The sequence below is a fragment of the Stenotrophomonas sp. YJH_SMC_27 genome, assembly GCF_059369815.1.
In genome coordinates this window covers 1-54,673 of sequence record NZ_JCAFTA010000021.1, presented here as the reverse complement: position 1 = coordinate 54,673, position 54,673 = coordinate 1, and the positions used below count along the sequence as shown (strand labels likewise).

Below are 54,673 nucleotides of genomic sequence, written 5' to 3'. Positions count from 1 at the left end.
CAGGTAGCGGGCGCGGACGCTGGCCAGATCCTCGCGCTTGTACTTCGGGTCCCACTGGTAGGTGGCGCCCAGGGTCCAGCGGTCGTTGATCATGTAGTTGCCGTCGGCGATCCACGCCGACTTGCCCTTTTCCACCGGCGCGCCGCCCGGCGTGACGGTCACCCGCGACTCGTCGAAGTACTGGATCTGGCCGATCGAGGCCGAGAACCGCTCCTTGCCGGTGGTCTGGTCGATGAAACGGGTACTCAGTGCCAGGGTCAGCTGGTTGGCATCGTTCTGGCGGTCGGCGCCGGTGTAGCGCGAATCGCGGAACAGCTGGCCCCAGCTGAAGGTGAAGTCACGGGTGTCGAAGATCGGCAGTTCGTCCTGGTTGCGGTACGGCGTGCGCAGGTAGAACAGGCGCGGCTCCAGCGTCTGCAGGAAGGACTTGCCGCGGATGCTGGTCTCGCGGTCGAAGAACAGGCCGGCGTCGATGCTGCCGATCGGCAGGCTGCGGCTGGGCGAGGTGTTGCCGCGCAGCTGTTCCGGGGTGGCGGTGGTCACGTCCACGCCCTCCGAGGCCAGAACGGTGCTGCGTATCCTGTCGGCCAGGCCGCGGTCCAGCTGGTAGGCCGTGTAGCGGTACGCCAGGGTGGGCGTGATGTACCAGGCCGCGCCGCTGATGGGGAAGGAAACGTACGGCTTGACGTCAAGGCGGGAGCCGCCATAGGCGCGCACGGTCTGGCCGGTGCGGGTGTATTGCAGGTCCGGGCCCGCATCGGCACCGTACTTGAGGTTCACGTCGTCGTGGGTGAACCTCACCGCTTCGGCGTACAGGCCGGTTTCCAGCCATGGCCGCATCGGCTTGTTCCAGTTGAAATACACCCGCGGCTGGCGGTTGTAGGGCAGGGCATTCTCGTCAAGCGTGTAGTCGGTCAGCTGCCAGCGGTCGGCCATGATGCCGGCCGTCCAGTTCGTGCCCGTACCGTACAGGCCGATGGTGCTCTGCAGGTTGGAGGCGGTCACCCCCACCAGGCGGTTGGCGAAGTCCTCGACATAGCGCTCGTCGCTGACCCAGGCCAGGTTGGCGCGGGCCTGCCAGTGGCTGTTCACGTTGTGGTAGCCGTCGAACATCACCCGGCCGCGGTCGCGGTCGCGCAGCCTGTCGTTGGGCATGTAGCTGGTCAGCACCTCGCCACGGCCGCCGTTGTAGAGGTAGCGGAACTCGTTGTCGAGCAGCAGGCCGCGCCGGCTCATGTAGCGCGGGGTCAGGGTGTCATCGTAGTTCGGCGCCAGATTGAAGTAGATCGGCTGCGCGTAGTCGAAACCGTTGCGGCCGGACATGCCCAGCTGCGGGAACAGCAGGCCGGTCTTGCGGCGGTCATCGATCGGGAACTTGAAGTAGGGCGCCCACAGCACCGGCACCTTGCCGATGCGCAGTACGGCGTTGCGGGCCGTGCCGAAGCCTTCGTCGTTGTCCACTTCGATCTGCGGCGCCGACAGCTTCCACACCGGCTGTGACGGGTCGCAGGTGGTGTAGGTGGAGCGGTGCATCTGGCCGACCGCGCCCTGCAGGTCGACCGACTCGGCATCGCCGTTGCCGCGGCGCGACACCAGCTGGTACTTGATGTCGGTGATCTTGTGGGTGTCGCTTTCCTGGTTGCCTTCGGCGCGCTTGGCGACCATCCGGATCGACCCGTCCTGGTAGCGGACATTGCCGTCGGCGATGTAGTTGCCGGTCTCGGTGTCAAAACTGAGCTTGTCGGTACCGACGAACTGGTCGCCGCGGCGCAGCGCCACGTTGCCCTCGTACTGCGGCACGGTGGTGGTACCCAGCAGCTGGTCGCCTTCGATGTCGGTCGGCTGGTTCTCGCGGGCGGCCGCAGCGGCAGCCTTGTCCTGGCCCGGGACCGGCGTGGGGGCGTCGGTGAACGCGGGAATGACGTCGGTGGCCGGGCACAGGCCCCAGTTGAGCGGCTTATCATCAGCCATTGCCGGAAGGCTGATGGCGATGCTCAGAGGCAGGGGAAGCAGGCGGAGGGCTCGGCGCACGCGGTTCGGATTCGGGCGAAAACGGACGGTAGCTTGCCCCATCCCTTGCATAGGGGCAATGAAGGACGCCGGAGCCTGCCGGTTCGGGTTCATCCGGCGGAGGTGCCGGCGGATGGCGTAAGCAGGGCCTGGACATGGGCCACGCTGCACTCCGCCAGGGCCTGCAGGTCATAGCCGCCCTCCAGCATCGACACCACCCGGCCAGCCGCGTGGCGGCGTGCCAGCGCGTGCAGCTCACCGGTGATCCAGGCGAAATCGTCGGTCTCCAGCATCAGATCCGCCTGTGGATCACGCAGGTGGGCATCGAAGCCGGCCGAGATCAGCAGCAGCTGCGGGCGGAAGTCGTCGATGGCCGGCAGCATCTCGTCGGCCCAGACGTTGCGGAAGCGGAAGCCGCCGCTTCCCGGCGGCAGCAGGATGTTCATCAGGTTGCCGGCACCGCGGTCGCGGCGCAGGCCGGAATTGGGGAACAGCCCGGCCTGGTGGGTGCTGTAGTACGAAACCCGGGCGTCATGCTGGAAGATGTCCTGGGTGCCATTGCCGTGGTGCACGTCGAAATCGACCACCGCGATCCGTTCCAGGCCATGGCGGTCGCGGGCATGGGCGGCGGCGATGGCGATGTTGTTCAGCAGGCAGAAGCCCATGGCGGTGCTGCTGGTGGCGTGGTGGCCCGGTGGGCGTACCGCGCAGAAGGCCAGCGGGTCCTCGCCCAGCATCACCGCATCGACTGCGGCCACACCGGCACCGGCGGCGTGCACGGCGGCGCTGGCCGAGCCCGGCGAGGTCCAGGTGTCCATGTCCAGCTGGCGCAGCGGTGCGGTCTGCGGCTGCAGCACGAAGTCGAGCAGGGCGCTGTCGTGGACCCGGGTCAGTTCGCCGAACTTCGCCGGCGGCGCCTCGCGCCAGTCCAGCTGGCCGGGGAAGGCGGTGTGCAGTGCGTCCAGCACCTGCTGCAGCCGTTGCGGGCATTCGGGATGGCCGGGACCGGGGTCATGCAGCAGGCAGGACGGGTGGGAATAGACCAGCATCGTGCCGACTCAGCGCTGGCGCTGCTGTGGCTGCCACAGCGCTTCGCCATGGCCGTCGGCGCGGGCCAGCACCCGGGCCAGCACGAACAGCAGGTCCGACAGCCGGTTGAGGTATTGCAGCGCCTCGCTGCGGACGGCCTCGTGGCGGGCCAGGGTGACCGTCTCGCGCTCGGCGCGGCGGACGATGGTGCGGGCCAGATGGCAGCGCGCGGCAGCTTCGCCGCCGGCCGGCAGGATGAATTCCTTCAGCATCGGGAGGTTGGCGTTGTAATGGTCCAGCTGCTGCTCCAGGGCCGAGACGTCGGCGGCATGGATCGCGGCGTGGCCGGGAATGCACAGCTCGGCGCCCAGATCGAACAGCTGGTGCTGCAGATGCACCACCAGCGCGCGTACATCCTCGGGCAGGGGCGCGGCCAGCAGCAGGCCGAGCGCGGCGTTGGCCTCGTCGACGGTACCGAAGGACGCCACGCGGGCGTCATCCTTGGCCACGCGTTGGCCGTCGCCAAGGCCGGTACTGCCGTCGTCGCCGGTGCGGGTGTAAATGCGCGAGAGGCGATGACCCATGGCGCGCGGCTCAGTGGCGGATGTCGCGGCGGGCCTGCTGGAGCTTCAACACCTGCTCCACGGCCAGCTGCAGGGCAGCGGCCAGCGCCACATAGATCGCCGTAGTGCGCAGGTAGGGCCCGAACCACTGCGCGTAGTTCTGTGCCCAGCCGGCCAGCGTCGGCTCGGCCACGTTACGGCTGGTCCAGTAGAAGCCACCCTGCGCCAGCAGGTGGCAGATCGCCACCGACGCGACCAGCAGCAGCGCACCCTTGGCCAGCACCGGCCAGCGCGCGCCCTGGTAGTTGCGGCCCAGCAGCATGCCGCCGGCCCACAGCGAGAAGTACGCCGGCAGCAGCAGCCAGTAACCCGGTGACACGCAGTAGTGCTGCCAGAAATCCAGGCCGCTGCTGCGGATCACGATCCAGTCCACCAGCACGGCGAACACCATCAGCAGCGGAAACGCCCAGCGTGTCCACGTGGCCAGATAGAAGCCACCGATGAAGAACACCGCCCAGGAGGCATCCGGAATGGCCGCGAAGTGGTTGACCCGGGTCGCCGCCAGCAACAGCACGAGGACGGACAGGACGAAGGCGCGGTTGGCGGTGGCGGACATGGCAGCGGGCCCGGAGCGGATTCAGGTTTCATTCTAGCCCGCCGCGCCGGTTGGCGCAGGCGCCGCTTGTTCGGCGTACAGTCGGGGCGAGCGCGTATCATGAACACATGAGTGAACGACATGACGTGCTGATTGTCGGTGGTGGCCTGGTGGGTGCCAGCCTGGCCATCGCCCTGGACCGGCTGGGCCGCGACGTGGGCCTGCTCGAGGCCAGCCCGGCCGGCGAGCTGCCTGCGGTGTTCGACCAGCGCAATCTCAGTTTCGCCGCTGCCACCGTCAATGCGCTGACCGCGCTGGGGGTGATGCAGAAGCTGGCGATGGCACCGGGCCCGATCCGGCGCATCCATGTCAGTCGTGCCGGCGATTTCGGCCGTGTGCAGCTCGAAGCGGCCGATTACGACCGGCCGTGGTTCGGCCAGGTGGTGGTCGCGCGCGATTTCGGCCAGGCGCTGGAAGCGCGGCTTCAGGAGCTGCCGCGCCTGCGCCGTTATCGGCCGATGCGGTTCCTGGGACTGGGCGAGGTGGTGGACGGCTACCGCCAGGTGCGGGTGGCTGACGAGGCGGGTGAACGCGTGCTGCTGGCACGTCTGGTGGTGGGGGCCGATGGCACCACCAGCGGCGTGCGTGGCGCGCTGGGCATCGAGGTCGACCGCCATGATTTCCAGCAGACCCTGTTCGTCGCCCGCGTGCGCAGCCAGCGTGCGCCGGATGGCACGGCCTGGGAGCGCTTCACCGATACCGGCCCGACCGCCCTGCTGCCGCGCGGTGACCGCCACTTCGGCACCGTGCATGGCGTGGCCCGCGATCAGGCCGATGCGGTGATGGCGCTGGACGATGCGGCCTGGCTGCAGCGCCTGCAGGACGCGATCGGCTGGCGTGCCGGCCGCCTGCTCGAATCCGGTCCACGCAGCGCTTATCCGCTCATCCAGGTGCTGGCGCGCGCATTGGCCGGTGAACGCACGGTGCTGCTGGGCAATGCCGCGCAGACCATCCATCCGCTGGGTGCGCAGGGCTTCAACCTGGGCCTGCGCGATGCGCTGACCCTGGCCGAACTGCTGGAGAATGCGCATGAGGATGCCGGCAGTGATGCATTGCTGCAGGCCTATGTTGCACGCCGCGAGGAAGACCGCCGGCAGACGGTGGCGTTCTCCGGCGGCCTGGCACGGCTGACCAGCAGCCCGGCGCCACTGATGCGGCCGCTGCGCAGCCTCGGTCTGGTGGCCGCACAACGCGCCTCGGTGCAGTCGATGCTGGTCGGTGGTGCGATGGGATTCCGTGGCGAAGTACCGCGGCTGTGCCGTGGAGAAACCGCATGAGCCGCCGCACGCGTCTTGATGTGGCCATCGTCGGTGGTGGCGTGGTCGGTGCCGCGTGCGCGCTGGCGCTGGCCGATGCCGGCCTGTCGGTGGCGTTGGTGGAAGGCCGTGAACCGGCGCCGTGGCAGGCCGCACAGCCTGACCTGCGCGTGTTCGCCTTTGCCGCCGACAACGTGCAGCTGTTGAACCGCCTCGGCGTGTGGCCGGCGATCGCCCAGGCCCGTGCCTGGCCCTACCGGCGCATGCAGGTGTGGGATGCGGCCGGTGGCGAAGATCTGCTGTTCGATGCCGATCGCTTCGGCCGTCGCGAACTGGGCTACATCGTCGAGAACGGCCTGCTGCAGGACCGCCTGTGGGCGGCGCTGCCGGCGGCGGGCGTGCAGCTGCACTGCCCGGCACGGGTGGACGCGCTGGAGCAGGACGAGGATGGCGTGCGCCTGCGCCTGGATGACGGTCGCCGCCTGGAAGCGGCGTTGGCGGTGGCCGCCGACGGTGCCGAGTCGACCCTGCGCCAGATGGCCGGGATCGAGGTTGAAAAGCATGACTACCACCAGCGTGGCGTGGTGGCCTACGTGGACAGCGATCTTCCCAACCAGGCCACGGCCTGGCAGCGTTTCCTGCCGGGCGGGCCGCTGGCGCTGCTGCCGGTGGCCGAGCGCCGCAGCTCGATCGTCTGGACCCTGCCCGAGGATGAAGCGGCTCGCGTGCTGGCGTTGGACGAGGACAGCTTCAACCGCGAACTGACCCGCGCCTTCGCGGCGCGCCTGGGCGAACTGCGTCTGGCCTCGCCGCGTGCGGCGTTCCCGCTGCGCCGCCAGCTGGCCCGTCACTATGTGGCCGGCCGCGTGCTGGCGCTGGGCGATGCCGCGCATGTGGTGCACCCGCTGGCCGGGCAGGGCGTGAACCTGGGGTTGCGCGATGTCGCTGCCCTGCAGCAGTGGCTGGCGCCGTCGGCCGAGCGCCGCGGCCAGCCGCGGCTGTCGCCGCAGCGCCTGCAGCGCTGGGCACGCGAACGGCGCAGCGACAACCACATCGCCGCCTACAGCTTCGATGCGATCAACCGCCTGTTCTCCAACGACGAAATGCACCTGACCCTGGCCCGGGGCCGTGCGCTGGGCTGCGTCGGCCGATGGCCGCCGCTGGTGCAGGCGTTCTGGAAGCGCGCCGCCGGCGTCTGAAGCAAAAAGGGGACGGAGGGGATTAAGTCGTTTGTGCACATACGACTTAATCCCCTCCGTCCCCTTTTTCAATCCACCAGCCAGCCGGCCAGGTCGGTGCGGTCCAGCTTGCCGCGGTACCTGCGGTCCAGCGAATTGAATTCGTCGGCCAGCGCCGGGTTGGCCTGCGCTTCCTCGCGGCTGATGAAACCGTCGCCGTTCACATCCAGCGCGGCGAAGTGGATGCGGTACTGGCCGACCACGCTGCTCGGTTCCAGCGAACGCACGGTCACCTGTGCCTCGCCGGCCTGCTGCGGAATCTCGACGCTGCCGCTGACCCGGCCCGCATCCAGCGGTTGCTGGCGGATCGCGCCGCCGGTGGGGCCCAGCGGCTGGCTCTGCGCAGGAGTGTGCGGCAATTGCTGGGCCACCGCTGGTGCGGCGGCCAGCAGGGTGATCAACATGGCGAGCGAGTGGTATCGCATGGTTCCCTTCCTCGGTAGCGCCGGGCCCATGCCCGGCGGGCATGTTCCTCAGCGCAGCGGCGAGGCCAATACCGTGATCTCCTCACGGTCGTGATAGAGCTGCTTGGCGCGTACCACCAGCGGCTTGCCGGCCTGGTCCTGGAACAGGTCCAGGCACAGGCGGGTTTCGTCCCAGCGCTTCTTCATCGGCAGCTTCAGATTGAAGATGGCGTGCCTGCACCAGCCTTCGCGGAACCAGGTGGCCATGCGTTCGGCCACGCGGCGCGGCTGCTCGACCATGTCGCAGACCATCCAGTCCAGCGGCTGTTCGGGGTGCCAGTGGAAACCATCGGCGCGCAGGTGCTCGACCAGACCGGTGTCCAGCACGTGCTGGCGCAGCGGGCCGTTGTCGATGCTCAGCACGTGCATGTGCTGGCGGGTCAGTACCCAGGTCCAGCCGCCGGGGGCGGCGCCCAGGTCGGCCGCACGCATGCCGGGCTTGGCCAGTGCTTCGCGTTCTTCCGGCGCCAGCAGGGTCAGCAGTGCTTCGTCCAGCTTCAGTGCCGAACGCGAAGGCGCCTCGGGCAGCAGCTTCAGGCGCGGGATGCCCAGTGCCCACGGCGCGCTGTCGGCCGGGTCGGCCACGCAGACGAAGGCATGGGTACCGTCGACGAACACCACATGCAGGCGCGGCAGGCGGGTGTTTGGCTTATCAGTGAGCTTGCCGGCCTTGCGCAGCGCCGGGCGCAGTGCATTGCCGAAGGCACGGGCCAGCCCGGACAGTGGCTTGCCAGCGTCCGAATCGGGGTGCTCCACCCACAGGTCGCCGAAGCGCGGCGCATCGGCCAGCACCTCCAGCATCGGGGTGATGCGATCGCTCGGGTCCAGCTGCGGCAGCTCGGCCAGCACGACCAGCTTCTGCCGCGCGAAGATCAGTTCTCGCCAGCGCAGGCGTGGCGCCAGTGCTGCAGCGTCGTCGCACATGAAAAGCACATAGCCGTCATTGCGCTGGGTGCGCGCATAGCCAGCGAAACCGGCTTCACCGGCGCGGAACTGCAGCTCGCCGGCCAGCTCGGGTTCAAAGCCCTGCCGGCACAGGCACAGCAGGCCGATGCCGGTCTCAGTAACGGGCGCCATCGCTTTCCCCATAGGTTCGCAGCACGCTGCGCGCGGCGTCGCGGTCCAGGCCCTGCACCACTTCGATGCCACGCTTGTTGAGCTCGCCGACCCAGTCGGCCGGCAGCGGGCCTTCATCGAACGGGGTCAGTTCCTCGACGTCGGCCGCACTGGCACCGATCAGCAGGCGGTCGATGCCGGCCCACACGGTAGCGCCATAGCACTGGCAGCATGGCTGCGAACTGGTGGCCAGGGTGACCGGCGACAGCACCGCGTTCAGGCGCGGGGTCTGCAGGCGCTGCTGGGCCAGCATGTAGGCCATGTTCTCGGCGTGCGCCAGCGAAGTCGCGTGCGGCATCACCCGGTTCACGCCAGCGGCGATGACCTTGTCGTCCGGGCCGAACACCACCGCACCGAACGGGCCGCCGCTGGCGTGCTCGACGTTCAGCCGCGACAGCTCGATCGCCAGCGCGACCTTGGCCTCGTCGCCCGGATATCGACGATCCAGGTCGATCTGGTCGTGGATCCAGGCGGGAAGGGTCAGGTGGACTTGCGCGTACAGCATCGCGGGGGTGCCTCGTGTGGGATGGAAAAAAGTGCGGTTGCTTGGGGAACCGGCGCGCAGTGTAGCCGCACCGGCCTGTATCGGGTGTGGGCGTGGGTCAGCCTGGCGAGCCGGTGCGGACCACCACGTACTGCTTGCGGAATTCCAGCCCTGCCTGCGGCCAGCTGGCCGCGTAGGCGCGCAGCAGGGGTAGGGCGGCGGCGAAGTCGTGGCCGTTGACCCGGCAATCGGCCTCGCACAGGCCATCGGCATCGCGCGAGGCGAACAGGCGGATGGCCAGGAAAGAACGCGTCTTCAGCAGCGCATCGAATGCATCAATGCTGCGCGTGAACAGGCAGCAGGGGCAGGAGCCATGATCGTCTTCGCTGCGGGGGCCGGTGTCCATCTCATGCTCGCGGTAATGCGCCAGTGGACCGAGCACCACGGTGCGTTCGAGTTCCTGGCCGTCAGCACCGGCCGGATAGGTCAGGCCCATCATCGGCAGGCCCTGCGCGTCTTGGGCGCCGATCGCGGTCTGCAGGGTCACCAGGTCCACCCGGGCCCAGGCCTGGAAGCCGGACAACAGCGATGCCTGCTCATCGGCACCATTTGCGTGCTGGTACTCGAACAGGCCATCGGCGAACAACTGCGGATGCTGGCTTTCAATGACGGTGGAGGTCTGCCAACCACCGTTGTCGCGCGCGTGTGCGGCCATTGCATGCGGGGTCAGGCGCAGGCCGCTGTCCAGCAGCAGCGCGTTGCCGTCGACGCGGCTGGCGGTGCCGGCGTCCTGAAGGACCTGCTGCAGCAGCGGGAGGAGGGCAGCGGAGGTCGTGGTCATGTCAGGCCTGTCGGTGGATGGGGTGGAACATCCAGGCAGGGCCTGGAAAATCTAATGGTCGAGCGCGTCGAGCTCGGCGCGATATCGCTGCGCGTCGGGTTGCTGCTGCGGATCGTTGCCGTGGTCGCGCAGCCAGCTTTCCAGCTCGCGGCGATAGTCGGCGCGGAACTCGGCATTGCCCGGGCTGAAGTGCAGCTTGCGTGCCGCCACCTCCACCCGCTCGCGCGCGCTGGCCCGGGCCTGGGCCAGCCCGTGCGGGGATTCGTTGGTGAGGATGACGAAGTTGCGCGGGAAACCCGGCGTGTACTTGACCACGAACGGCTGGTCGCGCGCCGGGATGCGGATGGCGTTTTCCAGCGGCCACAGCGAGGCGGTGTTGGTGTGGAACACCACGTCCACATCGCGGCCCTCGGCGGTACGCAGCACCCCCTCGTAGCGCCAGATGTACTGTTCGTTGAGCGCGGAGCTGGTCCGCTCGGCCTTGACGATCACCGCTTCACCGCGCTCGCCCACCATGTTGAGGAAGGTGGCGTTGAGGAAATGGCCGAGGAACATGTTGAGCATCGCCAGCGGGAACACCACGATGGCGTAGCCCGGAAAACGCCGCCACCACGAGACCAGCCCGGCCAGCACCATCGCTGCAAAGAACGTCAGCAGCGGATGCTGCGAGATGAACCAGAGCAGGACGGAAAGGGCGGTGATCATCGTCGCGGTCGTGCGGGCGCCATCCAGGCGCCCGCGCAGGTCCTCAGGCCGACCAGGTGTCGCGCAGGGTCACGCTGCGGTTGAACACCGGCTTGGCCTCGCTGTGATCGCGGCGGTCGGCAACGAAGTAGCCGGTACGTTCGAACTGGAACGACTGCTCCGGCGCGGCGCTGGCCGCGGCCGGCTCGACATAGCCGGTGACGGTGCGGCGCGATTCCGGATTGAGGTAGTCGCGGTAGGTCTTGCCTTCCGATTCGTCGTCCGGGTTCGGCACCGAGAACAGGCGGTCGTACAGGCGGATCTCGGCCGGCACGCCATGCACGGCGCTGACCCAGTGGATGGTGCCCTTGACCTTGCGGTTGGCGCCTTCCATGCCCGGGCGCGATTCCGGATCCAGCCAGCCGCGCAGCTCGGTGATGGTGCCATCGGCATCCTTGATCACTTCGTCGCAGCGGATGATGCCGGCGCCGCGCAGGCGCACTTCGCCACCCGGCACCAGGCGCTTCCAGCCCTTCGGCGGCACTTCGGCGAAGTCCTCGCGATCGATCCACACTTCGCGGGCGAACGGCACTTCGCGGCTGCCGAAGCTCTCGTCCTTCGGGTGGTTGCTGAAGGTCAGCAGCTCTTCGTGGCCTTCCGGCAGGTTGGTCAGCACCAGCTTGACCGGATCGACCACCGCCATGCGGCGTGGGGCGGCGCTGTCCAGGTCTTCGCGCAACGCGCCTTCCAGCACGCTGAAGTCGATCAGCGAATTCTGCTTGCTGATGCCTACGCGCTCGGCAAACAGGCGCATCGCAGACGGGGTATAACCACGGCGGCGCAGGCCCTGCAAGGTCGGCATGCGCGGGTCGTCCCAGCCGTCCACCAGCTGTTCGGTGACCAGCGCCATCAGCTTGCGCTTGCTCATCACCGTGTAGTTGATGTTCAGGCGCGAGAATTCGATCTGGCGCGGCTTGGCCGCTTCGCGCGGCAGGCCGGCATCGACCAGCGGCTGGGTCAGCGCATCGTCATGGGCGAAATCGACGTTGTCCACGCACCAGTCGTACAGCGGGCGGTGGTCTTCGAACTCCAGCGTGCACAGCGAGTGGGTGATGCCCTCGATCGAATCACCCAGCGCGTGGGCGAAGTCGTACATCGGGTAGATCGGCCACGCGCTGCCGGTGTTCTGGTGCTCGACGTGCTTGATGCGGTACAGCGCCGGATCGCGCAGGTTGATGTTGCCGCTGGCCATGTCGATCTTCGCGCGCAGGGTGCGTGCGCCATCCGGGAATTCACCGGCGCGCATGCGGCGGAACAGGTCGAGGTTCTCCTCGACGCTGCGGTCGCGCCACGGCGACGGGCGGCCCGGCTCGGTGAGAGTGCCGCGGTAGGCGCGCACTTCCTCGGCCGACAGGTCGCAGACATAGGCCTTGCCCTGTTCGATCAGCTTCTCGGCGGCCAGGTAATAGGCCTGGAAGTAGTCCGAAGCATGGCGCAGCTCGTTCCACTCGAAGCCCAGCCAGCGCACGTCGTCCTGGATCGCGGCCACGTACTCCGGATCTTCCTTGGCCGGGTTGGTGTCGTCGAAGCGCAGGTTGCAGACGCCGCTGAATTCGCCGGCGATGCCGAAGTTCAGGCAGATCGACTTGGCATGGCCGATGTGCAGGTAGCCGTTCGGTTCCGGCGGGAAGCGGGTCTTGATCGCCTGGTGCTTTCCGCTGGCCAGGTCCTCGCGCACGATCTGGCGGATGAAATCGCGCTTTTCGTGGCTGTCGGCGGGGGTCTCGGGGCTGGCGGGGGTGTGCTCGGACATGAGTCTGGGGCGAAAAAGGGCAGAAAGACCAACAGTCTAGCGCGTACCGGGCGGGGTTGCCCGGTCCGGATCGGTAGCGCCGGGCCACGCCCGGCGAGCGCGGCGGCAACCCGCCGGGCATTGCCCGGCGCTACCGGGACGGGGCGGGCGTATGCTGGAACCCTGTCCCACGGAGCCGCCGCATGCACATCGTGTACAAGGCCGACAATCTGTTCGACGCCCATCTGGTCAAGCACGCCCTGGAAGACGCCGGTATCCCCGCGTTTGTGTTCGGAGAGCAGTTGCTGGGCGGGATGGGCGAGCTGCCGCTGTTTGGCGTGTTGCGGGTCGGCATCCCCGATGCGGCACGCCCGCAGGCCGAGGACATCGTGGCCGCGCTGGACTTGGGCCACGCGCCGGACGCCCCCATTTCAGATGCAGACGACATAGCCGGCCTTCCGGCGTAGGAGCGCATCATGTTGGGAATTGGCCAGGGCATCCTCGGCATCGGGGCCTTCAAGCAGCGCCTGCCGCGCCCGGAAGAGGCGCTGCCGGGACGCGAGCAGCCGTTGCCGCTGCACAGCAACCAGCACTTCGTGAACAGCCATCCGCTGAAGGACCGCTTCGCCGGCCTGCAGCAGATCCGCTTCGCGCTGGGCTGTTTCTGGGGCGCCGAGCGCAAGTTCTGGACCGAACCGGGCGTGTACAGCACCTCGGTGGGCTATGCCGGCGGCATCACCCCGAACCCGACCTATGAAGAGGTCTGCTCGGGCCTGACCGGCCACACCGAAGTGGTGCAGGTGGTGTTCGACCCGGCGGTGGTGAGCCTGGAACGGCTGCTGCAGCTGTTCTGGGAAAGCCATGACCCGACGCAGGGCATGCGCCAGGGAAACGACACCGGCACCCAGTACCGTTCGGCGATCCATGCCACCGACGAGGGCCAGTACAAGGCCGCGCTGGCCAGTCGCGAGGCCTACCAGGCGCAGCTGGATGCGGCCGGCTACGGCCCGATCACCACCGAGATCGTGTACCCGGCACCGGCGTACTACTACGCCGAGGACTACCACCAGCAGTACCTGGCGAAGAATCCGAACGGCTATTGCGGCATCGGCGGCACCGGCGTGAGCTGCCCGATCGGATTGGATGTGGAGGCGCCGCGCTGACGCGCGGTGGTCCGCCTGCGGCGGGCAGAAGCCAAAGCCAAAGCCAAAGCGGCTCTGGTTTGCTGTGAGTTTGGCGGGACGGGTGCAGATGGCGGGACACGCCGTAAACCCGTCCTTGGGGGCTCGGCCACGGCATCCATGCCGTGGACGGTCCCGCCATCTGCGCCCGTCCCACCTTCGACAGTTTCCCGGTGACGGTGGGCGAGAGCATTGGTTACTGACGAACTGATGGAAAACAAAAAGGACGCGGCGTTCGCCGCGTCCTTTTTGTTTGGTTCTGCATTGCCCTTGTAGAGCCGAGCCATGCTCGGCTCCGAGCAAGCGAAGCGCGCGACCCGCTGTTGCTCTTCTTTCTTTCTTCCGTGGCGGGCGGCCGCAGGAAACTGTCGAAGGCAGGGTGGGTAGGCCGTGCAGGGGCGTGAGCCGCATGGATGCGGCGACAGAGCTTACAGGGACGTACTTGCAGCGTCCCCTGCACGGCCTACCCACCCTGCCAACCACATGACCCGCTCTTCGCGACCAAGCCCCCCGCCACGAGGGGCTCAGCCGTTGGCCGGAATCCTCACAGTGCGGCGCGGATCCGCTCGCGCAGTGCTTCCAGATCCTTGGCAAACGCCTCGATGCCGGTCGCCAGCTTCTCGGTGGCCATCGGATCGGCCGCCAGATCCGCCGCGAACTTCGCCGCGTCGATCGGCGTCACCGCCGTGCCATCGGCTGCACCGGCTACCAGCTTGCGCGGCAGCTCGCCGTGGTCGGCGTCCAGCTTCTCCAGCAGGTCCGGCGAGATCGTCAGGCGGTCGCAGCCGGCCAGTGCTTCGATCTGCGCGGTCGAACGGAACGAGGCGCCCATCACCACCGTCGGCGAACCGCGACGCTTGAATTCGGCGTACACGCCGCGCACGAACTTCACGCCCGGGTCTTCGTCGATGGTGGCCGGGGTCTGGCCGTTGGCCACGTACCAGTCGAGGATGCGGCCGACGAACGGCGAGATCAGGAACGCGCCGGCTTCGCTGCAGGCCAGCGCCTGGGTCGGGTTGAAGATCAGCGTCAGGTTGCAGTCGATGCCTTCGGCCTGCAGGATGCGCGCGGCTTCCACGCCTTCCCAGGTCGCGGCGATCTTGATCAGGATCTTCTCGCGCGGCACGCCGGCGTCGGCGTACATCTGGATGAACTGGCGGGCCTTGGCCACGGTGGCCGCGGTGTCGTGAGCCAGGTCGGCATCCACCTCGGTGGATACCCGGCCCGGCACCAGCGTGCTCAGCAGCGCGCCGACGCCGATGGTCAGGCGGTCGGCCACCGCGTGCACCACGGCTTCGCGGTCGCCACCCTGCTGGCGGCCCCAGGCCAGTTCGCGTTCGATCAGCTCGGCGTAGACCGGCAGGTCCAGCGCCTTCTTCACCAGGGTCGGGTTGGTGGTGCAGTCCACCGGCTGCAGGCGCTTGATCGCCTCGTAGTCACCGGTATCGGCGACGACCACGGACAGTTCACGCAGCTGGGACAGTTTGGACGGGGTACTCATTGCGGCTCCTGGTGCAAGGGAATCGAATCGCGCGCGGTGCGCAGCGGTAATCAGGGGCGGTCGTTATGGACCGCGGTCACGCGCAGGCGCAGCTTCCGGCCACCGGGCGCGTTCCAGTCGATGCTCTGGCCGACCGAAAGGCCGAGCAGGGCACTGCCGACCGGGGCCAGCACGGAGACCTTGCCTTCATCGACGTTGGCTTCGCGGGGGAAGACCAGGGTCAGGACGTGCTTTTCGCCCGACACTTCATCTTCGCATTCCACGCGCGAATGCATCATGACGATGCCTTCGGGAATCTGGTCCGGTGCCATCACGGTGGCCCGGTTGAGTTCTTCAGCAAGCGCGAGCGCGGCAGGCGTCTGGCTCAGCGCGGGGGATTCGAGCATGGCGTCCAGGCGGTCCATGTCGAAAGTAGAAACGGTGATCGACGGCGGCAGGCCGCTGGCGGTACTCATGGTGAAGCTCCTTGGTTGAAAGCCATGCAAAAGGCGGCACCTGCTGGCGCCGCCTGTCTGTATTGTGGGGACAAATGCGGCCGGAATCGACTCCTGCCGATTCCGGGCCGATGCTGCAGGGGTTCAGCCGTTCAGCGCCGGGCCGGGCAGGGATGCCGCATCGGACGTGGCGTTCAGCGCATCCAAGGTGAACAGCGCCTGCGGCAGGCGCTTGAACTGGTCGGCCAGCTCCATCAGGAAGTCGTTCATGGCCGAGCTGCGACGCCAGATCATGGCGATGCGGCGGCTGGGACGGCCCTCGCCGGTGAAATCGAGCAGGCGGATGTTGTTCGAGCGCGGCACCGGCGGCTGCACCGACAGACTTGGCAGCAGGGTGATGCCGACGTCGGCGGCGACCATCTGCCGCAGGGTTTCCAGGCTGGTGGCGCGGAATTCGGACTTCTCATTGGCGCCGAACAGGCGGCACACTTCCAGCGCCTGGTCGCGCAGGCAATGCCCGTCTTCCAGCAGCAGCAGCTTCTGCGTCGCCAGTTCCTGCACGTCCAGATGTTCGCGACGGGCCAACGGGTGGCGCCCGGAGACGGCCAGCAGGAACGGCTCCTCGAACAGGAACTCGGCATGCAGCTGGTCGTCCACCACCGGCAGCGCCAGCAACGCAGCATCCAGCTTGCCTTCGCGCAGGCGGTCCAGCAGCACGTCGCTCTTTTCCTCGACCAGCAGCAGTTCCAGCTCCGGGAAGCGCTCGCGGATGCGCGGGATCACATGCGGCAGCAGGTACGGGCCGAGGGTCGGGAAGATGCCCAGGCGCACCGTGCCGGCTTCCGGATCGCGGCTGCGTCGCGCCGCTTCCTTCAGCTGTTCCACTTCGGACACGATCACCCGCGCCCGTGCCGCCGCTTCCTGACCGGCCGGGGTCAGCATCACCTTGCGCGGTGCGCGTTCCACCAGCGGCAGGCCCAGCTCTTCTTCCAGCTTGCGGATCTGCGTCGACAGCGTGGGCTGGCTGACGAAGCAGGCGGCGGCAGCCCGGCCGAAATGCTTGTGGTCGGCCAGGGCTACCAGGTACTTCAGATCACGTAGGTTCATCCTTACACCCCAGGGGTAACGGACCGGCTGACGGCGTGGTTACCCGACAGGCAGACAATGTTCCCGGTGATCTGGGAACGGTGGATCAGGCCGCTTCAGCAACGGCACCGCTGCTGTTGCTCACCGACGAGCGGATCAGGTGGTCGAACGCGCTCAGTGCGGCGGTGGAACCGGCGCCCATGGCGATGATGATCTGCTTGTAGGGCACCGTCGTGCAATCGCCAGCAGCGAACACACCCGGCAGGTTGGTCTGGCCGCGGTCATCGATGACGATCTCGCCACGCGGCGAAAGCGCCACCACATCCTTCAGCCACTCGGTGTTGGGCAGCAGGCCGATCTGCACGAAGATGCCTTCCAGCTCGACGCGGTGGGCATCGCCGCCGATGCGGTCCTTGTACACCAGGCCGGTGACTTTGCTGCCGTCGCCCAGCACTTCGGTGGTCTGTGCGCTGGTCAGCACCGTCACGTTGGCCAGGCTGCGCAGCTTCTTCTGCAGCACTTCGTCGGCACGCAGGCTGGAATCGAACTCCAGAAGGGTTACATGCGACACGATGCCGGCCAGATCGATGGCCGCTTCCACGCCGGAATTGCCGCCGCCGATCACCGCCACGCGCTTGCCCTTGAACAGTGGGCCATCGCAGTGCGGGCAGTAAGCCACGCCCTTGTTGCGGTACTGGTCTTCGCCCGGCACGTTCATCTGCCGCCAGCGTGCGCCGGTGGACAGGATCACCGAACGGGACTTGAGCACCGCACCGTTCTCCAGCTGCACCTGCACCAGGCCGTCTTCGCCGGCCGGCACCAGCGCGCTGGCACGCTGCAGGTTCATGATGTCCACGTCGTACTCGCGCACGTGCTGTTCCAGCGCCGTGGCCAGCTTCGGGCCCTCGGTCTCCTTCACCGAAATGAAGTTCTCGATGGCCATGGTGTCCAGCACCTGTCCACCAAAGCGCTCGGCGGCGATGCCGGTGCGGATGCCCTTGCGCGCGGCGTAGATCGCCGCTGCCGCACCGGCCGGGCCACCGCCCACCACCAGCACGTCGAACGCGTCCTTGGCGGCAATCTTCTCGGCATCGCGCTTGCCGGCATTGGTGTCCAGCTTGGCCACGATCTGCTCCAGGGTCATGCGGCCCTGGTCGAACACTTCACCGTTGAGATACACGGTCGGCACCGACATGATCTCACGCTTCTCGACTTCGTCCTGGAACAGGGCGCCATCGATGGCCACGTGCTGGATGCGCGGGTTGAGCACTGCGGCCAGGTTCAGCGCCTGGACCACGTCCGGGCAATTCTGGCAGGACAGCGAGAAGTAGGTTTCGAACCGGTAGTCGCCTTCCAGGTTCTGCACCTGCTCGATCAGCTCGGCGGTGGCCTTGGACGGATGACCGCCCACCTGGAGCAGCGCCAGCACCAGCGAGGTGAACTCGTGGCCCATCGGCAGGCCGGCGAAGGTCAGGTGGATGTCCTGGCCCGGGGTGCCCAGGTCGAAGGACGGCACGCGGCCCTGCCCATCGCGCAGCACCTGCAGCGAGATCTTGTCCGACAGGCTCTCCAGGGTCTGCAGCAGGTCCAGCATTTCCTGCGACTTGGCGCCATCGTCGGCGTGCGCGGTGATCTGGATCGGGCGGGTCACGCGTTCCAGATAGGTCTTCAGCTGCGACTGCAGGTTGGCGTCCAACATCGGGTCATCTCCTGGCTTCAGGCAAACAGGGGGCGTGGCACCGCTATAGAAGGCAGCGGACCAGCTGGGGGTAGGGGTGAACCCAAGACAGCGACCGTGGAAGGGGCTGGCTGGCCAAGGCGGGCGAGCGTTGGCTGTCTTGGGTTCACCCCCACGCCGGCGGGGGGACCGGCACGGGGATGAAGGGCGCGCCGTGGCGTGGGGACACGGCAGGCCGGTAGGGCTTAGATCTTGCCGACCAGGTCCAGCGACGGGGTCAGGGTCTTCTCGCCTTCCTTCCACTTGGCCGGGCACACCTGGTTCGGGTTGGCGGCGGTGAACTGGGCAGCCTTCAGCTTGCGCAGGGTTTCGGAAACGTCACGGGCGATCTCGTTGGAGTGGATCTCCAGGGTCTTGATCACGCCTTCCGGATTGATGATGAAGGTGCCGCGCAGGGCCAGGCCTTCTTCCGGAATGTGCACGCCGAAGGCGTTGGTCAGCTGGTGGGTCGGGTCGCCGACCAGCGGGAACTGGGCCTTGCCGACGGCCGGCGAGGTCTCATGCCACACCTTGTGCGAGAAGTGGGTATCGGTGGTGACGATGTAAACCTCGGCACCGGCCTTCTTGAACTCGGCGTAATGGTCAGCTGCGTCTTCGATCTCGGTCGGGCAGTTGAAGGTGAAGGCGGCCGGCATGAAGATCAGGACGGACCACTGGCCCTTCAGGCTGGCGTCGGAAACCTTGATGAACTCGCCGTTGTGGTAGGCGTTGGCTTCGAACGGCTGGATCTGGGTATTGATGAGGGACATCATTTTTCCTCTTGGTGAAGGGGAGTGGGTGAATCGACAGGAGCTAGGTTACCCATTCGCTCGCGATAAGAACAATCCATTGATTGCATCCATTCGATAGATGGAGTCTATCGAAGAACCCTTAGCAGGCACTGAACCTGGCCATCGCCATCCTGCAATTGCCTGTGTGACAAGGGATCTCGGCAGACCGCTGCTTGGGGCCGATAGTCCGTCCTTATCCCGCCCTGCGGAACCTGAACCGATTCTGGTTTTGTAGAGCCGAGCCTGTGCTCGGCTGCTCCAGAAGCAGCCGAGCACAGGCTCGGCTCTACAATTGCAGCATGTCCTTTCAAGCCCAACCCACCCTGCGTCAGGTCGTAGCCGACGCCAGTGCTCGCTTGGGCAGCATCGACGCCCGCCACGAGGCGGAACTGCTGCTGCTGCATGTACTGGACCGCCCGCGCAGCTGGCTGTTCGCGCACGCCACCGATCCGCTGGCCGCCAATGACCAGGCCGCCTTCGAGGCGTTGCTGGCCCGCCGCGTGGCCGGTGAGCCGGTGGCCTACCTGACCGGCCGTCGCGGATTCTGGACGCTGGACCTGGAGGTCGACCCGGCCACGCTGATCCCGCGTCCGGAAACCGAGCTGCTGGTCGAGCTGGCGCTGGAGCGCCTGCCGCCAGACCAGTCGCTGCAGCTGGCTGACCTGGGCACCGGCAGTGGTGCGATTGCACTGGCACTGGCCAGCGAACGGCCGCAGGCGCAGGTGCTGGCCACCGACGCCAGCCCGGGCGCGCTGGCCGTGGCCGCGCGCAATGCCGCCCGCCATGATCTGCGCAACGTCCGCTTCGCCGAAGGCGGGCACGACTGGTATGCGCCGCTGCAGGGCGCGCGTTTTGATCTGATTGCCAGCAACCCGCCGTACATCGCCAGCGACGATCCGCATCTGGAGCAGGGTGACCTGCGCTTCGAGCCGGCCACCGCACTGGCCTCGGGTCCGGATGGCCTGGATGACATCCGCCGTATCGTCGACGGTGGCCAGGCCCACCTGCGGCCCGAGGGCTGGCTGTTGATCGAGCACGGTTGGGACCAGGGCGCGGCGATCCGTGCGCTGTTCGACGCGGCGGGATTTGTCGAGGTGCAGACCGTGCAGGACCTGGAGCAGCGCGACCGCATCACCCTGGGCCGGCGTCCGGCCTAGAATGGAGGTTCTCCTGCCCCGGCAGGGCATCACCCTGGAGCTGCAAGCATGCGTACGCTGTACCCCGCCATCACCCCCTACGACGTCGGCACCCTGAAGGTCGACGACCGCCACACGCTGTACTTCGAACAGTGCGGCAACCCGGACGGCAAGCCGGTGGTGATGCTGCACGGTGGCCCGGGCGGCGGCTGCAGCGACAAGATGCGCCAGTTCCACGACCCGTCCAAGTACCGGATCATCCTATTCGACCAGCGCGGTGCCGGCCGTTCCACCCCGCACGCCGACCTGGTGGACAACACCACCTGGGACCTTGTTGCTGATATCGAGAAGCTGCGCGAACACCTGAAGGTCGATCGCTGGCAGGTGTTCGGTGGCAGCTGGGGTTCGACCCTGGCGCTGGCCTATGCCGAAACCCATCCGCAGCGCGTGACCGAACTGGTCCTGCGCGGCATCTTCATGCTGCGTCGCTGGGAACTGGAGTGGTTCTACCAGGAAGGCGCCAACCGCCTGTTCCCGGATGCGTGGGAGCATTACCTCAAGCCGATTCCGCCGGTGGAGCGCCATGACCTGATCTCGGCCTTCCACCGCCGCCTGACCAGCGACGACGAAACCACCCGCCTGGAAGCGGCCAAGGCCTGGGCGGTGTGGGAAGGCGCGACCAGCTTCCTGCATGTCGATGATGACTTCATCAACAGCCACGAAGACCCGCATTTCGCGCTGGCGTTTGCCCGCATCGAGAACCACTACTTCGTCAACGGTGGTTTCTTCGAGGTGGAAGACCAGCTGCTGCGCGACGCGCACCGCATCGCCGACATCCCGGGCGTGATCGTGCACGGCCGCTACGACGTGGTCTGCCCGCTGGCCAACGCCTGGGACCTGACCAAGGTGTGGCCGAAGGCGAAGCTGGAAATCACCCCGGCCTCGGGCCATTCGGCGTTCGAGGCCGAGAACGTGGATGCGCTGGTGCGCGCCACCGATAGCTTCGCCTGATCGGTAGTGCCGGCCGCTGGCCGGCAATGCTTCACCATCAGCGCCGGGCATCGCCCGGCGCTACCGGCCTCATCCACGCATGGCGTGGATTTACCAGTCCCCGGCCAGCAACGCGTCGGCCAGCACCTGCAGCTTCGGCGAGTGCTGGCGCGACGGCGGGTAGATCAGCGACAGCGCACGGCTGCGGCCCTCGAACGGCTGCAGCACGCGTTGCAACCGGCCGTCGGCCAGCGCGTCGGCCACCGCGAAATCCATCACCTGCACGATGCCGATGCCGGCGATCGCCGCTTCCACCAGCGGATCGCCGCTGTCGAACACCATCCGCGTCGGTGGCGTGAAGTCGTGAAGCTGGCCGTCCTGCAGGAACTGCCAGTCCACCAGCCGGCCACTGCGCAGGTTGCGCACCGCCAGGCACGCGTGGCCCTGCAACGCCGCCACATCGTCCGGTGCGCCACAGCGGGCCAAGTAGCCGGGGCTGGCCACCGTCACCCAGCGCAGCGGCCGCAGTGGCCGCGCGACGATGCGCTGGTCGGCGATGACGCCGGTGCGCAGCGCGGCATCGAAACCTTCCTCGACCAGATCGACCAGGCGGTCGTTGAGCACGGCTTCCACCTGCAGTTGCGGGTGCTGCTGCAGCATCGGCCCCAGCAGCGGTACCAGCACCTTGCGCCCGAACATCGAGGGCGCACTGATCTTCAGGGTGCCCGAGGGCGTGCACGGACGGTCGGCCAACTGGCGTTCGGCGTCTTCGAGACCGCACAGCAGGGGCGCGACCTGATCGACGAACTGGCGACCATCCGGGGTCAGTGCCACGTTGCGGGTGTTTCGCTGCAGCAGCTTCACCCCCAGCGTGGCCTCCAGCCGACTGATCGCGCGCGACAGGCCTGACTGGCTCAGGCCCAGCTGCCCGGCGGCGACGGTGAAACTGCGTGCTTCGGCCACCTGCACCAGCATGCGCACGGCATTGAGGTCCATCGAGGTTCCATTCATGCTGAAAATCATGACAGATATGGCTGGAAAGGGGTTTATTGATAGCTCTGCATCAATGAGACTGCGCTCCCCCACAGCACCGGACCGTCGATGCCTCCCCTCAAGTACCCGCGCTGGGCGCTGGCCCTGCTGGCCACCGCCCAGCTGATCATCGCCCTGGATGCCACCATCATCTTCGTCGCCCTGCACGACATGGGGCGCGCGCTGCAGATCAACGCACAGCAGCTGCAATGGGTGGTCAGTGCCTACACCGTGGCCTTTGGCGGCAGCCTGCTGCTGGGGGGCCGTGCCGCCGACCTGATCGGCCGTCGCCGCTTCTACCGGCTGGGCATGCTGCTGTTCGCACTGGCGTCGCTGCTCGGCGCGCTGGCGCCGAACGCCACCCTGCTGATCATCGCGCGTGCGGCGCAGGGCATCGGCGCGGCACTGCTGTTCCCGGCCACGCTGGCGCTGATCAACACGTTGTATGCGGAAGGTCCGGTGCGCAACCGCGCACTTGCGATCTGGAGCATGGCCAGCGCGGTGGGCCTGGCGCTGGGCACGCTGCTCGGTGGCGTGCTGACCCAGGCGTTCGGCTGGCCGGCAGTGCTGGCAGTGATCGTGCCACTGGCCACCACCTGCGCGGTCGCTGCGGGCGCGTGGTTGCCGGCCGATGGCCCGCGTCTGCAGGGCCGTTCCTTCGATCTGGCCGGTTGCCTCACCGTCACTGCCGGCGGCAGTCTGCTGGTCACTACCCTCGTGCAAGGGCCGGAGTGGGGCTGGACTGCGCCGGCCACGCTGGGCTGCCTGCTGCTGTCGGTGCTGCTGCTGGTGGCGTTCGTGCAGATCGAACAGCGCAGCCGCGATCCGCTGATGCAGTTCGCGTTGCTGCGGCTGCCCGGACTGCGCGCGGCACTGGGCCTGACCTTCGCCTTCATGAGCAGCTATGGAGTGCAGTACTACTTCATGGCGCTGTACTTCCAGGACGGCTACGGCTGGAGCCCGCTGCAGGCCGGCCTGGCTTTCCTGCCGGCGACGGCGGTGTGCACGGTCGGCATCCAGCTGGCGGAGTGGGCGCTGAAGCGCTGGAGTGCACGCAAGGTGCTGGTGCTCGGCCAGCTGGCCGGTGCCGTTGGCATCGCCTGGGCCGCAGCAACACTCCCGCACGCCTCGAACTTCTGGCCGCTGCTGCCCGGCGTGGTAGTGCTGAGCATCGGCCAGGGCATGACCTGGACCTCGATGTGGATCGTGGCCGGGCAGGGCGTGCCGTCCGCACAGCAGGGTGTTGCATCTGGCATGGCGGCGACCGCGCAGCAGATCGGTGGTGCGCTGGGCCTGGCGGTGCTGGTGATGGTGGCCAATGCCCATGCGGGTGCAGCCGGTTCGCCGAGTGCACTGGCCGGGCTGGTGCGCGCCGAATACGGTGCCGCCTTGTTTTCACTGTTCGGCGTGGTGATCGCGCTGGGCCTGCGCCCGGCGCCGGCCGAATCGGCCGCCACCGTCTGCCCGGCCAACGAGGCATGATTGAAGGCGCTGCCGTGGGTGGATGTGCCGCGCCTGGGCAGTGCCGGCCGCTGGCCGGCAAACACATTGATCCAACTACCCTGAGGTTTCCGGCCAGCGGCCGGCACTACCGATCCGGAATGGATCCACGCGCATTCAACCCAGCGCCAGCAACTGCGGCTGCAACGCGCTGAAGATCCGCGCCAGCCGCTCTGCCCACGCCTGCTGCCCGGCGGCATCGGCAATCAGGTCCTGGCGGATCTCCAGCTCCACGTGCACCAGGCCGCGCCCTTCGCCATGCACCGGTACCGCGTAGTCGCTGGTACTGCTGACCGAATACGGTTCGTTGTCACCCACCACCAGGTCGCCTTCATCGCGCAGTGCCTGCAGCAGGGCATGCGCAAAGCGCGTGTCCTGGTGGTACAGCACGCCGGCGTGCCACGGTCGCTGCGCGCCGCTCATCACAGGGGTGAAGCTGTGCATCATCACCAGCAGGGTGGGGAGGCCGGCAACGCGCCGCGCGTCCAGTTCCGCATCGATGCGGGCGTGGTACGGTGCGTGGATCGCATCGATGCGCTGCTGCCGCTGCGCCGCCGACAGCGCGGCATTGCCGGGCACCACGGTGTGGTCGCTCACCTCCGGAATCAGCGTGGGCGAGGCCAGTGGGCGGTTGCAGTCGATCAGCAGCCGCGAATAGGTCTGTTCGATCGCCCAGGCATCCAGCCGTTCGGCCAGTGCACGAGTGGTGCCGGCAATGCCGATGTCCCAGCCGATATGGCGGTCCAGTTCGGCCTGCGGCAAGCCCAGGCCTGCGAGCGCACGCGGCACCTGCTGGCCGGCGTGGTCGGCCAGCAGCAGGTACGGCGACGCGCCCTGCGGCCGGTGGAGGGTGTAGATCGCCGGGTCGTCGGCGCCGAGCAGCGCCGGCAGCGCATGCAGGTCGGCGTCAGCCACGCGGGCGTCCGTCCAGGTGATGCTCGATCATCCACAGCCCGGCCCAGAGCTTGGCGTCCAGCTCGTAGCCTTCGCCCATCTTCTGCACCAGCCAGGCCGCTGCCTCACTGCGCGGAATCTCGTGGACGATGATGTCCTCGCTGTCGTCGCCACCCCCTTCGCCGATCCGGCGCAGGCCGGTGGCGCGCACGAAGGCGATCTTCTCGCTGCTGGCGCCGGAAGAGGTCGGGCCGATCAGCAGCACTTCGGCGTGATCGGCGGTCCAGCCGGTTTCTTCCTCGAGCTCGCGCACGGCCGAGACTTCAATCGATTCGCCGGCGTGGATGTCGCCGACCAGGCCGGCCGGCATCTCGATGGTGGGGGCCTGCAGCGGTACACGGAACTGTTCGACGAACAGCACCTTGTCCTCCGGGGTGACGGCGATGATGATCGCCGCCAGGCCGCCGGCGTGGGTGCGTTCGCTGTATTCCCAGGTACCGCGCACGACCATGCGCTGGTACTTGCCTTCATAGACGACACGCGGGGCTTCGGTATTGCGCTGGCTCATGCGGGCTCGCTGTGGGTGGGAAGAGGGTCGGCCACGCCAGCGGCATCGAACAGCCGGCGGCGGGTCATCGGGCCGAATCGAAGGGTCTGGCACAGGCCACCGAGCAGTTCCGGGTCGGCCGCCTGGCGCAGCAGGCCGGGTTGGCTGCCTTCCAGCGGCGCGTCCAGCGCGATGGTGGTCAGCTGGCGCCAGAGCCGGGCATGCTCGCGCTGCTCGCGCAGGCGCACCGCCATCTGGGCCGCGCCGCGCAGGCGCAGGAACGGCACTTCGTCCAGGCGTTCGTACAGTGCATCCATGCTGCCGAAATGGGCCAGCAGCACGGCGGCGGACTTGCTGCCCACGCCACTGATACCGGGAATGTTGTCCACCGCATCGCCGCACAGCGCCAGGTAGTCGGCAATCTGGTGCGCGTGCACGCCGTGCCGCGCCTTCACCCCGGCCACGTTCCAGCGCTGGTTGCGCGCATAGTCCCACTGCTCGTCATGGTCGGCCAGCAGCTGCGACAGGTCCTTGTCGGCGGAGATGATCACGCCGCGATGGCTGCTGCGGTGAATGTGCAGGGCGCTGCCGATCAGGTCGTCGGCCTCGTATTCGTGGTGCGCCAGCACCGCCAGGCCCAGCGCCGCGCATAACGCCTTGCAGTGCACGAACTGCCGCTTGAGTGCTTCCGGTGCCGGATCACGGTTGGCCTTGTAGGCCGGGTACAGGCGGTGGCGGAAGCCGCTGTCCAGCGCTTCATCGAAGGCGATGGCGATGTGCTGCGGGCGCTCGCGCTCGAGCAGGTCCAGCAGGAAGCGGGCGAAACCGTGCACGGCATTGGTCGGCCAGCCCTGCGCGTCCTGAAACTGGTCCGGCAGCGAGTGCCAGGCGCGGAACACGTAGATGCTGGCATCGACCAGGTACAGCGAAGGCGGCGGTGCCGGCAGGCTCATGCCGGCGGCGTCCAGTCGCGCAGCAGCGCGGCCGGGTCCGGACGCTCGCGCTCGGGTACGGCGGCCTTCGGCGTACCGATATGGATGAAACCGGCGACGCTCTCGCCCTCGGCCAGGCCCAGGTAGGCGTGCACGGCGGGGTCGAAGGCCATCCAGGCGGTCAGCCACTGCGCGCCGAAGCCCAGCGCCTGTGCGGCCTGCAGCAGGGCGAAGCAGACGCAGCCGGCGGTCATCAGCTGCTCCTGTTCGGGGACCTTCGGGTCCGGGCGCGGGCTGGCCACCACCACGATCACCAGCGGGGCATGACTGAAACGCTGGCGGTCCTTCTCGAATACCGCCTCGCCGGCATGCGGGTCGCGCTGGCGGCTGCGCTCGGCCAAGAAGTTGCCCAGAGTGTGACGTGCATCGCCGGCGATCTTCAGGAAGCGGAACGGTACCCGCTTGCCGTGGTCGGGCACGCGTACGGCCGAGGCCAGCATGCGCTGCAGGGTTGCCGGGTCCGGGCCGGGCTCGCCCAATTGCCGCGAGGGCACCGAGCGGCGGGCATCCAGGGCAAGCAGGGCAGTGGGGTCGGGCATGGAGTCTGAACCGGTCATCACGGGCATTTGATTATAGTCGGGGTGGTCGAAGACGCCGTCTGGGTCGCGTCCAGCCCCTGAATACCAAACTGTGATGAACATCATGCCACTGGCGGGAAAGGGACGGCCGCGTGCTCTCGCCTCGTGGGCCTTGCACGGCTTACGATATCCATCTTGCCGGGCCGCCGGTCATGAGGTTTGAAGTGAGGACTGTTTCACTGTCCGTGACGGGCTGGCCGGCCTACCATCGACGTACCGGTACATGGGGTGTGCCGGCCGCCGCGATGTCCATGCTGACTGTCGTACCAGAGAAGGTGGGGAGCCTTCCCGAATGATGAGCGCGCCCACACCGATGGGATCGCCGGGTCGTGACCCGGTCCAGTTGCAGCGTGCCCGGGACATGGTCCTGCCCGCGCTGTGCCAGGTTTTCGGGGCCGCACTGGCGCGTTTCGACGACGCACTGTTCGACCGCGCCGGCAATGCCGGTTCGTCGCAGCTGCTGTTCCTGGATGCGATGCGTGAACTGCGCCGCCGCCGCGAGGACATCGCCGGTGCCTTCGCCGGCCATCTGCAGCGGGCTTGGGACGCGCTCGCCAGCGGCGAGCCGCTGTCGGCCGAGGCGACCCTGTCCGGTCCTGCCGAAGATGGCCTGAGCCTGCTGGCCGAACATGTACTGGAATCGCGGCTGGCGGTGCGCAATTTCGCCACCGTGCTGCTGCGCGACTTCAAGCCGGTGCTGGCGCGGCTGGACCGGCGCCTGGGCCGCCTGATCGGCGGCGCCGAGCTGGATGCCGACCACAACCCGGTCAGCCCCGAGCACCTGGGCGTGGCCATCCACGAGGCCTTTGCCGGCTGCGAGCTGGCGCCGGAAGTGCACCTGGTGCTGATCAAGCTGTGCGAGCGCGACCTGCGCGCGCCGGTGGGCCGCATCTACGAGAAGCTGGACGAGCAGCTGGCCGCCGCTGGCGTGATGTCGCAGGTGGGGGCCCCGCGGCGTCCATTGTCGGCCGCGCCCGACCCGCGCATGGCGGCGGGGGCGGATGATCTGGTCGAGCCGCGCCACGCGGCGGGCTTGGAATCCGAGTTCAGCGATGATGAGCAGGCCGCGCCGGCCTGGGCGCAGCGCTTCGCCGCGCGCTGGTCCGAGCGCCGTGGCCACATGCAGCAGCATCTCGGGGGCGACGATGCCGGCAACGGCGAGGCGTATGCCGGCCAGCAGGGCATGCTGCTGGAGGCCCTGCATGAGCTGCTGCAGCAGACCCGTCACGTTCGCGAGGATGCCACCTCGGCCGCGCAGGTCGCGGTCGGCCAGCATCGCCCGTTGAGCCAGCGCGAGATGATGTCGGTGCTGTCACTGCTGCAGGCCACGCCCAGCGCCACCCTGCGCGCGGCCATCGGCGAGGACGGCGAATCCCTGGCGCAGCGGTTGAAGAGTGAAGTACTGTCCAGCGCGACCCGGCTGGGCGTCGATCCGGGCCAGACCCGGCTGGACCCGCAGGACGAGGATGCGATCGACCTAGTGGGCATGCTGTTCGACGTGATGCTGGACGAGCGCGAACTGGAAGGCCGCTCGCGCGAGCTGATCGGCCGCCTGGTGGTGCCCTTCGTCAAGGTGGCGATGCTCGACCGCCGGATGTTCGTGCAGAAGACCCATCCGGCGCGCAAGCTGCTCAACTCGCTGGCGGAGGCCTGCGAGGGCAACACCGGCGAGAGCCAGGCCGAGCGCATGCTGATGGCCAAGGTCGAGGAGATCATCGAACGGCTGGTGGCCGAGTTCAACGAGAACCTGGCGATCTTCCTGACCCTGGAAGAGGAATTCCGCGAGTTCCTCGTGCAGCACCGCCGCCGCGTGGAAATCGCCGAGCGGCGCGCCGCCGAAACGCAGCGTGGCCAGGAAAAGCTGGAAATGGCCCGCAGCCGGGCAGGTGCCGAACTGGACCGTCGCATCGGCGATGCCTCCCTGCCGCCGGCCATCGCCGAGTTCCTGCGCCAGCCGTGGCAGCACCACCTGACCCTGGCCCTGCTGCGCGAGGGCGAGGAGGGCGCGTCGGTGGCCGAGGCACTGAGCCTGGCCGACGGCCTGCTGGAGGAAGTGGCCGAGGCGCGCCGCCAGATCGTCGGCAAGCCATGGCTGCAGGCCTGGCAGCCGGCGCTGGCCAAGGTGTTCGGCAGCGTTGGCGTGCACGGTGATGCCGCCACCGGCGCCATTGATGCCCTGCATGACACCTTGCAGGGCATTGCCGAATCGCGGCCGGAGCTGCAGCGCGCGCTGCCGGAGCTGCCGCAGGTCGCGTTGCCGGTACCGCCGGTGGCTGAATCGCCAGCGGTCGAGCTCGGCGGGCAGATCGACGCCGACGATTTCGACAACGCCGATGCCGACCGCTTCCGCCGCATGGAAATCGGCAACTGGCTGGATTTCGTCGACAAGGACGGCAAGGTCCAGGCTGGCAAGCTGTCCTGGGTCAGCCCGATTTCCTCGCGCCTGTTGTTCGTCAACCGTCGTGGCGTGCGCTTCTGCGTGGCCTCGCCGGAAGAACTGGCGGTGATGGTGCGGCTGGGCCGCCTGCGTGCCCACGTGGATGACGGCGCCTTCGACAGCGCGATGCAGGGTGTGATCGATCGGCTGGACCCGGGCAGCGCAACGCTGCACTGAGCCGTGGCCGCCTGCTAGGATCGGGAAAACTCACCGATCAGCGGGGACCTGCATGGCCGTGGCGTTGCTGGGGATCAAGGAGACCGCGCCGGGCGAACGGCGCGTGGCGCTGACGCCGGAAACCGCGCGCAAGCTCGGGGCCATGGGCATTGCCGTCTGGTATGAGGCGGGCGCGGGTTTGGCCGCTGGTTTCACCGACGCCGCCTATGACGATGCCGGTGCACGCGTCTTCGACGCGGGCCGCTGGGCCGAGATCGACATCCTGCTGTGCGTGCAGGCCCCCCCTGCGGCGGTGCTGGAACAGCTCAAGCCCGGCGCCAGCGTGGTCGGCCTGCTGGCCCCGTCCAGCGATCCGGCGCTGGCCGCGCTGGCGACCGATGGTCGCCTGCAGCTGTTCCCGCTGCAGCAGCTGCCGCGCACCACCCGCGCGCAGGCGATGGATGTACTCAGTTCGCAGGCCGGCATGGCCGGCTACAAGGCGGCGCTGATCGCTGCAGAACGTGCACCGCGTTTCTTCCCGATGCTGACCACCGCCGCCGGCACTGTGCGCCCGGCCAAGGTGCTGGTGATCGGTGCCGGCGTGGCGGGCCTGCAGGCCATTGCCACCGCGCGCCGCCTCGGTGCACAGGTGGAAGGCTTCGACGTGCGCCCGGAAACCCGCGAGCAGATCCAGTCACTGGGTGCACGCTTCCTCGATCTTGGCGTGAGTGCGGCCGGCGAGGGCGGTTATGCGCGCGCACTGAGTGATGAGGAGCGCGCCGAGCAGCAGCGCCGGCTGGCCGACCACCTGCGCAGCGTGGATGTGGTGATCTGCACCGCAGCGGTGCCGGGGCGACCGGCGCCGACGATCGTGACTGCGGCAATGGTGGAGGGCATGGCTGCTGGCAGCGTGATCGTGGATCTGGCTGCCGAGAGCGGTGGCAACTGCGCTCTGACCCAGCCGGGGCAGTGCATCGAACACCAGGGCGTGACCATTGATGGCCCACTGGGCCTGGCCAGCCGCGGCGCGACCCAGGCCAGCGAGATGTATGCGCGCAACCTGCTCAACTTCGTCGCGCTGTTCGTGCGCGAAGGGCAGCTCGGTTTCGACTGGGAAGACGAGTTGCTGGCCAAGACGCGCTGGCAAGCGTGACCTGACCTGCATGCTGTAGAGCCGAGCCCATGCTCGGCTTGCGCAGACGCGATGAAGCAGCCGGGCGTGGGCTCGGCGCTACAGAGGATTGAATCTGGCCTTACCGCGGCTTCGCCGGCGGCGGATTCTCTCGCACCCAGTCCTTGCGTTGCTCCGGCGTCATCTGCGACCAGCGCTCGCGCAGGGCGTCGCGCTGCGCGGGCGGCAGATCCCGCATCTGCCCGAACAGGGCCCGTGCCTGCTCACGCTGTTCCGGGCTCATGTGCTCGAAGCGGCGCAGGCCGCGGCGGGCCTTGTCACGCTCTTCCGGGCTCATCGATTGCCAGCGCTGGCCGTGCGAGAGCATGCGCTGGCGCTGGCCGGCATCGGCGCTGTTCCAGCGGTCGCGTAGCGGCGCCAGCAGGGACTCCCGCTGCGCTTCACTCAACTGTTCCCAGGCCGGCAGCGGTGCGGCCGGCGCAGGGCGTGCGGCAGGGGCGGGCGCGGCGCTCTGCGCCACCGCCGGGACGGCCGGCAGCAGCAACAGGGTCATGAGCAGGGGCAGGGTGTGCAGTCGGGGCATGATTCACTCCATCGCCAGGTCGGTATCGCCCAGCCACAGGTACAGATCGGGATTTTCGTCGTAGAGCGCGCTGTTGTCTTCCACCGCGGCAAGCACAGGTGCCGGCGCAGGGCCCGTCAGCGTGCCATGGCCGGTGAACTGCAGGCCTATCCCCAGCGCCACCACCAGCGAGCACGCACTGGCCAGCCACCAGCGCCAGCGCCCCCGGTGGGCGGCCGTGGCGCCGTGGCGAGCGTGGCGCAGCCGGGCCAACGTTGCAGGCGACAGCGCCTGCAGCGACTGCGCATGCAGGCTGCGCAGGGTGTCGTCGGAAGGCAGGGAGCGTTTCACGGGTGGATCTCCAGATAATCCTGCAGCGCCTGCCGGGCGCGTGCCAGATGGGTTTTTACCGCGCCTTCGCTGCAGCCCATGGCGCGGGCAGTGGTGGCCCCGTCCAGGTCCTGCAGCACGCGCAGGGTGAAGGCCTCGCGCTGGCGGGCGGGCAGGCGGCGCAACGCGTCCACCAGCTGCTGGTACTGCTGGCGCTGTTCATGCGCCTGTGCCGGGTCGGGGCCAGGATCGGCCCAGTCGATCCCGCCGCCTTCCGCGTCCTGGTTGTCGCGCCAGAACGGCAGGCGGAAGCGGCGCCGGCGCTGCACGTCGATCACGCGCCGGCGCAGGATGCTCCAGAACAGCGGTGCCCATTCGGCCGCCGGCTTGTCGGCGTAGTCCAGCATGCGCATCAGCGCGTCCTGCACCGCATCCATGGCGTCTTCGCGCTGGCGCAGGCCGGCCTCGGCGAAGCGGAACGCACGCGGGCCGACGCTGGCCAGGAACGCCTCCAGCGATGCCGGCGGGGCATCGGTCTCGGCGCTCGGGGGGACGGGGCTGCTCACCAGCACAGGGTACGGTTCCTCGCTTGGGGTCACCATCGACAACGCGTGAGCGCCGCTTCGGTTGACGCCGGGTGCACGCGGGGTTCAGCCCATGGTTATGATGGGACGACGAAGACAGAGCAGGAGCGTTGCCAGTGAGTGACGGGTTCGTGGCGCTGTACATCTTCATGCTGGCGGCCATCGCCGGCCACGTGATCATTTCGCGGGTGCCGGTGATCCTGCATACCCCGCTGATGTCGGGCTCCAACTTCATCCACGGCATCGTGCTGATCGGCGCGATGGTGGTGCTGGGGCATGCGCAGACGCCGCTGGAGAAAGCCCTGGGCTTCCTCGCCGTGGTGCTCGGTGCCGGCAACGCCGCCGGTGGCTACGTGGTCACCGCGCGCATGCTGGAAATGTTCAAGCCGAGCGCGCCCAAGGGGGGCCAGGACGAACCGAAGGAGCCGCAGGCTTGAACATCAGCACCGTCGAACTGCTCGATTGGCTGGTCAAGGCCAGTTACCTCGCTGCCGCCACGCTGTTCCTTCTGGGCCTTCAGCGCATGGCCTCGCCGCTGACCGCGCGCAGTGGCATCCGCTGGGCCGGGCTGGGCATGCTGCTGGCCACGGTGGCGACCTTCTTGCTCCCCGAACTGCACAACGTGCCGCTGATCCTGGTGGCGCTGCTGCTCGGCGCCGGCCTTGCCTGGTGGTCGGCCGGCAAGGTCGCCATCACCGACATGCCGCAGATGGTGGCGCTGTACAACGGCATGGGCGGTGGCTCGGCGGCGGCGATCGGTGCGGTGGAACTGCTGCGCTACGCCTTCCTCGCCCATCGCGATACCCGCCACTGGAGCGCGCAGGCGCTGGCCGACCTGGCCGGGCGCCAGCCGTCGGGCACGGTGCTGCTGCTGGCGGTGGTCGGCGCGGCGATCGGTGCCGTGTCGCTGTCCGGTTCGGTGATTGCCTGGGCCAAGCTGGATGGGCGCCTGGACAAGCGCGTGACCTGGCCCGGCCAGCAGGTGATGAACCTGCTGGTGGCGCTGGCCGTGGTGGTGCTGGCGATCATCGCCGCCAGCACGCTCAGCACCTGGGCGATCGTCGCCTTCTTCGTACTGGCGCTGGCGCTGGGCGTGCTGATGACGCTGCCTATCGGTGGCGCCGACATGCCGGTGGTGATCTCGCTGTACAACGCGTTCACCGGCCTGGCGGTGTCGTTCGAAGGCTACGTGCTGGGCAACGAGGCATTGATCATCGCGGGCATGATGGTCGGCGCCGCCGGCATCCTGCTGACCCGGCTGATGGCCAAGGCGATGAACCGGCCGATCCGCAATGTGTTGTTCTCCAACTTCGGTGGTGGCGCCGGCGGGGAAGCGCAGGCGATCAGCGGTGCGCAGAAGCCGATTGAAGCGTCGGATGTCGCGGCGATGATGGCCTACGCAGAACGCGTGGTGATCGTGCCTGGTTACGGCATGGCCGTGGCGCAGGCCCAGCACAAGATCTGGGAGCTGGCGCAGCGGCTGGGCCAGCGCGGGGTGAAGGTGAAGTTCGCCATCCATCCGGTGGCCGGGCGCATGCCCGGGCACATGAACGTGCTGCTGGCCGAAGCGGGTGTGCCCTACGACCTGATCGCCGACATGGACGACATCAACCCGGAGTTCGCCAACACCGACGTGGTGCTGGTGATTGGTGCCAACGACGTGGTCAATCCGGTGGCACGCACCGACCCGGCCAGCCCGATCTACGGCATGCCGGTGCTGGACGTGGTCAATGCGCGCAACGTGGTGGTGATCAAGCGCGGCAAGGGCACTGGTTTTGCGGGCATCGAGAATGCGCTGTTCTACGCCGACAACGCCCGCATGCTGTACGGCGATGGTGCCGAAGCGGCAGCCTCGCTGGTCAGCGAGTTGAAGGCGCTCGACGGCGGGCATTGAGGCCCGGCTGCATCCGTGGGTGCGGACCTTGGTCCGCACGCTTCTGCCGGCCAGCGGCCGGCACAACCATCCCATCCACGCATGGCGTGGATCTACCTGCCATCCCCGGCGGACGTGGCAACCGGCGTGCTCAGCGCGCCAGCCAGGCGCCCACGGCCACGCCCAGCGCCAGCCACAGCCATTCCACCGCGCCATTGGCGAGGGCGATCAGGGTCCAGGCCAGGTGCGGGCCCATCCGCAGGGTCGCGTCCCACAGGTCCAGCCCGATCGAGCCGCCCATCCAGGCGCTGGCGATGGTCCAGTTGGCGACGGCGGTCACCAGCAGGGTGCCCAGCACGACCAGTGCAATGCGCAGCCGGCCCGGGCCCAGCGTACCCATGCGCAGCATGAACACCAGTTCCAGGGCGGTCACGACCGCCATCCAGCCGACCTGCCGGCCGGTCATCAGCGCCAGCACCATCCAGGCGAGGGGAGCAACAAGCAGGCCCAGCAACAGCATGATGGGCCAGAGCCAGGTCACGGTCCTGGCACGCGCGGCATTGGAGGACATCGAAGCTCCCTGAAGATCACCCACAGGATACTGTGGTTTGCCGCAGTGCACCGGCGGCGGCAGGGCGGCTGGGCTAGAATGCCGTCTTGCGTGGCCCCGGCCACGGCCCCATATCGGTCCCCATGTATTCCCGTAGCAGCGAACCTGTCCACTTCGAACGCGATTGCGAGGCCGTGATGGTCCCGCAGGGCGACACCGTGACCCTGCCCGCCGGCAGCTATGGGTACATCACCCAGGCGCTGGGCGGCAGTTATTCGGTGTTCGTCGAGGGCAACCTGTTCCGCATCGCCGGCAAGGACGGCGACGCCATCGGCAAGGAAGCGCCGGCACCGCTGGAACTGCCGGCCGACGCCACCGATGAACAGGTGGAACAGCTGGTATGGCAGCAGCTGCGCACCTGCTTCGACCCCGAAATTCCGGTGAACATCGTCGAACTGGGCCTGGTCTACGAGGTCGAGATCAAGCACCTGGACGAAGGCAAGCGCGAGATCGATGTGAAGATGACCCTGACCGCACCGGGTTGCGGCATGGGCGAGATCCTGGTCGACGACGTGCGCAGCAAACTCGAAATGATCCCGACGGTGGCCGAGGCCGACGTCGACCTGGTGTTCGACCCGCCGTGGAACCAGCACATGATGTCCGAGGCGGCCCGGCTCGAGACCGGCATGCTTTGACCCACGGCCCGCAGTGACGCGGGCCCGGCAATACCCGCAACCAGAACAGGAAATCTCCGGTGTCCCAGTCCATTCCCAGCTTCGCCGTCACCCGTTCGGACCACCCGCGCAGCGCTGAAGAGCGCGCCAAGATCCTGGAGAAGCCGGGCTTCGGCCTGCACTTCACCGACCACATGGTGGAAGTACGCTGGGACAAGGACACCGGCTGGCACAACGCCAACGTGCGTGCCTACGGTCCGCTGCAGCTGGACCCGGCCGCGGCCGTGCTGCACTACGGCCAGGAGATCTTCGAAGGCATCAAGGCCTACCGCCATGCTGACGGCTCGATCTGGACCTTCCGCCCGGATGCCAACGGCCGTCGCCTGCAGCGTTCGGCGCAGCGCCTGGCGCTGCCGGAACTACCGGTGGAGATCTTTGTCGAATCGCTGAAGCAGCTGATCGCCGTCGACAGCGACTGGGTGCCGTCGGCCGACGAGTCGAGCCTGTACTTCCGCCCGTTCATGATCGGCGATGAAGCCTTCCTCGGCGTGCGCGGTGCGCACAAGGCCGGCTACTACGTCATCGCCAGCCCGGCCGGCCCGTACTTCGCCAAGGGCGTTGCCCCGGTGTCGATCTGGCTGTCCACCGAATACGCGCGTGCGGCCAAGGGCGGCACCGGTGCTGCCAAGTGCGGTGGCAACTACGCCGCCTCGCTGCTGCCGCAGCAGAAGGCGCAGGCACAGGGCTGCTCGCAGGTGCTGTTCCTCGACCCGGTCGAAGGCAAGTACCTGGAAGAACTGGGCGGCATGAACGTGTTCCTGGTCTACAAGGACGGCACGCTGGTCACCCCGGAACTGTCCGGCAGCATCCTCGAGGGCATCACCCGCGAGAGCATCCTGCAGCTGGCCCGCGACCGCGGCATGAAGGTCGAAGAACGCAAGGTCAGCATCGACGAGTGGAAGGACGGCGTCGCCTCCGGTGCGATCAGCGAAGTGTTTGCCTGTGGCACCGCCGCGGTGGTCACCCCTATCGGCCAGCTGAAGGGCGAGGGCTTCTCGGTGGGCGACATCAACGCCCCGGCCGGCGAAGTGACCATGTCGCTGCGCAAGGAACTGACCGACATCCAGTACGGCCGCCTGCCGGACCGCCACAACTGGCTGGTCAAGCTGGGCTGATCGCCCACATCGAATCGTAGAGCCGGGCCCGCGCCCGGCTGCGCTTCTGGAAAGCCCGTCCCCGCGACGGGCTTTCTGCATTTCAGGCCAAGGGGTCAGATCCCTTTCCGCGTGAAAAGGCATCTGACCCCGGATCGGCGGACGCCGATGTCGGCAAAGTCATTCCGGGACATGTGAGGGCCCAGTCAGGTCTGTGCAGGACGCGAGAAAGTTCCTTCACCTTCACAAACCCTTGACCCGAAAAGTCTCAGAACGAACATTTCATCTAGCTGAAAAGACGCTGAAAATCTTGTGGTGTCCGGTTTCGGCCATTAGCGTCATCTGCACGGCGGATCGTTAGGGGGATCCGCTGGCTCGCCGGACTTCGAACCTCGCCAATGCAAGCCAGCCCAGGGTTCGGGCCGGTGCTTCTGCCGATTCCGGCATTCACACCACAAGAAAGGGAAATACGATGTCCCAGGTAACGCAACCGCGTGTGCGTCGAGTGTGGGTGGTCCTTGGTGCGACCGTTCTGTCATCGCTGCTGCTGGCCACGCCTGCGCTGGCCGGCGATGTCCAGCTCAGCGGCCTGCAGTCCGCGCCGACCCACCAGCGTTTCATCGTGAAGTACCGCGACGGCAGCGCGCCGGTGGCCAACACCACCGCACTGGCCTCTTCACTGAAGAATGCCGCCGCCGGCCTGGCCAGCAGCCAGGGCCGCGCACTGGGCCTGCAGCAGGTCCGCAAGCTGGCCGTCGGCCCGACCCTGGTCAGGACCGATCGCCCGCTCGACCAGGCTGAATCCGAGCTGCTGATGCGCAAGCTGGCCGCCGATCCGAACGTGGAGTACGTCGAAGTCGACCAGATCATGCGCGCGACGCTGACCCCGAACGACACCCGCTTCAGCGAACAGTGGGGCTTCGGTACCTCCAATGCGTCGATCAACGTGCAGCCGGCCTGGGACAAGTCGACCGGCACCGGCGTGGTCGTGGCGGTGATCGACACCGGCATCACCAACCACCCCGATCTCAACGGCAACATCCTGCCCGGCTACGACTTCATCAGCGACGCCGCGATGGCGCGCGATGGTGGCGGTCGCGACAACAACCCGAACGATGAAGGCGACTGGTACGGCGCCAACGAGTGCGGCTCGGGCATCCCGGCCTCCAACTCCAGCTGGCACGGTACCCACGTCGCCGGCACCGTGGCGGCAGTGACCAACAACAGCACCGGCGTGGCCGGTACCGCGTTCAACGCCAAGGTTGTGCCGGTGCGCGTGCTCGGCAAGTGCGGCGGTTACACCTCCGACATCGCCGACGCGATCGTATGGGCTTCCGGCGGCACCGTCAGTGGCGTGCCGGCCAATGCCAACCCGGCTGAAGTCATCAACCTCTCGCTGGGTGGTGGCGGCAGTTGCTCCACCACCTACCAGAATGCGATCAATGGCGCTGTCGGCCGTGGCACCACCGTGGTGGTCGCCGCCGGCAACAGCAACACCAACGTGTCCTCGTCGGTGCCGGCCAACTGCCCGAACGTGATTGCCGTGGCGGCCACAACCTCGGCCGGTGCGCGTGCCAGCTTCTCCAACTACGGCACCGGCATCGACATCTCGGCACCGGGCCAGAGCATCCTGTCAACGCTCAACACCGGCACCACCACGCCGGGCAGCGCCAGCTACGCGTCGTACAACGGCACCTCGATGGCGGCGCCGCATGTGGCCGGCGTGGTTGCGCTGATGCAATCGGTCGCGCCAAGCCCGCTTAGCCCGGCGCAGGTCGAGAGCATCATCAAGAGCACCGCACGCCCGCTGCCGGGGTCATGCTCGGGTGGCTGCGGTGCCGGCATCATCGACGCCAACGCTGCGGTGTCCGCGGCCATCAACGGGGGCGGCACTCCGAATCCGGGCGGCAACGTCCTGCAGAACAATGTGCCGGTCACCGGACTGTCGGCCAGCAGTGGTTCATCGCTCAGCTACACCGTCAATGTCCCGGCCGGCAGCAGCCAGCTGCGCGTGGCGATCAGCGGCGGCACCGGTGACGCCGACCTCTACATCCGCCAGGGCAGCGCGCCGACCGACACGGTGTACACCTGCCGTCCGTACCTGAGCGGCAACAGCGAGACCTGCACGGTGAACAGTCCGGCCGCCGGTACCTGGTATGTGCGGGTGAAGGCGTACAGCACTTTCTCGGGCGTGACCCTCAACGCCCAGTACTGAGCCCAAGTCCCTCTCCATGGGCACGCCCCGGCCCAGGCCGGGGCGTTCTTGCATGGGGCCGGCGGTGGTACGTGCCGCCGCGCCATGGTGGGTGCCGACCTTGGTCGGCACGCTGTTCCTCAGACCGATTCGAAGCGGTTCGCGGCCACGTTCTTGCGCACGTGCTGCGGGTCGAAAATGCGGCCGTTCATGGCGATGTACACGCCGCTCGGCAGCGACTGCACCGCACCGATCGCACAGCCGATGTTGAACTCCGCATCCGAGCCGCGGAAGCGTGCCGGGCTCAGTGCACCGGTCATCACGATGGTCTTGTCCGGGATCGTCGCCAGCACCTTGCCGGTCTGCACCATCGAGTCGGTGCCGTGGGTCACCAGCACGTGCCGGGTCGGCTGCGCGGCGATGGTGGCGCGGATCAGCTCGCGGTCCTCATCGTTGATGTGCAGCGAATCCTTGCGCAGGATCGGAATCACGTTGAAGCGGAACGTCACGCCCAGCTCGCGCAGGATCATGCCGATCTGCGGATCGCCGATCTGGTAGTCCGACTTGTCGTCGAAGTAGATCTTGTCGATCGTGCCACCGGTGGTGACGACCAGGAGCTCTTCCATCATGTGCATGCGCGAAACCAGGACAGGTGCAGCGGCGCGGGGCCGGGAGCACAGATGATACGGCCCGGCGGGCGCAGCGTCAGCGTCGCTTGCCGAAGCGGGCGCGCAGCCCTGGCAGGCTGGCGCTGAAGATCACCAGCAGGGCCAGTGTGATTTCGATCAGCGCCAGCCAGCGCGTCTGCGGGTGGCTCCAGGCGCTCATCACGCCGTGGCTGAACCAGCCCAGGGCCAGCACCGAGGCCCAGAAACCCGTCCTGCGCCAGCCCAGGCGCAGCGCAATGGCCAGCGCGAGCGGTGGTGCGGTAAACACCAGCTGGGTGGCCAGCCAGTGCTTGTCATTGATGAACCAGCCGGCGAACAGCGCAGCCAGCCCCATCAGGGCCAGCAGCAGGACCGTGCGCTGCCCGGTGCTCATCGGGCCAACCGCTGCGCGATGTCGGCCACCCGGCGGCCAAGCGCGCGCGCAAGCACGGCTTCATCGTCGGTCGGCTGCGGGTCGTCGGCGGCACCGGCCACGTGGCTGGCGCCATACGGCGTGCCGCCACTGGTGGTGTGGCTCAGCGCCGGCTCGGTGAACGGGATGCCGACGATCACGCAGCCATGGTGCAGCAGTGGTACCTGCATCGACAGCAGGGTCGATTCCTGGCCGCCATGCATCGAAGCAGTCGAGGTGAACACCCCGGCCGGCTTGCCCGACAGGGTGCCGTTGACCCATTCGGCGCCGAGCCCGTCGAGGAAATGCTTCACCGGCGCGGCCATGTTGCCGAAGCGGGTCGGGCTGCCGAGCAGCAGGCCCTGGCATTCGGCCAGGTCCTGCATGCTCACGTAGGGGGCGCCATCGTCGGGCACCGGCGGCTGCGCGGTCTGGGTCACTGCGGCCACCGGCGGCACCGTGCGCAGGCGCGCGCTCATGCCAGGGACTTCGCCGACGCCCCGCGCGATCTGGCGCGCCAGCCGTGCCACCGAACCGCCCCGGCTGTAGTACAGCACCAGAATCTCGCCCATCGTGCCCGCTTCTCCTCGTCGTATGGCCACCAGTATGGCTATCCTGCCAGCATTCCGCATCGGGTACCCTTTCGCCGATGGAACCTTTGGATACGCTCAACCTGTGGATGGAGCGCGCGCGGGATCGCGCACGGGCCATCAGTTTCGGCCGCTTCCTGTGGCATCGCTTCCTCGACGACCGCCTGTTCCAGGCAGCGGCGGCGCTGGCCTATACCACGGTGTTCGCGCTGGTGCCGCTGGCCATCGTGGTGTTCGGCGTGCTCTCGGCCTTCCCCGTTTTCGACCGCTGGAGCGACCAGCTCAGCGACTACGTCTTCTCCAACTTCGTGCCCAACGCCGCGCGCGCGGCCGAGGGGTACCTGCGGCAGTTCTCGGCCAGCGCCGGCCAGCTCACCGCCGCCGGCTTCATCGCGCTGGTGGTATCGCTGCTGATCACCCTCAACAGCGTGGAAGAGACCTTCAACCAGATCTGGCGGGTTGGCTCCACCCGGCCCAAGCTGACCCGCTTCCTGGTCTACTGGACCGTGCTGACCCTGGGCGCGATGCTCGCCGCTGCGTCGCTGGCGGTGTCGGCGCGGGTGTTCGCGTTGCCGTTGTTCGGTACCCAGGAGGGCCGTTGGCTGGCCGAACTGGCCCTGCGGCTGGCGCCGATCCTGATCGAGTTCGTCTGCATCACGCTGATGTTCCGGGTGGTGCCGCACCACACCGTGAAGTGGCGGCACGCGATACCCGGCGCGATTCTGGCGGCGGTGATCCTGGAGCTGGTGAAGTGGGGCATCGGGGCCTATCTGGGCAGCTTCCAGTCCTACCAGAAGCTGTATGGCACGGTGGCCTTCGTGCCGATCCTGCTGCTGTGGATCTACCTGTGCTGGGTGGCGGTGCTGCTGGGCGCATCATTGTCTTCGTCGATGGCGGCCTTCCGCTACCAGCCGGTGGAACTGCGCCTGCCGCAGGGGTATGAGTTCTATGGACTGCTTCGCCTGCTCGGCCGCTTCCAGCATGCACGGGCGAAGGGCAAGGGCCTGGCCGATGACGAGATCCTGCGGCTGGAGCCGATGCTGACCGATTCACTGCTGCAGGACCTGATCTGCAATCTGCAGGACATCGACCTGCTGCGCCGCGATGAGCGCGGCGAGTGGCTGCTGTCGCGCGATCTGGACCAGGTCAGCCTGGCCGATCTTTACGAATGCACCCAGCTGCGCATCCCGGTGGCCGAGCAGCACCTGCCGTATCGTGATGACAGCCTGGGACGTGCCGCATTGGCGGCGCTGGACGATCTGCGACTGCCCTTGCGTGAACGCCTGAAGCGCAAGGTCAGCGATATCTACACCGATTCCGGAGACATGCCATGACCCGCAAGACCCCGTTGCTGCTGCCGCTGGCACTGTTGCTGGCGCTGTCGGCCTGCAAGCCGGCCCAGGAGCCCACCCCCGCCAGCAGCCAGCCACCGGCACAGGCACCGACCCCGGCCACCCCCGCAGCGGTGGAGGAGACCCCGGCCGAACGTACCACCGCCGAGTTCCCGACGCTGAAGATGAAGGCGGTGGACGGCAGCGACTACGACCTGGCCGCGCACCGCGGCAAGTGGGTGGTGGTGAACTTCTGGGCGACCTGGTGTGCCCCGTGCCGCAAGGAGATGCCCGAGCTGTCGGCGCTGCATGCGATGCGCAGCAACATCGAAGTGGTCGGCCTGGCCTATGAAGACATCGAGGTGCCGGAGATGCAGTCGTTCCTGACCAAGCATCCGGTGACCTATCCGATCGTGATCGTGGACCCGTTCGATCCGCCGGCGGACTTCGCCACGCCACGCGGCTTGCCGTTGACGCACCTGCTGGATCCGCAGGGCAAGCTGGCGCACACGTTCCTTGGCCCGGTGACGGCCGCCGACATCGAAAAGCAGATCGCTGCTGCCAAGTAGGTTGGGTATCGGCAGGGCTGCGCCCTGCACCCGCCGAAACTTTCAAGCAACGGCAACAGCAACTGCCAAAGTGCGATTTCCGTGTTGTGGCGGGGCGGTGTCGGAGTGCGGGGACGCCGCAAGTACGTCCATGTAGGCTTGGCAGCCGCATCCATGCGGCTGACACCCCGCACTCCGACACCGCCCCGCCTCTGACAGATTTCTGCGATCTGGTAGATCCACGCCATGCGTGGATGAATCTCTTTCAGATCTCGAATCAATTCGGGGTCAGATCCGTTTTCCTGCGGAAAACGGATCTGACCCCAGGCGCTATTCCGACAGATCGTAGAGATCTGTCGAAGGCGGGGTGGGTCCGCTTGCGGGGGCGTGAGCCGCATGGATGCGGCGACCGAGCCTACATGGACGTATTTTTACGGCGTCCCCCGCAAGCGGACCCACCCTGCCTACCCACAGGAAACCCGCTTCTGCTTCGGCTGTTGCTGTTGCCTTGGTTCGTAGCAGGTGCAGGGCCGCAGGCCCTGCCGACCCACCCTAATCCTCGACCGGGAAGTCCTCGATCGGCTTCAGCACATCGTAGTGCTCGCGATGCAGCTTGCCCTTCAGCTTCGGCAGCTCGGGCAACGGTGCATCCACCCGCGTATCGGGCAACCGGTCCAGCAGGTTGCGTACCAGCGTCAGCCGGCCCAGCCGCTGGTCGTTGAAATCCACCAGCGTCCACGGCGCCGCCTCGCGATGCGTCGCGCGCAGCATCGCCTCGCGGGCTTCGGTATAGGCGCTGTACTTGCTGCGCGATTTCAGGTCCACCGGGGACAGCTTCCAGCCCTTCAGCGGATCGAGGTGGCGCTCGGCGAAGCGCTTCTCCTGCTGCTCCTGGTCCACGCACAGCCAGTACTTGAACAGCAGGATGCCGTCATCCACCAGCAGCTGTTCGAACACCGGCGCCTGGCGCAGGAACTGCTGGTACTCGGTCTCGCTGCAGTAGCCCATGACCCGTTCGACGCCTGCGCGGTTGTACCAGCTGCGGTCCATCAGCACGATCTCGCCGGCGGCGGGCAAGTGCGAGGCGTAGCGCTGGAAGTACCACTGCGTGGCTTCGCGGTCGGTGGGCTTGGGCAGTGCCACCACGCGGCACTGGCGCGGGTTGAGGTGCTGGCTGATGGCCTGGATCGCGCCGCCCTTGCCCGCCGTGTCGCGCCCTTCAAACAGCACCAGCAGGCGTTGCCCGCTGTGCTGCACCCAGCGCGCCATGGCGGTCAGTTCCAGCTGCAAAGGCAGCAGCAGTTCGTCGTAGTCCTTGCGCTTGAGCTTGGCCATCGTCACACCCGCGGGGAGGAAGCCCGAGCGTAGCGCAGGGGCTGCCCAGGCGATGTCGACGCTACCTGGTCGCGCTTACCCTGCTGCGCCCGTCCAGCCGTTCTCACGTGCCAGTTGCTGCACCAACGCTGACAGATCGCGGGCAAACCCGCCCATGTCGAACAGCCCGCTGCGCTCGCGCGCCTGTGCCAGTTCAGCGCGCAACGCGGCCAGCGCCGCCGGGTCATTGCCCAGCGCGCTGGCGGTGGTGATGAACGCCGCATCGTCGGCGACATTCATCCGCGCCAGCCCCAGATGGTGGTTGAGGCTGCCGGCCACGCGCGCGGCGAACGTGTCGCCGGGGCAGGTCAGCACCGGGCAGCCGGCCCACAGCGCGTCGGACGCGGTGGTGTGGGCGTTGTACGGATGCGTGTCGAGGAACAGGTCGGCCAGCTGATAGCGGGCCAGATACTGCGGATGCGGCAGTTTGGCCATGAACACCAGCCGCGTTGGGTCCAGGCCAGCGGCCTGTGCGGCGCTGCGCAGGCGGGCGTCGGCATGGCCGGGGCCGGACAGCAGCCACAGCACGCTGCCGGGCACCGCCTGCAGCACTGCGAAGGCGCGGCCCATGCTGCGCGGGTTGAGCTTGTAGCTGTTGTTGAAGCAGCAGAACACGACGCCGTTTCCGGGCAACCCGCACTCGGCGCGGGACGGTGCCGGCTCCAGCATGCGGGTGTTGTCCGAGGGCTGGAAGGCACGCGGCAGGCGCAGCACCCGTTCGCTGTAGTGCGGCTCCAGTGAAACTGGCAAAACGAAGCTGTCGCCGATCACGGCATCCATCCACGGCGCCCCGGACGTGCCGGGGTAAGCCAGCCAGTTCAACTGCAGCGGGGCAGGGCGCATCGCCAGTACCTCCGGCGTGCCGCCGCCGCCCCATCCGCGCAGGTCGAACAGCAGGTCGATGCCCTGTGCGCGGATGCGTGCGGCGGTATCGGCATGTCGCAGGCCAGCCACATCATGCAGCTGTGCCGCTGCCTGCAGCCGCTGGCGGATGCGGCTGCCGTCATCACGATTCAACGCGAACAGATGCAGTTGCACTGCCGGGTCATGACGCAACTGCTCGAACAGGGCCACGGTCAGCAGCCCGGTGGGATGGGCGCCAAAGCCATTGGACAGGAAGCCGACCCGCAAGGGGCCGCGCCCGCGCACCTTCGTGGCGGGAAGGGGACGCACTCCCGAAGCAATCACCGCGGCGCGCGCGCGCGCGCAGGCCAGCTGTTCGGCTGCGGCGGCATCCTCGCTGAGGAACGCGAACGGTTCGACCACACCTTGGCCGCTGGCCAGTGCGCCACGCACTTGTGTGGCCAGTGCGTCCACGTCCTGCCAGTCGCACAGGCGACGCTGCCAGGCCAGGCGCTGGGCGGCGATATAGGGTTCGCCCGGCATCAGCGCATGCGCGCGGCGATAGGCCGTCGCCGCCCCTTCGGCATCATCGGCATCTTCCAGCGCATGGCCCAGCCACAACGCGATGCCCGGGTGCTGCGGGGCCAGTGCCGAAGCCTGGCCCAGCAGCTTCGCTGCATCGCCATGTGCGCCGGCCATCCAGGCCACGCGGCCCAGCCGCGCCAGCGCTTCGGGGTGGTTGGGGCGCAGTTGCAGTGCGCGTCGTGCGGCCTGCTCGCCGGCAGCGATGTCGCCGGCTTCCAGTTCCAGGTCGGCCAGCATCACCCAGGCCACGAAGTCGCCGGGCTGGCGCGCGATCGCCTGCTGCAGGTGCTGTCGCTGCTGCCAGGCCGTCATCGTGATCAGTCCGCCGACAACTGCGCCAGGGCGTCGACCTGGTGTTCGTGGCTGAGTCGCTGCAGCAGCGGGTCGAGGTCGCCGGCCAGGATGTTGGGCAGGTCGTACAGGGTCAGGCCTTCCACGCGGTGGTCGGTGATCCGGCCCTGCGGGAAGTTGTAGGTGCGGATGCGCTGGCTGCGGTCGCCGCTGCCGACCTGCAGGCGCCGCGATTCGGCCTGCGCCGCGTCCTGGCGCTGGCGTTCGGCATCGAGCAGCTGCGCCTTCAGGCGCTTCATCGCCTTGTCGCGATTGGCGTGCTGGCTGCGTTCGGTCTGGCATTCCACCACTACGCCGGTCGGCAGGTGGGTGATGCGGATCGCCGACTCGGTCTTGTTGACGTGCTGGCCACCGGCGCCGGACGAGCGGAACGTATCCACCTTCAGGTCGGCGGGGTTGATGACGATGTCATCGACTTCGTCGGCCTCCGGAATGATTGCCACGGTGGCCGCCGAGGTGTGGATGCGGCCCTGCGATTCGGTGGCCGGCACGCGCTGCACGCGGTGCGTGCCCGATTCGAACTTCAGCCGCGAGAACGCTCCCCGGCCGACCACGCGTGCCACCACCTCCTTGTAGCCGCCGTGCTCGCCCGGGCTGTCCGATTCGATCTCGACCTTCCAGCCCTGGCGCTCGGCATAGCGGGCGTACATGCGGAACAGGTCGCCAGCGAAGATCGCGGCTTCGTCGCCGCCAGTGCCGGCGCGCACTTCCAGGAACAGGTTGCCTTCGTCGCGCGGGTCGCGTGGCACCAGCAGCAATGCGAGCTCCTGCTCCAGCGCCTGCAGGCGCGCCTGCGCGGCGGCGATCTCCTCGTCGGCCAGCTCGCGCAGATCGGGATCGGCGCGCATGCCTTCGGCGGCGGCCAGGTCGGCCTTGGCACGGGCTTCATCGGCCAGTGCAGTGGCAACCGGTTCAAGTTGGGCGAATTCGCGCGAAAGGTCGCGGAAACGGGTGTTGTCGGCGACCACATCGGGTTCGGCGAGCAGGCGTTCCAGTTCTTCGCGGCGCTCGGCCAGCGCTTCCAGCTTACGGCGCAGGGTCGGCGTCATCGGGTCTCACGGGTGGGTGGCGGTAACCCGGCGTGGCCGGGAACAGGCGCTCGGCGGCGCGGGTCAGGTCGGCATCGCCACTCAGCGCGGCGGCGCGCAGTGCGGCGGTCGGCGGGTGCAGCAGGCGGTTGGTCAGGCCGTGGGCCAGCAGTTCCAGCACTTCGTCGGCGGGCTTGCCGTTGGCCAGCTGCTGGCGCGCGCGCTCCAGCAGCTCGGCACGGGTGGCTTCGCCGAACGCGCGCAGCTGCCGCAGTGGTGCCTGGTGGGCGCTGGCCTGCTGGGTCTCGATGAAGCGCGATACCTGCAGGTCGATGATCGCCTCGGCCTCGGCAGCGGCCTCGCGGCGGCCACGACGGTTGTCTTCCACCGCGCGTTCCAGGTCATCGACGGTGTAGAGGAAGGCGTCGTTGAGCGTGCCGACCTCGGCTTCGATGTCGCGCGGCACGGCCAGGTCGAACAGCAGCATCGGCTTGTGCCGGCGCGCGCGCAGGGCCTTGGCCACCATCTCGCGATGGATCACCGGCTCGCGCGCGGCGGTGGCCGAGAACACCACGTCGGCCTCGCCCAGGTGGCGGTCCAGTTCGGTCAGCGGCAGGGCCACGCCGCCATGGCGGCTGGCCAGTTCCTGCGCGTGGGCCAGGGTGCGGTTGGCGATCAGCAGCCGCCGCACCTTGCCTTCACTCAGGTGCCGTGCAGCCAGTTCGATGGTCTCGCCGGCACCGACCAGCAGCACGGTGGAATCGTCCAGCCGGGCGAACGCGTTCTGTGCCAGGCGCACGGCCGCCGAGGCCACCGACACCGGGTTGGTGCCGATCTGGGTATCGGTCCGCGCACGCTTGGCCACCGAGAAGGTCTGCTGGAACAGGCGGTCCAGGCGCTGGCCGAGCAGACCATGGTCGCGCGCGGTCGACCAGGCGTCCTTCACCTGGCCGAGGATCTGCGGTTCGCCCAGCACCATCGAGTCCAGCCCGGTGGCGACCCGGAACAGGTGGCGCACAGCCTCGGCATCGGCATGCTGGTACAGATAGCCCTGCAGGTCGCCGGCCTGGCTGCGCAGCCACTGGTCCAGCGCCTGTGCCGACTCGGCCACGGCGTACAGTTCGGTGCGGTTGCAGGTGGACAGCAGCACCGCCTCGGCAATCTGCGGGGTATCGCGCAGCGAACCGAGCGCGCGCGGCAACGCCTCACCGGCGAAGGCCGCGCGCTCGCGCAGTTCCACCGGTGCGGTCTGGTGATTCAGTCCGAGCACCCACAGGGTCATTGTTCAGTTGCTTGCGATAAGCTGCTGGCCATTGGACGACATTTTAAGGCCCCGATGCCGACGATGCCCGCATTGATTCGCATCCCCAGTGTTCTGCTGCTGTCCCTGGCCTGCAGCCAGGCCCTGGCGGCGGTGCCGGCCAAGGCCCCTGTAAGGGCCCCGGCCACTGAGGAACTGGCGCTGGAACCGGTGATGGCCGGTGAGTTCGCGCTGCAGGCCGGCAAGCTGGCCGAGGCGGCGCGCTGGTACCTGCAGGCGGCCCAGCAGACCGACGGCGACGCCGGCCTGGCCGAGCGCGCGACCCGCATTTCCATGCTCGCCAACGATGACGCCAGCGCCGCCAAGGGCCTGGCCCTGTGGCAGCAGCGCGCGCCAAGCTCGTTGACCCTGCGCAGCGCCGCCGGTGCGCTGGCCATGCGCCAGGGCGATGTGAAGGCCGCCCGCACTGAACTTCAGGCGCTGCTGGCCGACCCCGACGAGCGCGGCTGGAAGTTCGCCCTGGCCGCGCTGATCGGCGGTGGGCGCGACCCGGCGGTGCCGGCGCAGGTGCTCGGCGAGCTGGTCGATGCCAATGCAATTCCGCCGAAGATCGAGGCCTGGCAGGAGTTTGGCCGACTCGCGCTGCGCATGGAAAAGCCCGAGCTGGCGCGGCGGATGATCGATGAGGTGGTCAAGCGCTTCCCGGAAGAGCCACGTGTGGCACTGCTGCGCGCCAGCCAGTTGCAACAAGCGGGCGAGACCGACAAGGCGCTGTCGCTGCTGCACGATGTGGAGCCGAAGACGCGCCAGGACCCGGAACTGCGCAATGCGGTGGCCATCGCCTACGACAGCCTGGGGCAGCCTGCTGCGGCCGAGCGCGTGCTGGCGTTCGGCCCGCAGGACGTGCAGACCTGGGGCATGCGCGCCTCGCTGCTGGCCAAGCAGGGCGACAAGGCAGCGCTGTCCAATCTCTACAACGAACTGTCGCGGCAGGCGGCCAAGCCGGACCCGGCGCAGCGCCTGCTGCTGGGCAAGATCGCCGAGTACCTGAAGCGCTATCCGGAGGCGGTGCAGTGGTACCACAGCGTGCCCGGCGGCGATGAGCTGAGCGAAGCGCGCTTGCGCGCGGCCAATGCCCAGGCCCTGGCCGGGCGCCTGCCGCAGGCCCTGGATGAAGTGCACGCGATCCAGTCCGATGCGGTGGTCGATGACGATGTGCGTCGCGACGCCTATCTGCTGGAGGCTGAACTGCGCCAGCGCGGCGATGACAGTGCCGGCGAACTGGATGCATTGGCCCGCGGCCTGGCCGCCTACCCCGATGACAACGGCCTGCTGTACGCCCGTGCACTCGCCTGGGAGCGCCGCGACGATATCCCGCGCGCCGAGGCCGACCTGCGCAAGATCCTGGTGACCGACCCGGAAAACGTGCCGGCCCTGAATGCCTTGGGCTACACCCTGGCCGACCGTACCGGCCGCCTGCAGGAAGCGCTGGAGCTGATCGACCGCGCCCGCGTGGCCGAACCGGACAACGCCGCCATCGTCGACAGCTATGGCTGGGTGCTGTATCGCCTGGGTCGCAAGGAAGAAGCACTGGTGCAGCTGCGCCGGGCCTGGACCCTGGCCAAGGACCCGGAGATCGCTTCCCACGTTGGCGAAGTGCTCTGGGTGCTGGGCAAGCATGACGAGGCCCGCCACTTCTTCGAAGAAGCGGCCAAGCTCGATCCTGAAAACCGCGCGCTGCTGCGCGCCCGCGAGAAATTCAATCCATGAGTGTTTCCCTGATCCGGCCGCTGCTGTTGGCGGCCGTGACCCTGGCGGTGACCGCCTGTACCAGCGTGGGCACGCAGAAGACCCCGGCGCCGGCGGTGGTCGAGGTTGTTTCAGCCGAAGCGGCGCAGGCCGAGGCGGCGCGCGTGGCCGCGCTGCAGGCACAGCCGGACTGGGCTTTCCAGGGCCGGGTCGCGGTCAGCAAGGGCAAGGACGGCGGCAGCGGACGCATCGACTGGAAGCAGGAAGGACGCCGCTATGTGGTCGAGCTGAGCGCGCCGGTGACCCGGCAGAGCTGGAAGCTGGCCGGCGATACCCATTCCGAAGCCGGCCGCCTGGAAGGACTGGCCGGCGGGCCGCGTGACGGCGAGGACGCCCAGCAGCTGCTGCTGGAAGCGACCGGCTGGGACATACCGGTCAACCAGCTGCCGCAGTGGATCCGTGGCCTGGTGGCCGGCGATGCTGCCGGTCCGGAGAAGGTCGAGCGCGACGCTGACGGCCGGCCGCGTCGCATGCAGCAGATGGGCTGGCAGGTGCAGTATCTGGACTGGTACCCGGCCGAGGCCGGACGCCCGGCGCTGCCGCGCCGGATCGAGGCCAGCAATGGCGACGCCAAGGTGCGCCTGCTGGTGGACCAGTGGGGGCAGGGCGCCCCATGAGTGCCGGGCACGATGACGCGGGCTGGTCCTGGTGGCCGGCCCCGGCCAAGCTGAACCTGTTCCTGCACATCACCGGCCGCCGCGCCGACGGCTACCACGAGCTGCAGACCGTGTTCCGCCTGCTGGACTGGGGCGATCGCATTGGCCTGCGCCTGCGTGAAGACGGCCAGGTGCGCCGTGAGGGCGAGGGCCTGGCCGGCGTGGCCGAGGCTGATGACCTGGCGGTGCGTGCCGCGCGCCTGCTCCAGGAAGCGGCAAAGGTCGAGCAAGGTGCAGACATCATCGTCGAAAAGCACGTTCCCGCCGGGGGTGGGTTTGGCGGGGGGTCGTCCGACGCGGCCACGGCGCTGGTGGTGCTGAACCGGCTGTGGCGGGCGGGTCTGGATGAAGAGGCTTTGGCGGCGCTGGGCCTGCGCCTGGGCGCAGATGTGCCGGTATTCGTGCGCGGGCGCAACGCCTGGGCCGAAGGCGTGGGCGAGCGCCTGCAGCCGATCACTCTGGCCCCGGCCTGGTACGTGCTGGTCGAACCGGGCGTTCATGTTCCTACGCCAGCACTGTTTGCAGACCCGGATTTGACGCGCGACAGCCCAGTGGCGAAAATAGAGGACTTCGCTTCCGGGAACTTGGTCGGGAATGCGTTCGAACCGGTGCTGCGCCGCCGTGAGCCTGCCGTCGAGGCAGCGTTCGCCGCGTTGAGCGACATCGGCACGGCGCGGCTGACCGGTTCGGGAAGTGGTTGTTTCGTCGAGTTCGCATCGCAGTCTGCCGCAGAGCAGGGACGGTCGAAGTTGCCGAAGGAGTTGCGGGCAAGGGTGGCAGCGGGCGTAGCGCGTTCGCCACTGCTGGATGCACTCGAGCAACACTGATTTATCACTGCAGGGGCGTCGCCAAGAGGCCCAAGGCACCAGGTTTTGATCCTGGCATTCGTAGGTTCGAATCCTACCGCCCCTGCCAATAGCGGCTGTGTCCGCGCCTTCCAGCGCATCGCCCGCGCGGGACGTGGAAACAACCGCGGTGTTGTCAGCAGCAAGGGTCCATCGGGGTCCTTGCCGACTCCGGATCCCCGCCACTCGTCCCCGCCCGAGACAATCATGATGCAAGAGTCCCCGAACCTGCTGGTCTTTTCCGGCAACGCCAACAAACGTCTGGCGCAGAACATCTGCAAGGAACTGGGGGTTCGCCCGGGCAAGGCGCTGGTCTCGCACTTCTCCGATGGCGAAGTGCAGGTGGAGATCGAAGAGAACGTCCGCAAGCAGGACGTGTTCGTGATCCAGCCGACCTGCGCGCCGAGCGCGGAAAACCTGATGGAGCTGCTGGTGCTGATCGACGCGCTCAAGCGCGCATCGGTGGCCAGTGTCACCGCCGTGGTGCCGTATTTCGGCTACTCGCGCCAGGATCGCCGCATGCGCTCCTCGCGCGTGCCGATCACCGCCAAGCTGGCGGCCAAGATGTTCAGCACCGCGGGCGCTGATCGCGTGCTGACCGTCGACCTGCACGCCGACCAGATCCAGGGCTTCTTCGATATTCCGGTGGACAACGTGTACGCGTCCCCGCTGCTGCTGGCCGACATCTGGCGCGCCTACGGCACCGAGAACCTGATCGTTGTGTCGCCGGACGTGGGCGGCGTGGTCCGTGCCCGTGCGGTGGCCAAGCGCCTGGATGACGCCGACCTGGCGATCATCGACAAGCGCCGCCCGCGCGCCAACGTCTCCACCGTGATGAACATCATCGGTGACGTCGAAGGCAAGACCTGCGTGATGGTCGATGACATCGTCGACACCGCCGGCACCCTGTGCGCCGCTGCTGCTGCCCTGAAGGCGCGCGGTGCGCTCAAGGTCGCCGCCTACTGCACCCACGCGGTGCTGTCGGGCCCGGCGGTGGACAACATCACCAATTCCCAGCTCGACGAGCTGGTGGTGACCGACACCATCCCGCTGAAGGACGCGGCGCGGGTGTGCAGCAAGATCCGCCAGCTGAGCGTGGCGGAAATGCTGGCTGAAACGATGCGCCGCATCGCCTTCGGTGAGTCGGTCAGCTCGCTGTACGTCGACTGAGTTTTCGCCCCTGCCGGCAACGGCGGGGGCATACCCCGGGTGCTTCTGGTCGCGGAAGCATCTTCAACCGCCACGCCGCAGGGCGCGGCAACAACCTGAGTAGTCGAAAATGTCGAAGACCCATGAAATCAAGGTCACCAAGCGTGAACTGCAGCGTAAGGGTGCGAGCCGCCGCCTGCGTCACGCCGGTGTGATCCCGGCCATCGTGTACGGCGGCAACGCCGAGCCGGTCGCCATCAGCCTGGACCACAACGAAATCTGGCTGGCCCAGCAGAACGAGTGGTTCTATGCCTCGATCCTGGACCTGAACCTGGATGGCCAGGTGCAGAAGGTCCTGCTGCGTGACATGCAGCGCCACCCGTACAAGCAGCTGATCATGCACCTGGACTTCCAGCGCGTGAACGAGAACGAAGCCCTGACCGCTTCGGTCCCGCTGCACTTCGTCAACGAAGACACCTCGCCGGCCGGCAAGGCTGCCGACGTCGTGGTCACCCACGAACTGAAGGAAGTGACCATCACCTGCCTGCCGAAGGACCTGCCGGAGTCGATCGAAGTCGACCTGGGCGAGCTGAAGGCCGGTGACGTGGTGTACCTGTCCGACATCAAGCTGCCGAAGGGCGTGGAAATCCCGGCCCTGGCGCTGGGCAAGGACCACGACGACGCCATCGTCACCGCCAAGGCCGGCAAGGCCGACGCGGCCGACGAAGAAGCGGCTGCCGCCGAGTAATACCGCTACGGTGCCTGCCTGCGGGCAGGCACCGTACTGGAAGGAACCATGGCAGGACTGCGACTGATCGTCGGTCTGGGCAACCCCGGATCGGAACACGCCCGGACCCGGCACAATGCCGGGTTTCATTTCGTTGAGGCCCTGGCGGAGAAAGCCGGTGCGCGATGGAATGTGGACAGCAAGCTGTTCGGTGAGACCGCCAAGGTCGAGATCGCCGGGCAGACGGTGTGGCTCCTCAAGCCCGCCACCTTCATGAACCTCAGCGGCAAGTCGGTCACCGCCGCGCAGCGGTTCTGGAAGATCGAGCCGGAGGAAACCCTGCTGGCCCACGACGAACTGGACCTGCCGCCCGGCGCGGCACGGCTGAAGTTCGACGGTGGCCACGGCGGTCAGAACGGTCTGCGCGACACCATCCGCCTGCTCGGCCATGGCAAGTTCCATCGCCTGCGCGTGGGCATTGGCCACCCCGGCCACAAGGACCGCGTGGTGGGTTGGGTGCTCGGCCGCCCGTCGAAGGACGATGACGTGCTGATCGCGCGCGCCATCGACGATGCGATCGACGTGCTGCCGCTGGCGGTGCAGGGCGATTTCAACGAAGCGATGAAGCGCCTGCACACCCCGAAATAACCGGTAGGTACCGACCGTTGGCCGGTACGGAGTCAACCAGACCGGTAGGTACCGACCGTTGGTCGGTACGGAGTCAACCAGACCGGTAGGTACCGACCGTTGGTCGGTACGGAGTCAACCAGGCCGGTAGGTACCGACCGTTGGTCGGTACGGAGTCAACCAGGCCGGTAGGTACCGACCGTTGGTCGGTACGGAGTCAACCAGGCCGGTAGGTACCGACCGTTGGTCGGTACGGAGAATGATTGGAAAAGCAGCGCCCATGTCGCTGTTTCCCCAATCACTTTCACCCCAGAGAGCTGTCACCCATGGGTATCAAATGCGGCATCGTCGGCCTGCCCAACGTCGGCAAGTCGACCCTGTTCAATGCGCTGACCAAGGCGGGCATCGCCGCGGCGAACTTCCCGTTCTGCACCATCGAGCCGAACGTCGGCATCGTGCCGGTGCCGGACCCGCGCCTGAACGAGCTGGCGGGCATCATCAACCCGCAGAAGGTCATCCCGACCGCGGTCGAGTTCGTCGACATCGCCGGCCTGGTCGCCGGTGCCGCCAGCGGTGAAGGCCTGGGCAACAAGTTCCTGGCGCACATCCGCGAAGTCGATGCCATCACCCACGTGGTGCGCTGCTTCGAGCACGGTGACATCGTGCACGTCGCCGGCAAGGTCGACCCGATCTCGGACATCGAAACCATCGATACCGAGCTGGCGCTGGCCGACCTGGACAGCGTCGAGAAGGCGCTGAACCGTGCCGAGCGTGCAGCCAAGGGCGGCGACAAGGACGCAGCGGCGCGCAAGCCGGTGCTGGCCAAGCTGCAGGCGGCACTGTCCGACGGCAAGGCTGGTCGTTCGGTCGGCCTGGATGATGAAGAAAAGGCGCTGGTACGCGACCTGTTCCTGCTGACCCTGAAGCCGGTGATGTACATCGCCAACGTGCTGGAAGACGGTTTCGAGAACAACCCGCACCTGGAAGCTGTGCGCGCGCATGCCGCCGCAGAAGGCGCGCAGGTGGTGCCGGTGTCGGCCGCGATCGAGGAAGAGCTGTCCCAGCTCGACGACGAAGACCGCGATACCTTCCTGGCCGACCTGGGCCTGAGCGAGCCGGGCCTGAACCGCGTGATCAACGCGGCCTACAGCCTGCTGGGCCTGCAGACCTACTTCACCGCAGGCGTGAAGGAAGTCCGCGCGTGGACGGTGCGCAAGGGTGCCACCGCCCCGCAGGCTGCCGCGGTCATCCACACAGACTTCGAGAAGGGCTTCATCCGCGCCGAAACCATCGCGTATGACGACTTCATCAAGTACAAGGGCGAAGCCGGCGCCAAGGAAGCCGGTCGCCTGCGCCTGGAAGGCAAGGAATACCGCGTGCAGGAAGGCGACATCCTGCACTTCCGCTTCAACGTCTGATCCAGCGGCATCGGATCAACCCCGGACGCCCCGCCTCGTGCGGGGCGTTCGCGTTTCTGAATATGGATAAAAAATCACCACGCTTCGAAACGCCTGCGCTGCAATGCTCGCACCCACTTGTCCACACCAAGTTCCCATCGCTTTCCACGCCGCATGTGGAAAACCGGCGAAGCCGATGTAGAGCCGAGATCCTATGTTCGTGGTCAAGCCTGCTGGAAGCAGGCTTGACCCACTTTCAGCATGGCCGGGTCAAAGTCCCGGCCGCTCTTGAAGACGCCCCAAGCGATCCTGGCCAGCTTTCTGGCCAGGATGTTG

54 protein-coding genes, 1 tRNA gene and 1 pseudogene (1 of these 56 cut by a window edge) are annotated in these 54,673 nt (G+C 67.8%); 24 read left to right on the top strand and 32 right to left on the bottom strand.

Annotation, left to right across the window (positions count from 1 at the left end; all coding sequences use genetic code 11):
* The 4 genes from lptD to AC5P7R_RS21115 all read right to left on the bottom strand — a co-directional run.
* A protein-coding gene (lptD, locus tag AC5P7R_RS21130) for an LPS-assembly protein LptD (RefSeq protein WP_080112535.1) crosses the window boundary here: on the bottom strand, positions 1-2,031 show its 5' portion. The gene continues 450 nt to the left of window position 1, outside the view; 2,031 of the gene's 2,481 nt are visible here — the first part of the coding sequence; its start codon is at positions 2,029-2,031; its stop codon lies beyond the left edge, outside the window.
* 89 nt (positions 2,032-2,120) lie between these two features.
* Positions 2,121-3,059, bottom strand: coding sequence for a histone deacetylase family protein (locus AC5P7R_RS21125; protein WP_019661122.1), 939 nt, complete (start codon positions 3,057-3,059; stop codon positions 2,121-2,123).
* Between the two features lie 9 nt (positions 3,060-3,068).
* Positions 3,069-3,623 (bottom strand): cob(I)yrinic acid a,c-diamide adenosyltransferase, encoded by a 555-nt coding sequence (locus tag AC5P7R_RS21120; protein ID WP_019661123.1) that lies wholly within the window; start codon positions 3,621-3,623, stop codon positions 3,069-3,071.
* 10 nt (positions 3,624-3,633) lie between these two features.
* Positions 3,634-4,218 (bottom strand): hypothetical protein, encoded by a 585-nt coding sequence (locus AC5P7R_RS21115; protein ID WP_019661124.1) that lies wholly within the window; start codon positions 4,216-4,218, stop codon positions 3,634-3,636.
* Positions 4,219-4,325: 107 nt separating this feature from the next.
* Between AC5P7R_RS21115 and ubiH the strand changes: the two genes are divergently transcribed.
* Both ubiH and AC5P7R_RS21105 read left to right on the top strand, forming a co-directional pair.
* Positions 4,326-5,534, top strand: coding sequence for a 2-octaprenyl-6-methoxyphenyl hydroxylase (gene ubiH, locus AC5P7R_RS21110; RefSeq protein ID WP_459389689.1), 1,209 nt, complete (start codon positions 4,326-4,328; stop codon positions 5,532-5,534).
* Positions 5,531-6,712: a UbiH/UbiF family hydroxylase gene (locus tag AC5P7R_RS21105; RefSeq protein WP_111102386.1), complete on the top strand. Its 1,182-nt coding sequence runs from the start codon at positions 5,531-5,533 to the stop codon at positions 6,710-6,712. Before ubiH ends, AC5P7R_RS21105 begins: the two co-directional genes overlap by 4 nt.
* Before the next feature lie 68 nt (positions 6,713-6,780).
* Here AC5P7R_RS21105 and AC5P7R_RS21100 read toward each other — a convergent pair whose 3' ends face one another.
* From AC5P7R_RS21100 to AC5P7R_RS21075, 6 genes are all read right to left on the bottom strand, one after another.
* A complete protein-coding gene (locus AC5P7R_RS21100) occupies positions 6,781-7,176 on the bottom strand; it encodes an EF-hand domain-containing protein (protein WP_478436218.1) in 396 nt (131 codons plus the stop codon).
* A 48-nt stretch (positions 7,177-7,224) separates the two neighbouring features.
* Positions 7,225-8,292, bottom strand: coding sequence for a 23S rRNA (cytidine(2498)-2'-O)-methyltransferase RlmM (rlmM, locus tag AC5P7R_RS21095; RefSeq protein ID WP_111099042.1), 1,068 nt, complete (start codon positions 8,290-8,292; stop codon positions 7,225-7,227).
* The gene (locus tag AC5P7R_RS21090) at positions 8,276-8,836 is read right to left on the bottom strand and encodes a nucleoside deaminase (RefSeq protein WP_019661129.1); all 561 of its coding nucleotides are present in this window, start codon (positions 8,834-8,836) and stop codon (positions 8,276-8,278) included. Before AC5P7R_RS21090 ends, rlmM begins: the two co-directional genes overlap by 17 nt.
* A gap of 97 nt (positions 8,837-8,933) precedes the next feature.
* On the bottom strand, positions 8,934-9,656 hold the full coding sequence (locus tag AC5P7R_RS21085; RefSeq protein WP_021203194.1) for a DUF6348 family protein: 723 nt from the start codon (positions 9,654-9,656) through the stop codon (positions 8,934-8,936).
* Between the two features lie 51 nt (positions 9,657-9,707).
* On the bottom strand, positions 9,708-10,361 hold the full coding sequence (locus tag AC5P7R_RS21080; RefSeq protein ID WP_227854369.1) for a hypothetical protein: 654 nt from the start codon (positions 10,359-10,361) through the stop codon (positions 9,708-9,710).
* Between the two features lie 43 nt (positions 10,362-10,404).
* Positions 10,405-12,153: a glutamine--tRNA ligase/YqeY domain fusion protein gene (locus AC5P7R_RS21075; RefSeq protein WP_021203196.1), complete on the bottom strand. Its 1,749-nt coding sequence runs from the start codon at positions 12,151-12,153 to the stop codon at positions 10,405-10,407.
* Positions 12,154-12,335: 182 nt separating this feature from the next.
* Here AC5P7R_RS21075 and AC5P7R_RS21070 point away from each other — a divergent pair, with 182 nt between their 5' ends.
* Positions 12,336-12,599, top strand: coding sequence for a putative signal transducing protein (locus AC5P7R_RS21070; RefSeq protein ID WP_005408153.1), 264 nt, complete (start codon positions 12,336-12,338; stop codon positions 12,597-12,599).
* Between the two features lie 30 nt (positions 12,600-12,629).
* Positions 12,630-13,295: a peptide-methionine (S)-S-oxide reductase MsrA gene (gene msrA / locus AC5P7R_RS21065; protein WP_031270096.1), complete on the top strand. Its 666-nt coding sequence runs from the start codon at positions 12,630-12,632 to the stop codon at positions 13,293-13,295.
* Between the two features lie 562 nt (positions 13,296-13,857).
* Here the strand turns inward: msrA and AC5P7R_RS21060 are convergent.
* The 5 genes from AC5P7R_RS21060 to ahpC all read right to left on the bottom strand — a co-directional run bounded on the left by AC5P7R_RS21060 (position 13,858) and on the right by ahpC (position 18,821).
* Positions 13,858-14,814: a transaldolase gene (locus AC5P7R_RS21060; protein WP_019661133.1), complete on the bottom strand. Its 957-nt coding sequence runs from the start codon at positions 14,812-14,814 to the stop codon at positions 13,858-13,860.
* A 50-nt stretch (positions 14,815-14,864) separates the two neighbouring features.
* Positions 14,865-15,269, bottom strand: coding sequence for a nucleoside diphosphate kinase regulator (gene rnk, locus AC5P7R_RS21055; protein WP_134732194.1), 405 nt, complete (start codon positions 15,267-15,269; stop codon positions 14,865-14,867).
* A gap of 123 nt (positions 15,270-15,392) precedes the next feature.
* A complete protein-coding gene (locus AC5P7R_RS21050) occupies positions 15,393-16,355 on the bottom strand; it encodes a LysR substrate-binding domain-containing protein (protein ID WP_021203199.1) in 963 nt (320 codons plus the stop codon).
* Positions 16,356-16,440: 85 nt separating this feature from the next.
* On the bottom strand, positions 16,441-18,033 hold the full coding sequence (gene ahpF / locus AC5P7R_RS21045; protein ID WP_111102381.1) for an alkyl hydroperoxide reductase subunit F: 1,593 nt from the start codon (positions 18,031-18,033) through the stop codon (positions 16,441-16,443).
* A 224-nt stretch (positions 18,034-18,257) separates the two neighbouring features.
* Positions 18,258-18,821 (bottom strand): alkyl hydroperoxide reductase subunit C, encoded by a 564-nt coding sequence (gene ahpC, locus AC5P7R_RS21040; protein ID WP_005408159.1) that lies wholly within the window; start codon positions 18,819-18,821, stop codon positions 18,258-18,260.
* 320 nt (positions 18,822-19,141) lie between these two features.
* Here ahpC and prmC point away from each other — a divergent pair, with 320 nt between their 5' ends.
* Together prmC and pip are read left to right on the top strand one after the other, a co-directional pair.
* Positions 19,142-19,999 (top strand): peptide chain release factor N(5)-glutamine methyltransferase, encoded by an 858-nt coding sequence (gene prmC, locus AC5P7R_RS21035; protein ID WP_346483696.1) that lies wholly within the window; start codon positions 19,142-19,144, stop codon positions 19,997-19,999.
* A 48-nt stretch (positions 20,000-20,047) separates the two neighbouring features.
* A complete protein-coding gene (pip, locus tag AC5P7R_RS21030; RefSeq protein ID WP_021203202.1) occupies positions 20,048-20,989 on the top strand; it encodes a prolyl aminopeptidase in 942 nt (313 codons plus the stop codon).
* A gap of 90 nt (positions 20,990-21,079) precedes the next feature.
* On the opposite strand, the gene AC5P7R_RS21025 is transcribed toward pip, so the two are convergent.
* Positions 21,080-21,964: a LysR family transcriptional regulator gene (locus AC5P7R_RS21025; RefSeq protein WP_111099045.1), complete on the bottom strand. Its 885-nt coding sequence runs from the start codon at positions 21,962-21,964 to the stop codon at positions 21,080-21,082.
* Between the two features lie 105 nt (positions 21,965-22,069).
* On the opposite strand from AC5P7R_RS21025, the gene AC5P7R_RS21020 reads away from it, so the two are divergent.
* Positions 22,070-23,482, top strand: coding sequence for an MFS transporter (locus tag AC5P7R_RS21020; RefSeq protein WP_019661140.1), 1,413 nt, complete (start codon positions 22,070-22,072; stop codon positions 23,480-23,482).
* 135 nt (positions 23,483-23,617) lie between these two features.
* Here the strand turns inward: AC5P7R_RS21020 and AC5P7R_RS21015 are convergent, their stop codons facing one another.
* Genes AC5P7R_RS21015 through AC5P7R_RS21000 form a run of 4 tightly spaced genes read right to left on the bottom strand, consistent with a single transcriptional unit; the run spans position 23,618 to position 26,472 of the window.
* Entirely contained in the window at positions 23,618-24,415 is a 798-nt protein-coding gene (locus tag AC5P7R_RS21015; RefSeq protein ID WP_134732192.1) for an N-formylglutamate amidohydrolase, read from the bottom strand.
* Positions 24,408-24,962: an NUDIX hydrolase gene (locus AC5P7R_RS21010; RefSeq protein WP_019661142.1), complete on the bottom strand. Its 555-nt coding sequence runs from the start codon at positions 24,960-24,962 to the stop codon at positions 24,408-24,410. Before AC5P7R_RS21010 ends, AC5P7R_RS21015 begins: the two co-directional genes overlap by 8 nt.
* Positions 24,959-25,894 (bottom strand): 5'-3' exonuclease, encoded by a 936-nt coding sequence (locus AC5P7R_RS21005; protein ID WP_134732191.1) that lies wholly within the window; start codon positions 25,892-25,894, stop codon positions 24,959-24,961. The genes AC5P7R_RS21010 and AC5P7R_RS21005 overlap by 4 nt, the downstream gene beginning before the upstream one ends.
* Positions 25,891-26,472: a nitroreductase family protein gene (locus AC5P7R_RS21000; RefSeq protein WP_026347148.1), complete on the bottom strand. Its 582-nt coding sequence runs from the start codon at positions 26,470-26,472 to the stop codon at positions 25,891-25,893. Before AC5P7R_RS21000 ends, AC5P7R_RS21005 begins: the two co-directional genes overlap by 4 nt.
* A 331-nt stretch (positions 26,473-26,803) precedes the next feature.
* Between AC5P7R_RS21000 and pacR the strand changes: the two genes are divergently transcribed.
* Together pacR and AC5P7R_RS20990 are read left to right on the top strand one after the other, a co-directional pair.
* Positions 26,804-29,125, top strand: coding sequence for a PacR family protein (gene pacR, locus AC5P7R_RS20995; protein ID WP_021203205.1), 2,322 nt, complete (start codon positions 26,804-26,806; stop codon positions 29,123-29,125).
* A gap of 52 nt (positions 29,126-29,177) precedes the next feature.
* Complete coding sequence (locus AC5P7R_RS20990) at positions 29,178-30,257, top strand: NAD(P) transhydrogenase subunit alpha (RefSeq protein ID WP_021203206.1); 1,080 nt, start codon at positions 29,178-29,180, stop codon at positions 30,255-30,257.
* 100 nt (positions 30,258-30,357) lie between these two features.
* Here AC5P7R_RS20990 and AC5P7R_RS20985 read toward each other — a convergent pair whose 3' ends face one another.
* From AC5P7R_RS20985 to AC5P7R_RS20975, 3 genes are read right to left on the bottom strand one after another with little or no spacing between them, the layout of a single operon-like run.
* A complete protein-coding gene (locus AC5P7R_RS20985; protein WP_021203207.1) occupies positions 30,358-30,819 on the bottom strand; it encodes a DUF3106 domain-containing protein in 462 nt (153 codons plus the stop codon).
* A 3-nt stretch (positions 30,820-30,822) separates the two neighbouring features.
* A complete protein-coding gene (locus AC5P7R_RS20980; RefSeq protein WP_019661148.1) occupies positions 30,823-31,149 on the bottom strand; it encodes a hypothetical protein in 327 nt (108 codons plus the stop codon).
* Positions 31,146-31,730, bottom strand: coding sequence for an RNA polymerase sigma factor (locus tag AC5P7R_RS20975; protein WP_019661149.1), 585 nt, complete (start codon positions 31,728-31,730; stop codon positions 31,146-31,148). Before AC5P7R_RS20975 ends, AC5P7R_RS20980 begins: the two co-directional genes overlap by 4 nt.
* Positions 31,731-31,828: 98 nt before the next feature.
* Between AC5P7R_RS20975 and AC5P7R_RS20970 the strand changes: the two genes are divergently transcribed.
* Together AC5P7R_RS20970 and AC5P7R_RS20965 are read left to right on the top strand one after the other, a co-directional pair.
* Positions 31,829-32,149: an NAD(P) transhydrogenase subunit alpha part 2 gene (locus AC5P7R_RS20970; protein WP_019661150.1), complete on the top strand. Its 321-nt coding sequence runs from the start codon at positions 31,829-31,831 to the stop codon at positions 32,147-32,149.
* On the top strand, positions 32,146-33,606 hold the full coding sequence (locus AC5P7R_RS20965) for an NAD(P)(+) transhydrogenase (Re/Si-specific) subunit beta (RefSeq protein ID WP_227845102.1): 1,461 nt from the start codon (positions 32,146-32,148) through the stop codon (positions 33,604-33,606). Before AC5P7R_RS20970 ends, AC5P7R_RS20965 begins: the two co-directional genes overlap by 4 nt.
* A gap of 130 nt (positions 33,607-33,736) precedes the next feature.
* Here AC5P7R_RS20965 and AC5P7R_RS20960 read toward each other — a convergent pair whose 3' ends face one another.
* The gene (locus AC5P7R_RS20960; protein ID WP_019661152.1) at positions 33,737-34,156 is read right to left on the bottom strand and encodes a hypothetical protein; all 420 of its coding nucleotides are present in this window, start codon (positions 34,154-34,156) and stop codon (positions 33,737-33,739) included.
* Positions 34,157-34,278: 122 nt separating this feature from the next.
* On the opposite strand from AC5P7R_RS20960, the gene sufT reads away from it, so the two are divergent.
* The 3 genes from sufT to AC5P7R_RS20945 all read left to right on the top strand — a co-directional run bounded on the left by sufT (position 34,279) and on the right by AC5P7R_RS20945 (position 38,178).
* Entirely contained in the window at positions 34,279-34,830 is a 552-nt protein-coding gene (gene sufT, locus AC5P7R_RS20955; protein ID WP_005415385.1) for a putative Fe-S cluster assembly protein SufT, read from the top strand.
* 59 nt (positions 34,831-34,889) lie between these two features.
* Positions 34,890-35,984 (top strand): branched-chain amino acid aminotransferase, encoded by a 1,095-nt coding sequence (locus AC5P7R_RS20950; protein WP_058980362.1) that lies wholly within the window; start codon positions 34,890-34,892, stop codon positions 35,982-35,984.
* Positions 35,985-36,435: 451 nt separating this feature from the next.
* Positions 36,436-38,178, top strand: coding sequence for a S8 family peptidase (locus AC5P7R_RS20945; RefSeq protein WP_478436220.1), 1,743 nt, complete (start codon positions 36,436-36,438; stop codon positions 38,176-38,178).
* 119 nt (positions 38,179-38,297) lie between these two features.
* Here the strand turns inward: AC5P7R_RS20945 and AC5P7R_RS20940 are convergent, their stop codons facing one another.
* The 3 genes from AC5P7R_RS20940 to wrbA all read right to left on the bottom strand — a co-directional run bounded on the left by AC5P7R_RS20940 (position 38,298) and on the right by wrbA (position 39,788).
* Entirely contained in the window at positions 38,298-38,783 is a 486-nt protein-coding gene (locus tag AC5P7R_RS20940) for an asparaginase domain-containing protein (protein ID WP_010481766.1), read from the bottom strand.
* Between the two features lie 79 nt (positions 38,784-38,862).
* Complete coding sequence (locus tag AC5P7R_RS20935; RefSeq protein ID WP_019661155.1) at positions 38,863-39,198, bottom strand: DUF2069 domain-containing protein; 336 nt, start codon at positions 39,196-39,198, stop codon at positions 38,863-38,865.
* Positions 39,195-39,788: an NAD(P)H:quinone oxidoreductase gene (gene wrbA, locus AC5P7R_RS20930; RefSeq protein WP_227854367.1), complete on the bottom strand. Its 594-nt coding sequence runs from the start codon at positions 39,786-39,788 to the stop codon at positions 39,195-39,197. Before wrbA ends, AC5P7R_RS20935 begins: the two co-directional genes overlap by 4 nt.
* Before the next feature lie 77 nt (positions 39,789-39,865).
* Here wrbA and AC5P7R_RS20925 point away from each other — a divergent pair, with 77 nt between their 5' ends.
* Positions 39,866-41,140: a YihY family inner membrane protein gene (locus tag AC5P7R_RS20925; RefSeq protein WP_019661157.1), complete on the top strand. Its 1,275-nt coding sequence runs from the start codon at positions 39,866-39,868 to the stop codon at positions 41,138-41,140.
* Entirely contained in the window at positions 41,137-41,706 is a 570-nt protein-coding gene (locus AC5P7R_RS20920) for a TlpA family protein disulfide reductase (RefSeq protein WP_099591109.1), read from the top strand. The genes AC5P7R_RS20925 and AC5P7R_RS20920 overlap by 4 nt, the downstream gene beginning before the upstream one ends.
* Positions 41,707-42,237: 531 nt before the next feature.
* Here the strand turns inward: AC5P7R_RS20920 and ppk2 are convergent.
* The 4 genes from ppk2 to hemA all read right to left on the bottom strand — a co-directional run bounded on the left by ppk2 (position 42,238) and on the right by hemA (position 47,148).
* The gene (gene ppk2, locus AC5P7R_RS20915) at positions 42,238-43,020 is read right to left on the bottom strand and encodes a polyphosphate kinase 2 (protein WP_005408184.1); all 783 of its coding nucleotides are present in this window, start codon (positions 43,018-43,020) and stop codon (positions 42,238-42,240) included.
* Between the two features lie 75 nt (positions 43,021-43,095).
* Entirely contained in the window at positions 43,096-44,799 is a 1,704-nt protein-coding gene (locus tag AC5P7R_RS20910; protein ID WP_207050131.1) for an O-linked N-acetylglucosamine transferase, SPINDLY family protein, read from the bottom strand.
* Between the two features lie 5 nt (positions 44,800-44,804).
* Entirely contained in the window at positions 44,805-45,887 is a 1,083-nt protein-coding gene (gene prfA, locus AC5P7R_RS20905; protein ID WP_019661162.1) for a peptide chain release factor 1, read from the bottom strand.
* Positions 45,865-47,148 (bottom strand): glutamyl-tRNA reductase, encoded by a 1,284-nt coding sequence (gene hemA, locus AC5P7R_RS20900; protein WP_021202249.1) that lies wholly within the window; start codon positions 47,146-47,148, stop codon positions 45,865-45,867. Before hemA ends, prfA begins: the two co-directional genes overlap by 23 nt.
* A 63-nt stretch (positions 47,149-47,211) precedes the next feature.
* Here hemA and AC5P7R_RS20895 point away from each other — a divergent pair, with 63 nt between their 5' ends.
* The 8 genes from AC5P7R_RS20895 to ychF all read left to right on the top strand — a co-directional run bounded on the left by AC5P7R_RS20895 (position 47,212) and on the right by ychF (position 54,358).
* Positions 47,212-48,897, top strand: coding sequence for a tetratricopeptide repeat protein (locus AC5P7R_RS20895; protein WP_026347150.1), 1,686 nt, complete (start codon positions 47,212-47,214; stop codon positions 48,895-48,897).
* Positions 48,894-49,553: a lipoprotein insertase outer membrane protein LolB gene (lolB, locus tag AC5P7R_RS20890; protein WP_019661165.1), complete on the top strand. Its 660-nt coding sequence runs from the start codon at positions 48,894-48,896 to the stop codon at positions 49,551-49,553. Before AC5P7R_RS20895 ends, lolB begins: the two co-directional genes overlap by 4 nt.
* Entirely contained in the window at positions 49,550-50,419 is an 870-nt protein-coding gene (gene ispE, locus AC5P7R_RS20885) for a 4-(cytidine 5'-diphospho)-2-C-methyl-D-erythritol kinase (RefSeq protein ID WP_134730145.1), read from the top strand. The genes lolB and ispE overlap by 4 nt, the downstream gene beginning before the upstream one ends.
* Positions 50,420-50,430: 11 nt before the next feature.
* Positions 50,431-50,507: transfer RNA gene (locus AC5P7R_RS20880), tRNA-Gln, on the top strand.
* Between the two features lie 140 nt (positions 50,508-50,647).
* Complete coding sequence (locus AC5P7R_RS20875) at positions 50,648-51,607, top strand: ribose-phosphate diphosphokinase (protein ID WP_005415400.1); 960 nt, start codon at positions 50,648-50,650, stop codon at positions 51,605-51,607.
* Positions 51,608-51,716: 109 nt separating this feature from the next.
* A complete protein-coding gene (locus AC5P7R_RS20870) occupies positions 51,717-52,334 on the top strand; it encodes a 50S ribosomal protein L25/general stress protein Ctc (RefSeq protein WP_005415401.1) in 618 nt (205 codons plus the stop codon).
* Between the two features lie 48 nt (positions 52,335-52,382).
* The gene (gene pth / locus AC5P7R_RS20865) at positions 52,383-52,961 is read left to right on the top strand and encodes an aminoacyl-tRNA hydrolase (protein ID WP_019661167.1); all 579 of its coding nucleotides are present in this window, start codon (positions 52,383-52,385) and stop codon (positions 52,959-52,961) included.
* Positions 52,962-53,266: 305 nt separating this feature from the next.
* Positions 53,267-54,358 carry a redox-regulated ATPase YchF gene (ychF, locus tag AC5P7R_RS20860; protein WP_057502606.1) on the top strand — a complete coding sequence of 364 codons (1,092 nt, stop codon included), beginning with the start codon at positions 53,267-53,269 and terminating at the stop codon, positions 54,356-54,358.
* A 203-nt stretch (positions 54,359-54,561) separates the two neighbouring features.
* Here ychF and AC5P7R_RS20855 read toward each other — a convergent pair.
* Positions 54,562-54,673 (bottom strand): annotated as a pseudogene (locus AC5P7R_RS20855) (IS110 family transposase); the annotation flags it as partial.

Excerpts from the sequence above, each read along its gene's own strand:
- AC5P7R_RS21125 (WP_019661122.1), bottom strand. The coding sequence starts at position 3,059 with ATGCTGGTCTATTCCCACCCGTCCTGCCTGCTGCATGACCCCGGTCCC.
- AC5P7R_RS21120 (WP_019661123.1), bottom strand. The coding sequence starts at position 3,623 with ATGGGTCATCGCCTCTCGCGCATTTACACCCGCACCGGCGACGACGGC.
- AC5P7R_RS21115 (WP_019661124.1), bottom strand. The coding sequence starts at position 4,218 with ATGTCCGCCACCGCCAACCGCGCCTTCGTCCTGTCCGTCCTCGTGCTG.
- ubiH (WP_459389689.1), top strand. The coding sequence starts at position 4,326 with ATGAGTGAACGACATGACGTGCTGATTGTCGGTGGTGGCCTGGTGGGT.
- AC5P7R_RS21105 (WP_111102386.1), top strand. The coding sequence starts at position 5,531 with ATGAGCCGCCGCACGCGTCTTGATGTGGCCATCGTCGGTGGTGGCGTG.
- AC5P7R_RS21100 (WP_478436218.1), bottom strand. The coding sequence starts at position 7,176 with ATGCGATACCACTCGCTCGCCATGTTGATCACCCTGCTGGCCGCCGCA.
- rlmM (WP_111099042.1), bottom strand. The coding sequence starts at position 8,292 with ATGGCGCCCGTTACTGAGACCGGCATCGGCCTGCTGTGCCTGTGCCGG.
- AC5P7R_RS21090 (WP_019661129.1), bottom strand. The coding sequence starts at position 8,836 with ATGCTGTACGCGCAAGTCCACCTGACCCTTCCCGCCTGGATCCACGAC.
- AC5P7R_RS21085 (WP_021203194.1), bottom strand. The coding sequence starts at position 9,656 with ATGACCACGACCTCCGCTGCCCTCCTCCCGCTGCTGCAGCAGGTCCTT.
- AC5P7R_RS21080 (WP_227854369.1), bottom strand. The coding sequence starts at position 10,361 with ATGATCACCGCCCTTTCCGTCCTGCTCTGGTTCATCTCGCAGCATCCG.
- AC5P7R_RS21075 (WP_021203196.1), bottom strand. The coding sequence starts at position 12,153 with ATGTCCGAGCACACCCCCGCCAGCCCCGAGACCCCCGCCGACAGCCAC.
- AC5P7R_RS21070 (WP_005408153.1), top strand. The coding sequence starts at position 12,336 with ATGCACATCGTGTACAAGGCCGACAATCTGTTCGACGCCCATCTGGTC.
- AC5P7R_RS21060 (WP_019661133.1), bottom strand. The coding sequence starts at position 14,814 with ATGAGTACCCCGTCCAAACTGTCCCAGCTGCGTGAACTGTCCGTGGTC.
- rnk (WP_134732194.1), bottom strand. The coding sequence starts at position 15,269 with ATGAGTACCGCCAGCGGCCTGCCGCCGTCGATCACCGTTTCTACTTTC.
- AC5P7R_RS21050 (WP_021203199.1), bottom strand. The coding sequence starts at position 16,355 with ATGAACCTACGTGATCTGAAGTACCTGGTAGCCCTGGCCGACCACAAG.
- ahpF (WP_111102381.1), bottom strand. The coding sequence starts at position 18,033 with ATGTTGGACGCCAACCTGCAGTCGCAGCTGAAGACCTATCTGGAACGC.
- ahpC (WP_005408159.1), bottom strand. The coding sequence starts at position 18,821 with ATGTCCCTCATCAATACCCAGATCCAGCCGTTCGAAGCCAACGCCTAC.
- prmC (WP_346483696.1), top strand. The coding sequence starts at position 19,142 with ATGTCCTTTCAAGCCCAACCCACCCTGCGTCAGGTCGTAGCCGACGCC.
- pip (WP_021203202.1), top strand. The coding sequence starts at position 20,048 with ATGCGTACGCTGTACCCCGCCATCACCCCCTACGACGTCGGCACCCTG.
- AC5P7R_RS21025 (WP_111099045.1), bottom strand. The coding sequence starts at position 21,964 with ATGGACCTCAATGCCGTGCGCATGCTGGTGCAGGTGGCCGAAGCACGC.
- AC5P7R_RS21020 (WP_019661140.1), top strand. The coding sequence starts at position 22,070 with ATGCCTCCCCTCAAGTACCCGCGCTGGGCGCTGGCCCTGCTGGCCACC.
- AC5P7R_RS21010 (WP_019661142.1), bottom strand. The coding sequence starts at position 24,962 with ATGAGCCAGCGCAATACCGAAGCCCCGCGTGTCGTCTATGAAGGCAAG.
- AC5P7R_RS21005 (WP_134732191.1), bottom strand. The coding sequence starts at position 25,894 with ATGAGCCTGCCGGCACCGCCGCCTTCGCTGTACCTGGTCGATGCCAGC.
- AC5P7R_RS21000 (WP_026347148.1), bottom strand. The coding sequence starts at position 26,472 with ATGCCCGACCCCACTGCCCTGCTTGCCCTGGATGCCCGCCGCTCGGTG.
- pacR (WP_021203205.1), top strand. The coding sequence starts at position 26,804 with ATGATGAGCGCGCCCACACCGATGGGATCGCCGGGTCGTGACCCGGTC.
- AC5P7R_RS20990 (WP_021203206.1), top strand. The coding sequence starts at position 29,178 with ATGGCCGTGGCGTTGCTGGGGATCAAGGAGACCGCGCCGGGCGAACGG.
- AC5P7R_RS20985 (WP_021203207.1), bottom strand. The coding sequence starts at position 30,819 with ATGCCCCGACTGCACACCCTGCCCCTGCTCATGACCCTGTTGCTGCTG.
- AC5P7R_RS20975 (WP_019661149.1), bottom strand. The coding sequence starts at position 31,730 with ATGGTGACCCCAAGCGAGGAACCGTACCCTGTGCTGGTGAGCAGCCCC.
- AC5P7R_RS20960 (WP_019661152.1), bottom strand. The coding sequence starts at position 34,156 with ATGTCCTCCAATGCCGCGCGTGCCAGGACCGTGACCTGGCTCTGGCCC.
- sufT (WP_005415385.1), top strand. The coding sequence starts at position 34,279 with ATGTATTCCCGTAGCAGCGAACCTGTCCACTTCGAACGCGATTGCGAG.
- AC5P7R_RS20945 (WP_478436220.1), top strand. The coding sequence starts at position 36,436 with ATGTCCCAGGTAACGCAACCGCGTGTGCGTCGAGTGTGGGTGGTCCTT.
- AC5P7R_RS20940 (WP_010481766.1), bottom strand. The coding sequence starts at position 38,783 with ATGGAAGAGCTCCTGGTCGTCACCACCGGTGGCACGATCGACAAGATC.
- AC5P7R_RS20935 (WP_019661155.1), bottom strand. The coding sequence starts at position 39,198 with ATGAGCACCGGGCAGCGCACGGTCCTGCTGCTGGCCCTGATGGGGCTG.
- wrbA (WP_227854367.1), bottom strand. The coding sequence starts at position 39,788 with ATGGGCGAGATTCTGGTGCTGTACTACAGCCGGGGCGGTTCGGTGGCA.
- AC5P7R_RS20925 (WP_019661157.1), top strand. The coding sequence starts at position 39,866 with ATGGAACCTTTGGATACGCTCAACCTGTGGATGGAGCGCGCGCGGGAT.
- AC5P7R_RS20920 (WP_099591109.1), top strand. The coding sequence starts at position 41,137 with ATGACCCGCAAGACCCCGTTGCTGCTGCCGCTGGCACTGTTGCTGGCG.
- ppk2 (WP_005408184.1), bottom strand. The coding sequence starts at position 43,020 with ATGGCCAAGCTCAAGCGCAAGGACTACGACGAACTGCTGCTGCCTTTG.
- AC5P7R_RS20910 (WP_207050131.1), bottom strand. The coding sequence starts at position 44,799 with ATGACGGCCTGGCAGCAGCGACAGCACCTGCAGCAGGCGATCGCGCGC.
- prfA (WP_019661162.1), bottom strand. The coding sequence starts at position 45,887 with ATGACGCCGACCCTGCGCCGTAAGCTGGAAGCGCTGGCCGAGCGCCGC.
- hemA (WP_021202249.1), bottom strand. The coding sequence starts at position 47,148 with ATGACCCTGTGGGTGCTCGGACTGAATCACCAGACCGCACCGGTGGAA.
- AC5P7R_RS20895 (WP_026347150.1), top strand. The coding sequence starts at position 47,212 with ATGCCCGCATTGATTCGCATCCCCAGTGTTCTGCTGCTGTCCCTGGCC.
- lolB (WP_019661165.1), top strand. The coding sequence starts at position 48,894 with ATGAGTGTTTCCCTGATCCGGCCGCTGCTGTTGGCGGCCGTGACCCTG.
- ispE (WP_134730145.1), top strand. The coding sequence starts at position 49,550 with ATGAGTGCCGGGCACGATGACGCGGGCTGGTCCTGGTGGCCGGCCCCG.
- AC5P7R_RS20875 (WP_005415400.1), top strand. The coding sequence starts at position 50,648 with ATGCAAGAGTCCCCGAACCTGCTGGTCTTTTCCGGCAACGCCAACAAA.
- AC5P7R_RS20870 (WP_005415401.1), top strand. The coding sequence starts at position 51,717 with ATGTCGAAGACCCATGAAATCAAGGTCACCAAGCGTGAACTGCAGCGT.
- pth (WP_019661167.1), top strand. The coding sequence starts at position 52,383 with ATGGCAGGACTGCGACTGATCGTCGGTCTGGGCAACCCCGGATCGGAA.
- ychF (WP_057502606.1), top strand. The coding sequence starts at position 53,267 with ATGGGTATCAAATGCGGCATCGTCGGCCTGCCCAACGTCGGCAAGTCG.